Source organism: Streptomyces roseus (genome assembly GCF_001044425.1).
Lineage (GTDB): Bacteria > Actinomycetota > Actinomycetes > Streptomycetales > Streptomycetaceae > Streptomyces > Streptomyces roseus.
The window spans coordinates 1-55,728 of sequence record NZ_LFML01000012.1 but is presented as its reverse complement, the minus strand read 5'-3'; the positions used below and the strand labels follow the sequence as shown (position 1 = coordinate 55,728).

The 55,728-nt window shown below is 71.1% G+C and carries 50 protein-coding genes, 1 tRNA gene and 1 pseudogene (1 of these 52 only partly in view); 26 read left to right on the top strand and 26 right to left on the bottom strand.

All coding sequences use genetic code 11. The features are described from left to right. The 5 genes from ACS04_RS03070 to ACS04_RS03050 form a co-directional block, all read right to left on the bottom strand. Positions 1-677, bottom strand: the 5' portion of a protein-coding gene (locus tag ACS04_RS03070) for an aldose epimerase family protein (RefSeq protein WP_048474894.1). 109 nt of this gene lie to the left of the window's left edge; 677 of the gene's 786 nt are visible here — the first part of the coding sequence; it begins with the start codon at positions 675-677; its stop codon lies beyond the left edge, outside the window. 21 nt (positions 678-698) lie between these two features. Continuing rightward, positions 699-1,598: an SRPBCC family protein gene (locus ACS04_RS03065; protein ID WP_048474893.1), complete on the bottom strand. Its 900-nt coding sequence runs from the start codon at positions 1,596-1,598 to the stop codon at positions 699-701. A gap of 181 nt (positions 1,599-1,779) precedes the next feature. Beyond that, complete coding sequence (locus ACS04_RS03060) at positions 1,780-3,420, bottom strand: polyamine aminopropyltransferase (RefSeq protein ID WP_048474892.1); 1,641 nt, start codon at positions 3,418-3,420, stop codon at positions 1,780-1,782. A 140-nt stretch (positions 3,421-3,560) separates the two neighbouring features. Next, positions 3,561-4,103 (bottom strand): DUF2617 family protein, encoded by a 543-nt coding sequence (locus tag ACS04_RS03055; RefSeq protein ID WP_048474891.1) that lies wholly within the window; start codon positions 4,101-4,103, stop codon positions 3,561-3,563. Positions 4,104-4,360: 257 nt separating this feature from the next. After that, positions 4,361-4,630, bottom strand: a complete 270-nt coding sequence (locus ACS04_RS03050) for a hypothetical protein (RefSeq protein ID WP_078864385.1) — start codon at positions 4,628-4,630, stop codon at positions 4,361-4,363. Between the two features lie 127 nt (positions 4,631-4,757). Between ACS04_RS03050 and ACS04_RS03045 the strand changes: the two genes are divergently transcribed. Together ACS04_RS03045 and ACS04_RS03040 are read left to right on the top strand one after the other, a co-directional pair. After that, the gene (locus tag ACS04_RS03045) at positions 4,758-5,948 is read left to right on the top strand and encodes a pyridoxal phosphate-dependent aminotransferase (protein ID WP_107438514.1); all 1,191 of its coding nucleotides are present in this window, start codon (positions 4,758-4,760) and stop codon (positions 5,946-5,948) included. Positions 5,949-6,127: 179 nt separating this feature from the next. Next, positions 6,128-7,276 carry a hypothetical protein gene (locus tag ACS04_RS03040; protein WP_245236260.1) on the top strand — a complete coding sequence of 383 codons (1,149 nt, stop codon included), beginning with the start codon at positions 6,128-6,130 and terminating at the stop codon, positions 7,274-7,276. Positions 7,277-7,286: 10 nt separating this feature from the next. On the opposite strand, the gene ACS04_RS03035 is transcribed toward ACS04_RS03040, so the two are convergent. Together ACS04_RS03035 and clpB are read right to left on the bottom strand one after the other, a co-directional pair. Further along, positions 7,287-7,832 (bottom strand): YbjN domain-containing protein, encoded by a 546-nt coding sequence (locus tag ACS04_RS03035; RefSeq protein ID WP_048474888.1) that lies wholly within the window; start codon positions 7,830-7,832, stop codon positions 7,287-7,289. Positions 7,833-7,958: 126 nt separating this feature from the next. Continuing rightward, positions 7,959-10,559, bottom strand: coding sequence for an ATP-dependent chaperone ClpB (gene clpB / locus ACS04_RS03030; protein WP_048474887.1), 2,601 nt, complete (start codon positions 10,557-10,559; stop codon positions 7,959-7,961). 142 nt (positions 10,560-10,701) lie between these two features. On the opposite strand from clpB, the gene ACS04_RS03025 reads away from it, so the two are divergent. Further along, positions 10,702-11,115, top strand: coding sequence for a pyridoxamine 5'-phosphate oxidase family protein (locus ACS04_RS03025; protein ID WP_048474886.1), 414 nt, complete (start codon positions 10,702-10,704; stop codon positions 11,113-11,115). 215 nt (positions 11,116-11,330) lie between these two features. Here the strand turns inward: ACS04_RS03025 and ACS04_RS03020 are convergent, their stop codons facing one another. Then, on the bottom strand, positions 11,331-11,645 hold the full coding sequence (locus ACS04_RS03020) for a Rieske (2Fe-2S) protein (protein WP_048474885.1): 315 nt from the start codon (positions 11,643-11,645) through the stop codon (positions 11,331-11,333). 326 nt (positions 11,646-11,971) lie between these two features. Between ACS04_RS03020 and ACS04_RS03010 the strand changes: the two genes are divergently transcribed. Continuing rightward, a complete protein-coding gene (locus tag ACS04_RS03010) occupies positions 11,972-12,985 on the top strand; it encodes a helix-turn-helix transcriptional regulator (protein WP_078864384.1) in 1,014 nt (337 codons plus the stop codon). 105 nt (positions 12,986-13,090) lie between these two features. Here ACS04_RS03010 and ACS04_RS03005 read toward each other — a convergent pair whose 3' ends face one another. Genes ACS04_RS03005 through dnaK form a run of 4 tightly spaced genes read right to left on the bottom strand, consistent with a single transcriptional unit; the run spans position 13,091 to position 17,300 of the window. Further along, a complete protein-coding gene (locus ACS04_RS03005) occupies positions 13,091-13,546 on the bottom strand; it encodes a heat shock protein transcriptional repressor HspR (RefSeq protein WP_048474883.1) in 456 nt (151 codons plus the stop codon). A gap of 2 nt (positions 13,547-13,548) precedes the next feature. Then, positions 13,549-14,733 carry a molecular chaperone DnaJ gene (gene dnaJ, locus ACS04_RS03000; protein WP_048474882.1) on the bottom strand — a complete coding sequence of 395 codons (1,185 nt, stop codon included), beginning with the start codon at positions 14,731-14,733 and terminating at the stop codon, positions 13,549-13,551. A 39-nt stretch (positions 14,734-14,772) separates the two neighbouring features. Beyond that, complete coding sequence (gene grpE, locus ACS04_RS02995; RefSeq protein WP_048474881.1) at positions 14,773-15,444, bottom strand: nucleotide exchange factor GrpE; 672 nt, start codon at positions 15,442-15,444, stop codon at positions 14,773-14,775. Further along, the gene (gene dnaK, locus ACS04_RS02990; protein ID WP_048474880.1) at positions 15,444-17,300 is read right to left on the bottom strand and encodes a molecular chaperone DnaK; all 1,857 of its coding nucleotides are present in this window, start codon (positions 17,298-17,300) and stop codon (positions 15,444-15,446) included. Before dnaK ends, grpE begins: the two co-directional genes overlap by 1 nt. 205 nt (positions 17,301-17,505) lie before the next feature. Here dnaK and ACS04_RS02985 point away from each other — a divergent pair, with 205 nt between their 5' ends. The 3 genes and pseudogenes from ACS04_RS02985 to ACS04_RS02975 all read left to right on the top strand — a co-directional run bounded on the left by ACS04_RS02985 (position 17,506) and on the right by ACS04_RS02975 (position 22,244). Next, positions 17,506-18,120 (top strand): sugar transferase, encoded by a 615-nt coding sequence (locus ACS04_RS02985; RefSeq protein WP_078864387.1) that lies wholly within the window; start codon positions 17,506-17,508, stop codon positions 18,118-18,120. A 121-nt stretch (positions 18,121-18,241) separates the two neighbouring features. Continuing rightward, positions 18,242-20,491 (top strand): annotated as a pseudogene (locus ACS04_RS02980) ((Fe-S)-binding protein); the annotation flags it as partial. 817 nt (positions 20,492-21,308) lie between these two features. After that, the gene (locus ACS04_RS02975) at positions 21,309-22,244 is read left to right on the top strand and encodes a Yip1 family protein (RefSeq protein WP_048474879.1); all 936 of its coding nucleotides are present in this window, start codon (positions 21,309-21,311) and stop codon (positions 22,242-22,244) included. A gap of 79 nt (positions 22,245-22,323) precedes the next feature. Here ACS04_RS02975 and ACS04_RS02970 read toward each other — a convergent pair whose 3' ends face one another. Both ACS04_RS02970 and dcd read right to left on the bottom strand, forming a co-directional pair. Next, positions 22,324-22,824, bottom strand: coding sequence for a phosphoribosyltransferase (locus ACS04_RS02970; RefSeq protein ID WP_030304218.1), 501 nt, complete (start codon positions 22,822-22,824; stop codon positions 22,324-22,326). Further along, positions 22,821-23,408: a dCTP deaminase gene (gene dcd / locus ACS04_RS02965; RefSeq protein WP_030152916.1), complete on the bottom strand. Its 588-nt coding sequence runs from the start codon at positions 23,406-23,408 to the stop codon at positions 22,821-22,823. Before dcd ends, ACS04_RS02970 begins: the two co-directional genes overlap by 4 nt. A gap of 485 nt (positions 23,409-23,893) precedes the next feature. On the opposite strand from dcd, the gene ACS04_RS02960 reads away from it, so the two are divergent. Then, positions 23,894-23,964, top strand: a tRNA-Gly gene (locus ACS04_RS02960). 495 nt (positions 23,965-24,459) lie between these two features. Here ACS04_RS02960 and ACS04_RS02950 read toward each other — a convergent pair. Together ACS04_RS02950 and ACS04_RS39155 are read right to left on the bottom strand one after the other, a co-directional pair. Next, positions 24,460-25,266 carry a Shedu immune nuclease family protein gene (locus ACS04_RS02950; protein ID WP_245236259.1) on the bottom strand — a complete coding sequence of 269 codons (807 nt, stop codon included), beginning with the start codon at positions 25,264-25,266 and terminating at the stop codon, positions 24,460-24,462. After that, on the bottom strand, positions 25,209-25,664 hold the full coding sequence (locus tag ACS04_RS39155; RefSeq protein ID WP_245236258.1) for a hypothetical protein: 456 nt from the start codon (positions 25,662-25,664) through the stop codon (positions 25,209-25,211). Before ACS04_RS39155 ends, ACS04_RS02950 begins: the two co-directional genes overlap by 58 nt. Before the next feature lie 763 nt (positions 25,665-26,427). On the opposite strand from ACS04_RS39155, the gene ACS04_RS02945 reads away from it, so the two are divergent. Genes ACS04_RS02945 through ACS04_RS40245 form a run of 3 tightly spaced genes read left to right on the top strand, consistent with a single transcriptional unit; the run spans position 26,428 to position 27,644 of the window. Further along, entirely contained in the window at positions 26,428-26,727 is a 300-nt protein-coding gene (locus ACS04_RS02945) for a GntR family transcriptional regulator (protein ID WP_245236257.1), read from the top strand. Beyond that, positions 26,724-27,182, top strand: a complete 459-nt coding sequence (locus ACS04_RS40250; RefSeq protein ID WP_342449353.1) for a DUF1648 domain-containing protein — start codon at positions 26,724-26,726, stop codon at positions 27,180-27,182. The genes ACS04_RS02945 and ACS04_RS40250 overlap by 4 nt, the downstream gene beginning before the upstream one ends. A 27-nt stretch (positions 27,183-27,209) precedes the next feature. After that, positions 27,210-27,644, top strand: coding sequence for a hypothetical protein (locus ACS04_RS40245; RefSeq protein ID WP_342449352.1), 435 nt, complete (start codon positions 27,210-27,212; stop codon positions 27,642-27,644). Between the two features lie 112 nt (positions 27,645-27,756). Here ACS04_RS40245 and ACS04_RS02935 read toward each other — a convergent pair whose 3' ends face one another. Next, positions 27,757-27,984 (bottom strand): DUF6243 family protein, encoded by a 228-nt coding sequence (locus tag ACS04_RS02935; RefSeq protein WP_048474876.1) that lies wholly within the window; start codon positions 27,982-27,984, stop codon positions 27,757-27,759. Positions 27,985-28,277: 293 nt separating this feature from the next. Then, positions 28,278-29,183, bottom strand: coding sequence for a sigma-70 family RNA polymerase sigma factor (locus ACS04_RS02930; RefSeq protein ID WP_048474875.1), 906 nt, complete (start codon positions 29,181-29,183; stop codon positions 28,278-28,280). 136 nt (positions 29,184-29,319) lie between these two features. Between ACS04_RS02930 and ACS04_RS02925 the strand changes: the two genes are divergently transcribed. Next, positions 29,320-30,672, top strand: a complete 1,353-nt coding sequence (locus tag ACS04_RS02925) for an aspartate aminotransferase family protein (RefSeq protein WP_048474909.1) — start codon at positions 29,320-29,322, stop codon at positions 30,670-30,672. A 231-nt stretch (positions 30,673-30,903) separates the two neighbouring features. Next, positions 30,904-31,821, top strand: a complete 918-nt coding sequence (gene pucL, locus ACS04_RS02920; protein ID WP_030857495.1) for a factor-independent urate hydroxylase — start codon at positions 30,904-30,906, stop codon at positions 31,819-31,821. A gap of 23 nt (positions 31,822-31,844) precedes the next feature. Here pucL and ACS04_RS02915 read toward each other — a convergent pair whose 3' ends face one another. Beyond that, entirely contained in the window at positions 31,845-32,297 is a 453-nt protein-coding gene (locus tag ACS04_RS02915) for a histidine phosphatase family protein (protein WP_078864382.1), read from the bottom strand. A gap of 189 nt (positions 32,298-32,486) precedes the next feature. Here ACS04_RS02915 and ACS04_RS02910 point away from each other — a divergent pair, with 189 nt between their 5' ends. The 5 genes from ACS04_RS02910 (at position 32,487) to ACS04_RS38060 (ending at position 35,078) form a co-directional block, all read left to right on the top strand. After that, positions 32,487-32,699, top strand: coding sequence for a CbtB domain-containing protein (locus ACS04_RS02910; RefSeq protein WP_030857499.1), 213 nt, complete (start codon positions 32,487-32,489; stop codon positions 32,697-32,699). 30 nt (positions 32,700-32,729) lie between these two features. Beyond that, a complete protein-coding gene (locus tag ACS04_RS02905; protein WP_048474874.1) occupies positions 32,730-33,485 on the top strand; it encodes a CbtA family protein in 756 nt (251 codons plus the stop codon). A gap of 275 nt (positions 33,486-33,760) precedes the next feature. Then, complete coding sequence (locus tag ACS04_RS35205) at positions 33,761-34,342, top strand: class F sortase (RefSeq protein WP_053080681.1); 582 nt, start codon at positions 33,761-33,763, stop codon at positions 34,340-34,342. A gap of 135 nt (positions 34,343-34,477) precedes the next feature. Beyond that, positions 34,478-34,852: a hypothetical protein gene (locus ACS04_RS02895; protein ID WP_048474873.1), complete on the top strand. Its 375-nt coding sequence runs from the start codon at positions 34,478-34,480 to the stop codon at positions 34,850-34,852. Between the two features lie 58 nt (positions 34,853-34,910). Beyond that, the gene (locus tag ACS04_RS38060) at positions 34,911-35,078 is read left to right on the top strand and encodes a hypothetical protein (protein ID WP_158977161.1); all 168 of its coding nucleotides are present in this window, start codon (positions 34,911-34,913) and stop codon (positions 35,076-35,078) included. Positions 35,079-35,188: 110 nt separating this feature from the next. Here ACS04_RS38060 and ACS04_RS02890 read toward each other — a convergent pair whose 3' ends face one another. Further along, entirely contained in the window at positions 35,189-35,593 is a 405-nt protein-coding gene (locus ACS04_RS02890; protein ID WP_048474872.1) for a hypothetical protein, read from the bottom strand. A 139-nt stretch (positions 35,594-35,732) separates the two neighbouring features. Here ACS04_RS02890 and ACS04_RS02885 point away from each other — a divergent pair, with 139 nt between their 5' ends. Together ACS04_RS02885 and ACS04_RS02880 are read left to right on the top strand one after the other, a co-directional pair. Beyond that, on the top strand, positions 35,733-36,560 hold the full coding sequence (locus ACS04_RS02885; RefSeq protein ID WP_048474871.1) for a hypothetical protein: 828 nt from the start codon (positions 35,733-35,735) through the stop codon (positions 36,558-36,560). Between the two features lie 120 nt (positions 36,561-36,680). Continuing rightward, positions 36,681-38,681 carry an FUSC family protein gene (locus tag ACS04_RS02880; protein WP_078864381.1) on the top strand — a complete coding sequence of 667 codons (2,001 nt, stop codon included), beginning with the start codon at positions 36,681-36,683 and terminating at the stop codon, positions 38,679-38,681. Between the two features lie 128 nt (positions 38,682-38,809). Here ACS04_RS02880 and ACS04_RS02875 read toward each other — a convergent pair whose 3' ends face one another. Beyond that, entirely contained in the window at positions 38,810-40,903 is a 2,094-nt protein-coding gene (locus ACS04_RS02875) for a PhoX family protein (protein WP_048474870.1), read from the bottom strand. Between the two features lie 353 nt (positions 40,904-41,256). Here ACS04_RS02875 and ACS04_RS38565 point away from each other — a divergent pair, with 353 nt between their 5' ends. Next, positions 41,257-42,750, top strand: a complete 1,494-nt coding sequence (locus ACS04_RS38565; protein WP_245236256.1) for a VWA domain-containing protein — start codon at positions 41,257-41,259, stop codon at positions 42,748-42,750. 76 nt (positions 42,751-42,826) lie between these two features. Here ACS04_RS38565 and aspS read toward each other — a convergent pair whose 3' ends face one another. Then, positions 42,827-44,644, bottom strand: a complete 1,818-nt coding sequence (gene aspS, locus ACS04_RS02865; protein ID WP_048474868.1) for an aspartate--tRNA ligase — start codon at positions 44,642-44,644, stop codon at positions 42,827-42,829. A gap of 135 nt (positions 44,645-44,779) precedes the next feature. Between aspS and ACS04_RS02860 the strand changes: the two genes are divergently transcribed. Then, the gene (locus ACS04_RS02860; protein ID WP_048474867.1) at positions 44,780-46,927 is read left to right on the top strand and encodes an ATP-binding SpoIIE family protein phosphatase; all 2,148 of its coding nucleotides are present in this window, start codon (positions 44,780-44,782) and stop codon (positions 46,925-46,927) included. Positions 46,928-47,022: 95 nt separating this feature from the next. On the opposite strand, the gene ACS04_RS02855 is transcribed toward ACS04_RS02860, so the two are convergent. The 4 genes from ACS04_RS02855 to ACS04_RS02840 all read right to left on the bottom strand — a co-directional run bounded on the left by ACS04_RS02855 (position 47,023) and on the right by ACS04_RS02840 (position 50,106). Then, positions 47,023-48,009 (bottom strand): pirin family protein, encoded by a 987-nt coding sequence (locus ACS04_RS02855; RefSeq protein ID WP_048474866.1) that lies wholly within the window; start codon positions 48,007-48,009, stop codon positions 47,023-47,025. Positions 48,010-48,134: 125 nt separating this feature from the next. Further along, the gene (locus ACS04_RS02850; protein WP_048474865.1) at positions 48,135-48,509 is read right to left on the bottom strand and encodes a hypothetical protein; all 375 of its coding nucleotides are present in this window, start codon (positions 48,507-48,509) and stop codon (positions 48,135-48,137) included. Positions 48,510-48,629: 120 nt separating this feature from the next. Beyond that, the gene (locus tag ACS04_RS02845) at positions 48,630-49,589 is read right to left on the bottom strand and encodes an ArsR/SmtB family transcription factor (RefSeq protein ID WP_048474864.1); all 960 of its coding nucleotides are present in this window, start codon (positions 49,587-49,589) and stop codon (positions 48,630-48,632) included. Between the two features lie 55 nt (positions 49,590-49,644). Next, complete coding sequence (locus ACS04_RS02840) at positions 49,645-50,106, bottom strand: SseB family protein (protein WP_048474863.1); 462 nt, start codon at positions 50,104-50,106, stop codon at positions 49,645-49,647. A gap of 284 nt (positions 50,107-50,390) precedes the next feature. On the opposite strand from ACS04_RS02840, the gene ACS04_RS02835 reads away from it, so the two are divergent. From ACS04_RS02835 to ACS04_RS02820, 4 genes are all read left to right on the top strand, one after another. Further along, a complete protein-coding gene (locus ACS04_RS02835) occupies positions 50,391-52,220 on the top strand; it encodes an acyl-CoA dehydrogenase (protein ID WP_048474862.1) in 1,830 nt (609 codons plus the stop codon). A gap of 107 nt (positions 52,221-52,327) precedes the next feature. Further along, positions 52,328-53,074 (top strand): hypothetical protein, encoded by a 747-nt coding sequence (locus tag ACS04_RS02830; RefSeq protein WP_048474861.1) that lies wholly within the window; start codon positions 52,328-52,330, stop codon positions 53,072-53,074. Positions 53,075-53,175: 101 nt separating this feature from the next. Beyond that, positions 53,176-54,471, top strand: coding sequence for a M18 family aminopeptidase (locus ACS04_RS02825; RefSeq protein ID WP_048474860.1), 1,296 nt, complete (start codon positions 53,176-53,178; stop codon positions 54,469-54,471). Positions 54,472-54,632: 161 nt separating this feature from the next. Further along, on the top strand, positions 54,633-55,709 hold the full coding sequence (locus ACS04_RS02820; protein WP_063839225.1) for an SMP-30/gluconolactonase/LRE family protein: 1,077 nt from the start codon (positions 54,633-54,635) through the stop codon (positions 55,707-55,709). Positions 55,710-55,728 lie beyond the last annotated feature (19 nt).

Genomic DNA, 55,728 nt, shown 5'->3' with positions numbered 1-55,728 from the left:
ACACAGACGGCTTCGGGCTGCTCGTCGTAGATCACCACCCACTCCTCGCGGCTGCGGACCTTGAGCTCCAGGGCCCCGGGCCAGGTGAGGGTGACGTCCACGCCGTTCGGCATGCCGAAGCAGTCGTCCCAGGGGCCTGGCTTGGGGGCGACGCGGTGCCCGGTGGGGATGTGGTCGGCGTCCCGCTCCTCCTGCCACTCGGCCTCGAAATCGAGCCGCACGTCCTCGCCGCCGCCCAGGTTGCGGTTGAACCACGGGTGCCAGCCGGCCTGGGCCGGGAACGAGTCGCCGTAGGTCTCGACACCCATGGAGAGCGTCAGGCTCTCGGCCGTCAGCTCCACGGTCTGCGTGACCCGGCCGGCCCAGGGCCACGGGTCGGCGAGGTCGAAGACGAACGCCGCATCGGTGTCGCCGTGGCGGACCTTGCGCCACGGGTGGTCGCGGCCGAAGCCGTGCATGGCGTGCGGCGGGTGGTTGAGCGGCAGCTGGTGGAGGACGCCGCCGTCCCTGAACCGCCCTTCCGCGGTCCGCCCGCACCACGGGACCATGGGGAACGAGCCGAAGTGCGCCCCTTGGCGCAGCAGCTCCGTGCCGTCGATGCGCAGGCTGCTGATCCGGCAGCCGTTTTCCTGGTCGACGGTCACCTCTGCGCCGCCCACGGTCAGTTGGGTACTCATGCACCCGACTCTAACTACGGGTCAGCGACGGCGGCGCAGGGCTCGGCCGACGACGACCGCCGAGGCCAGCGCGAGGGCGGCGGCCGGGGCGATCCAGCGCAGGTTCGCGCCGGCGCCGGAGGAGGCGGGGGCCGGCACCGGGGCGTAGCGGCCGCGCGGGGGCGCGTGGTCGACCTCCTCGGCGCTGCGGCCGATCATGGTGCGGCGGGCGTGGGCGGCCTCGGCGGGGGGCTGCGCGGCGGCGGCGAACTCGTCGACGTCCCCGATGTCGTCGATCTCCCCGATCCGATCGAGCTCCGGGAGCCCCTCGAAGTCCCCGTCCATGAAGGGCTCCAGGGACGGGGGCGGCACCTCGGTGTCGAAGACGGAGGCCGTGACCTCATCGGTGACACCGTCGTCTTCCCCGTCCGGGCCGCCGCCCCCGGCCGCCCCGGCCTCCTCGGCCTCTTCCGCCTGGGCGATGACATCGGTCACCGGCTCCTCCGCCCCGGCGGCGGCCAGCGCCGCGAGCTGCTCTGCGGCCCGGTCCAGGAGCCGGCGGACGGCGGTGGCGGTGGCCTCCGGAGGGAAGCCGGCGGCCCGCCCATCGGCGGTGCCCTCGGCGGTGAACTCCAGCCGCGTCCCGTCCTCGGCCGGGGCCAGCAGCAGCCCGAGGAGCAGCTTGACGGCGCCGCTGCCGCGGATCTCCGAGCCCTCCCCGGCCACCGTGAAGCGGTCCGGGTCCCGCTCGGTGACGTTCAGGGCGCCGCGGTAGGTGACGGTGTGCCCGCCGACGCGGAGTTTGAGGCGGCCCGACACGGGCCCGGACGCCGCGTCCGCGTCCTGCTGGAGCCCGGGGACGCAGCGGGCCACCAGGGCGGGGTCGCGCAGCACGGCGCGTAGGTCGTCTGCCGGTACCGGAACGAACACCTGATGCTCCATGTGGTCGAGCCTACCGAGGGGAGGCCCCTGCGTACCCGGTCCCGCGCTCACGAATGGCCGGTGCTTGCGAATCTCCGGGGCTCCCCGCCCCCCGGGGCTCGTCGATTCCGTGGCGCGTCGATCCCCGTGGCTCGAGGGTCCCCGTGGCTCTCGGTCTCCGGGGCTCCTCGGTCTCCGGGGCTCACGAATACCTCGGATGCGGCAGCGTCGACGGCGGCAGACCCGCCACCCGGGTCCGCTCCGCGTCGCGCGCGGCGTCGTGCAGGGACTGCGTGGACAGCGAGCGCGGCCACGGCGCGTCCTGGTCCACACGCAGCTCGGGGGCCCGCTCCCGGCCGGCCAGGACGAAGCCCCAGTCCTGCGGCGGCGCGTCGGAGCTGCCGGGCGTGCGGTCGGGGCCGGCGGCGAAGCCGGAGAGGCGACCGCCCGCGCTGTAGGGCGCGGTGCGCAGACCGGCCGCGCGCAGGGTGGCTTCGACCGTCCAGTACGTGCGCGGGCGGGTGACGAGCGGTCCCGCGTGGACGGCGAGGCGCCCGCCGGGCCGCAGGGCCCGCGCGGCGAGCCCGTAGAACTCCTGCGAGTACAGCTTCGTGCTGGGGGTGATGCCCGGGTCGGGCAGGTCGGAGACGATGACGTCGTACCGCTCCCGGGCGGCCTGCCCCCGCAGCCAGTGGAACGCGTCCTGCGTGACGACCCCGAGCCGCGGATCCTCGTACGCCCGGCCGTTGAGCGCGGACAGCATCGGGTCGGTGCGGGCGAGCCGGACCACGCCCGGGTCGAGCTCGACGACGGTCACCGAGGTGACGTCCCGGTAGCGCAGCACCTCGCGGGCGGCGAGCCCGTCGCCCCCGCCGAGGACCAGGACCCGGGCGTGCGGGCCGGTCATCGCGGGGAGCACGAGGGCCTCGTGGTAGCGGTACTCGTCATAGCCGCTGACCCGCAGCCTGCCGTCCAGGAACAGGTCGAGGGAGCGCGGCGAGCCGGTGGCGGGGCCGGTCAGGACGAGCTCCTGCACGCCGGTCTGCCGGGCGACGCGGACCTCGCCGCCGTAGACGGCGCGGCGGGCCACCCGTTCGAAGTCGTCGGCGAGGACGGTCGCGCAGGCGAGGAGGGCGAGCACCGTGAGGTGCGCGGTGATCAGCAGCCAGCGGGAGCGGCGGCTCAGATCGCGCCGGAACAGCCACAGGACCAGGCCCGCGCCGACGATCGCGTTGACGGTGCCGGTGAGCAAGGCGCCGGTGAGCTGGCCCAGCAGCGGCAGCAGCAGGAAGGGAAAGGCCAGGCCACCGACGAGGGCGCCCACGTAGTCGGCGGCGAACAGGTCGGCGACCGCTCCGCCCGCGTCCTGTCTGCGGATGCGCTGGATGAGGACCATCAGCAGCGGGATCTCGGCGCCGATGAGGACCCCGATCGCGAAGGAGAAGGCCACGAGCGCGGGCCTCGACTCGCCGAGCCAGGCGAAGGTGGCGTACAGGGCCATCGCGGAGAGCCCGCCCAGCAGGGCGAGGGCCGCCTCGATGGCGGCGAACCCGAAGGCGGGCCGTCTGCGCAGCCGTTTGGCCAGCAGGGAGCCCACGCCCATCGCGAAGACCATGACGGACAGCACGACGGACGCCTGCGTGACGGAGTCGCCGATGAGGTAGGAGCCCAGGGCGAGCAGCTCCAGCTCGTACACGAGGCCGCAGGCGGCGCAGACGAACACGGTGGCCAGGACGAGGAGCCGGCCGGTCCGGGGCCGTACGGGCAGGGCGGCCGGGAAGGTCGCCGCACCCCGCGGCTCCGGAGCCCGGAGCACCCGGCGCGGGACGGAACGGTCGATCATGCAGCGAACCGTACGTCACCACCCACTTACACCCCGTCACCCACACGGGTGCAAGTGGCGCGCGGTTCCATCCGGTTGGCGTAACGGTGTGGGGATGCTCGCGGCGCCCGCGCCCCGCAACGCCGGGGGCCGGCCCCGCACTACCGTGCGGCGGACTCCAACGCGCCGGCCGGTGCGCCGATGCGCACGCCGACCCTCGTACGAGTGGCCACCAACTGGCCTTCCTGCGGGTACGCGTGCCAGGTCCGCCAGCGCACCTGGCCCTCGTGGCGCTGGGCGAGCATGGCGGTGAACGCGTACGGGCTGCCGGGAAAGGTTCCGGCCAATCCGTTCGGGTGATCCGCGACCAGCGCGAGCAGCTCCTGGGCCCGTCCCGCGAAGGAGCCCTGCGACAGGTTCTCCACCCGCGCGGCGAACTCGTACTCCCAGTCGCCCATGCGCTTGGCCACCCCGAGCGGCAGCGGCGTACGGCTGCCGGGCATGCAGGCGACCGTCTCCGAACAGAGCACCCCGCCCTCCTCCAGGAGCACCTGGTGCGAGGCGCCCAGGAGGCGCAACTCCAACTTCGCGCCCGCCAGTTCGAGGTTCAGCACAGCCAGCGCGGGCAGCCGGTCCCGACCCAGGGCCCAGGCGAGATCGGCGGCACGCGTATCGGTGTAGGTGGTCTGGAGGGTCGTGAGCATGAGTCGGCTCCGCAAACGCGCGAGGGAGAGGGGCCGGGGCCCGCCAGCGGTAGTCAACGGGTGGGGGGACGCCGGCACGGGTCCACAGGAAGTCCAGGGAGGTCCGAGGACTGGTCTACTCAACCGAGGGAATCATGAAAGGCACGGCACTCACAGCGTTTTTACCCAACTTGGTTGGGTTTACATCCCCCCGGGGGCTACACAGTTCACGTGTTCAACCTCAGGCGTCACACGCGCCTGACGACCGCCGCCCCGGGTCAGCTGGAACCGCAGCCTCCGCCGCCGCACGAGGACGAGGATCCGCCGCAGGACGAGGAGGAACCGCAGGAGGAACCGCTGCCCCCGCACCCCCCGGAGGAGTCGCCCCCGCCTGCCCACCACGAGGAGCCGGAACCCGAACCGGAACCCGAACCGGACCCCCAGCCGGATCCCGAATCGGCACCGGTCCACGCGCGGACCACCTTGCGGACCAGGACCACGAACAGCACCACGACCAGCGCGGCGAAACCCCAACCGATGACAGACATGAGCCGAACCCCCGTTCATCGCCCGGTTCCCCGGGTGTGACGCCCGGTTCCCCGGGTGTGAGGGGGAGATGCCCTCGGGCCACCCGCGCCAAAGCACACTTGAGCAAGTCCAGAGGTTCCCCCCAGGATGGCGCCCATGAGCGCACGCGTGGGCGGCAGCCGCCCCCTCCTGAACCGCCGCCTGGCCCCCTTCGGCACGACGATCTTCGCGGAGATGTCCGCCCTGGCCACCCGCACCGGGTCGATCAACCTCGGCCAGGGCTTCCCCGACACGGACGGCCCCGCCGAGATCGCCGAAGCCGCCTCCCGCGCCGTTCTCGCGGGCCTGGGCAACCAGTACCCCCCGGGCCCGGGCGTCCCGGAGCTGCGCACCGCCATCGCCGGGCACCAGCAGCGGTTCTACGGGCTCCCGTACGACCCGGACACGGAGGTCCTCGTCACCGCGGGCGCGACGGAGGCCATCGCCGCCACCCTCCTCGCCCTGCTCGAACCGGGCGACGAGGTCATCGCCCTGGAGCCGTACTACGACTCGTACGCGGCCTGCATCGCGATGGCCGGCGCCACCCGCGTCCCGGTCACCCTGCGCCCGCACGCCGGCGCGTTCACCCTCGACCTCGACGAGCTGCGCGCCGCGGTCACCCCGCGCACGCGCCTCCTCCTGCTGAACACCCCGCACAACCCGACGGGCACGGTCCTGACCCGGGCCGAGCTGGCGGCCGTCGCGGAACTGGCGGTCGAGCGCGACCTGCTCGTCGTCACCGACGAGGTCTACGAACACCTCGTCTTCGAGGGCGCGCACCTCCCGCTGGCCTCCCTGCCCGGCATGCGCGAGCGCACGGTGACCATCTCCAGCAGCGGGAAGACGTTCTCGTTCACGGGCTGGAAGGTCGGCTGGATCACCGCCCCGCCCGAGCTCGTCTCGGCGGTCCGCTCCGCGAAGCAGTTCCTGACGTACGTCTCCTCGGGCCCCTTCCAGTACGCCGTCGCACAGGCCCTGCGGCTGCCCGACGGCTACTACGAGGGCTTCCGCGCCGACCTCGCGGCCAAGCGCGACATCCTCGCCGACGGCCTCGCGGCGGCCGGCTTCGAGGTCTTCCGCCCGCAGGGCACGTACTTCATCACCACGGACATCACCCCGCTCGGCGAGAAGGACGGGCTCGCCTTCTGCCGCGCCCTCCCCGAGCGCTGCGGGGTCGTCGCCATCCCGAACCAGGTCTTCTACGACGACCGGGCCGCGGGCGCCACCCAGGTCCGCTGGGCCTTCTGCAAGAAGACCGAGGTCCTCGAAGAGGCCGTCGCGCGGCTGCGCCGGCTCTGAGACCGGCACGCCCACCCGCCCGCGGCCGGGCCCCCGCGCCCGCGCACGGCCGCGAGTTCACCGGAGGTTCCGGGCGGATTCACACCCTCCGGCGCCCTGGGCGCCTTAGGGTGCCCGAGGCCCTCCTCGTGCGGACGGGCGTCGGATGTCCACGCGGCAGCGAGGGAGTGACGGGGTTCATGGCGGCGACGGGCAGTGTGTCGGTTTCCGTGCGGCCGCAGGCGCTCCGGACCGGCAGGGTGCCCGCCGCCCTCGTCGCGTTCGGCGTCTTCGCCGCCGTCCGGGCCGGCGGGGCGGTGGTGCTCGCCGCCGGGGCGTGGTGGGCCGGGCGGAGCCCCCTGCGGGTGCTCGGCTACTCCTGGGACTCCGTCTGGTACCTCGGCCTCGCCGTGCACGGCTACGGCCGCACGCAGATGTGGGCGGCGACCGGGCTCGTCCAGAGCGACTACGCCTTCTTCCCGCTGTACCCGCTGCTCGTGCGGATGGCCGGTGGCACCCCGTGGGCCGGGCTGCTGGTGGCGTGGACCGCCGCCATGGTGGCCGCCGTCGGCGTGTACCGGGTAGGGGAGCTGGTGCTCGGGCGGCGCGCCGGGGTGCTGCTGGTGGCGCTGTGGGCCGCGACCCCGCACGCCGTGGTGCTGACCCTCGCCTACACCGAGCCGCTGCTGGCCGCGCTGGGGGCCTGGGCCCTGTACGCCGTACTGCGCCGGCGCTGGCTGTGGGCCGCGGGCCTGGCGATACTCGCCGGGCTGACCCGGCCGACCGGCATCGCCGTCGCCGCCGCCGTGTCAGCCGTCGCCCTGCACGCCCTGCTCGTGCGCAGGTCCCGCGCGCCCGAGGTGTGGGCGGCCGCGCTGCTGGCCCCGGCGGGCTGGGCCGCGTACGTCCTCGCCGTCGGGGTGCGCACCGGGGAGCCGGCCGGGTACTTCACCGTGCAGCGGCGCTGGGGCTCCCGCTTCGACTTCGGCACGTACACGACGGACAGCATCTGGCGGGTGCTGACCGGCGGCCACGTACCGGTCGCCACCGTCGTGACCGTGGCCGTCCTGGCCGCCGCCGGGCTCCTGGCGGTGCTCCTGCTGCTGGACCGGATGCCGGCGGCGCTGCTCGTGTACACCGCCGTCCTGCTGCTGATCACCTACGGCGGGGCCGGCTACTTCGAGTCGAAGCCGCGCTTCCTGGTGCCCGCGTTCCCGCTGCTGCTGCCGGTCGCGGCCGCGATGGCGCGAGCCCGGCCGCGCACCGCGGTCATGGTGACCGCGGGGCTGGCCGGGCTCTCGTACGGATACGGGCTGTACCTGTTGCTGGTCGCCCGCGTACCGCTGTGACCGGGGGCGACTAGTCGTCGTCGCCGTCCTTGTCGCCACCGTCGCCGTCGGTGGAGTCGATCTCCTTCTCCAGGCCGAGCTGCTCCACGAGCCACTTGTCGAACTCGATGGAGGCCCGGACCCAGCTGACCGTGGACGAGACGAAGTGCTCCAGGCTGACGCCGGTGCCGATCAGCATCTGCGCCTCGCCGATCAGGCGGACGGAGCCGTCGTCGTGCGTGTGGCTGTAGACCTTCGGCCACAGGGTGCGGCGGTTCCAGTCGTCGATCGACTCGAGGAGCGCGGGCTTGTCCTCGATCGCGTGCGGGCGGTCGTAGAAGGTCCGCACCGAGAAGACCTGCTGCTCCTCCTCGCCGCGGAACATGAAGTACGTCCGGAACTCTTCCCACGGCGCCGCGAGGTCACCCTCGTCGTCGACGACGTACTTGAGCTCCATCTGCTCCAGCAGCTGCTTGACCAGATCCTGGTCGGGGACGACGGGGCCCGCCGGTCCTGTGGCCTGCGGATCGGGCTGCTGCCCTCCGAAGTTCGGAATCGAGGCCGGGTCGATGCTCACCGTGATTTCCCTTCGTGCGGATGTTGTCATCCTCCCCCATGGCTCCCACCTCCTGTCCACCCCCGCACGTGCGATCCGCGCAGGGCGGACAGGAGTAAGCCGCCGATAAGGGTGCCCGGACCCCGGCTACAGGGCCTTGCCGACGATCAGGTCCTCGCCCGCCACGTCCACCCGGACGGTGTCGCCGTCGCGCACCTCGCCCGCGAGGATCTCCTTGGCCAGGCGGTCGCCGATCGCCGTCTGGATCAGGCGGCGCAGTGGCCGGGCGCCGTACGCCGGGTCGTTGCCCTTGTCCGCCAGCCAGGCCAGGGCCGCGGGGGTGACGTCCAGGGTCAGGCGGCGCTGCGCCAGACGCCTGGCGAGGCCGCCGATCTGGAGCTCGGCGATCCGCGCCAGCTCCGGCGCGCTCAGCGCGGAGAAGACCACCAGGTCGTCCAGGCGGTTGAGGAACTCCGGCTTGAAACTCGCCCGGACCACCTCCAGGACCCGGTCCTTCTTCTCCTGCGCCGACGCCGCCGGGTCCATCAGGAACTGGCTGCCCAGGTTCGAGGTGAGGATCAGGATCGTGTTGCGGAAGTCCACGGTGCGGCCCTGGCCGTCCGTGAGGCGTCCGTCGTCCAGGACCTGGAGCAGGATGTCGAAGACCTCGGGATGGGCCTTCTCGACCTCGTCCAGGAGCACCACGGAGTACGGGCGGCGGCGGACGGCCTCGGTCAGCTGGCCGCCCTCCTCGTAGCCCACGTAGCCGGGAGGGGCGCCGACCAGGCGGGCCACGGAGTGCTTCTCGCCGTACTCCGACATGTCGATGCGGACCATGGCCCGCTCGTCGTCGAAGAGGAAGTCCGCGAGAGCCTTGGCGAGCTCCGTCTTGCCCACGCCCGTCGGGCCCAGGAAGAGGAACGAGCCGGTGGGGCGGTCCGGGTCCGCGATCCCGGCCCGGGTGCGCCGTACGGCGTCCGAGACGGCCCGTACGGCCTCGCTCTGGCCGATCAGGCGGCGGCCCAGCTCGTCCTCCATGCGGAGCAGCTTCTGCGTCTCGCCTTCGAGGAGCCGGCCGGCCGGGATGCCGGTCCAGGCGCCCACCACGTCCGCGATGTCGTCGGGGCCGACCTCGTCCTTGACCATGGTGTTCTTGGCGGCGCCCGTCTTGGAGGCCTCTTCCTCCTCCTCGGTGGCCTCCGCCAGCTCGCGCTCCAGGGTCGGGATCTCCCCGTAGAGCAGCTTGGAGGCGGTGTCGAAGTCCCCGTCGCGCTGGGCGCGCTCCGCCTGCCCGCGCAGGTCGTCCAGACGCTCCTTGAGCTCACCGACGCGGTTGAGGGACTGCTTCTCCTTCTCCCAGCGGGCGGTCAGGCCGCGCAGGTCCTCCTCCTTGTCGGCGAGGTCCTTGCGGATCTTCTCCAGGCGCTCGATCGAGGCCGGGTCGGACTCGTTCCTCAGGGCCAGCTCCTCCATGCGCAGACGGTCGACCGAGCGCTGCAGCTCGTCGATCTCCAGCGGCGAGGAGTCGATCTCCATGCGCAGTCGGGACGCGGCCTCGTCGACGAGGTCGATGGCCTTGTCGGGCAGGAAGCGGGAGGTGATGTAGCGGTCGGAGAGGGTGGCCGCGGCCACCAGCGCGCTGTCGTTGATGACCACCTTGTGGTGGGCCTCGTAGCGGCCCTTGAGGCCGCGCAGGATCGCGATGGTGTCCTCGACGGACGGCTCGGCGACCAGCACCTGCTGGAAGCGCCGCTCCAGCGCCGGGTCCTTCTCGATGCGCTCGCGGTACTCGTCGAGCGTGGTCGCGCCGACCATGCGCAGCTCGCCGCGGGCCAGCATGGGCTTGAGCATGTTGCCCGCGTCCATCGCGGAGTCCCCGCCCGCGCCCGCGCCGACGACGGTGTGCAGCTCGTCGATGAAGGTGATGATCTGGCCGTCGCTGGACTTGATCTCCGCGAGGACCGTCTTCAGGCGCTCCTCGAACTCGCCGCGGTACTTGGCTCCCGCGACCATCGCGCCCAGGTCCAGGGAGACCAGCCGCTTGTTCTTCAGGGACTCGGGGACGTCGCCCTTGACGATGCGCTGCGCGAGTCCCTCGACGACGGCCGTCTTGCCGACGCCGGGCTCGCCGATCAGCACCGGGTTGTTCTTCGTACGGCGCGACAGGACCTGGACGACGCGCCGGATCTCCTGGTCGCGGCCGATGACCGGGTCGAGCTTGCCCTCGCGGGCCGCCGCCGTGAAGTCCGTGCCGAACTTTTCGAGGGCCTTGTACTGGCCCTCGGGGTCGGGGGTGGTCACCCGCCGTCCTCCTCGTGCGTTCTCGAAGGCCTCCAGCAGCTTCTTCGCCGTCGCGCCCTGGGTGGAAAGGACCTCACCGGCGGCGCCGCCCTTGGCGGCGATCGCGATGAGGAGGTGTTCGGTGGAGAGGTACTCGTCGCCGAGCTTGCCGGCCTCCCGGTCGGCCTCGGCGAGTACGGCGAGCAGCTCGCGGGTGGGCTGCGGGGGCGCGACCGTGGAGCCCGTGACGCTGGGCAGGGCGGCCAGCAGCCGCTCGGCGCCGTCGCGGACCGCCGCCTGGTCGGCCTCGGTGGCCGCGAGGAGGTCGGTGATGTTCTCGTTCTCCTCGCCGGCCAGCAGCGCCAGCAGCAGGTGCGCCGGGGTGAGGTCCGCGTGGCCGTCCTTCACGGCGCGGCTGGTGGCCGCGTTCAGGGCGTCCCGGCTCTTGTTGGTCAGCTCGGCATCCACGTGCGACTTCTCCTCTCAGACAGGTCGGACACAGGGGTGGTCCCGCTCTATGAGTATGGCAGCGTCCGCAAAGTTGAGTCTATTCCACTCAAGGGCAAAGCCGGCGCCCTCCTCCCTCCGTGCCCTCCCGTACCCTCAGGCCATGGCTCTTGACGTACTCAACCCGACGCCCGAGTACCTCGCCTTCTGGCGGGAGCGGCACGTCTGCACGCTGACCACCCCGCGCCCCGACGGGACCCCGCACGTGGTGCCGGTGGGCGTCACGTACGATCCGGAGGCCGGCCTGGCCCGGGTGATCAGCAACAAGAACAGCAAGAAGATCCGCAACGTGCTCGCGGCGCAGGGGTCGCCGACGGGGCCGGCCCGGGTCGCGGTGTGCCAGATGGCGGGGCGCCGCTGGGCCACCCTGGAGGGGCAGGCGGTGATCCGTACGGACGAGGCCTCGGTCGCCGAGGCGGTGGCGCGCTACGCGGAGCGGTACGGGCGGACGCCCTCGCCCAACCCGGACCGGGTCGTCCTGGAGATCACCGTGGACCGGGCGATGGGCCGGGCCTGAACGGGACGGCCCTCAAGGCGCGGGCTCGAACCGGGTAGGCCCGGGCTCGCACCGGCGAGGCCGGGCGCGAACCGGCGGAACGGTTCAGCTTTCACCTTTGTCCGGTTCAAGCACTGGACGCGGACATCACAACGGCGCCATCGTGGTCAGGTCCACGATGGCGCCGTTGTGTGGGGGAAGCACCTGGAGCGATCTGCAACGACGGGGGAATCGCTTCAGGCACTGCGGGGGGTGGCGGTGGTGATGTCGGGTTCGAAAAGCTGGTGGTCGCGCTGATCAAGGTTGACGAAGACCATTCCGTAGCGCACCTCGCAGCGGACGGGCTGCGTCGCGCCGCGGGGGCGGCGCAGGCATCGGTACGCCCGGACGTCCTCGTCCTCCTCGCGCGTGATGACGATGGGCTGTCCGAACAGGGTGACCATCAGCGAGTCGCCTATGTGGGGGATGGCGGTGGCGAGGTCGATGAACTGCCAGCCGGAGCGGTAGGCAGAGGCCATTTCGCGACGGAAACCGCGGTCGTCGGGGGTCATGCCGCGCTCTCCACGCCAAGGGCGCCGGCAACGGCGTCCGCGGGGGTCGAGCGCCACCCGCTGTCCAACGGTGCCGCGCGCCATCCGCTGTCCTCCAGCGGCGCCGCCTGGAGGCCTGCGGCACCCCCTTCAGCGCCCCCCAGGGTGAACCCGGCAAGTCCCAGACCGGCCACAGCCGAGAAGATGACGGTGGCAAGCGCCGAGCGAAGCATTCTCTTGTTCATGGTCGGCTTCGTCCTCACTTGATGAAATCCTCTCCCCCGCCTGTCAGACGATGGCTCATTCAGGCACGTCGCTGCCACAGGGACGATGCATCATGTTCTTGCATGTTCAGGACCCTGGGGGGTGGAGATTTGACCACAGACAGCACAAAAGAGACACATCCCCACTCGGTCACCGAGCTGTGCGGCGAGGGGGCACGGCTCTACACGAGCGCCCTGCGCACGGGACGTATCGCACGTGGGGACATCAAAACGGCGCCTTGCCTGCTCGATCTGGCGTTGTTGCAGCCAGATCCTGATGACGCAAATTCCCTCCGTCCGGTTCCACCGGCAGTGGCACTCGCACAGCGGCTGCATCCGATCGAACGCGAGATCCGCGACAGACGACGCGATTCGCTCGAACTGTCCGAAGCGTTCGAACCGTTTCTGGCCATCAGCGCGCAGAATCCGGCGAGCACCCACGCCATCACGGTCCTCGAAGGCTTCGACCCCATCAACGCCGCCCTCAACCTCGCCACGGCCGAGTGCCACACCGAGATGCTCACCATCCAGCCCGGCGGAGCCCGGCCCAGCCTGGAGCTCACCGAGGCCCTGGAGCGCGACCAGCCGCTGACCGACCGCGGTGTCCGGATCCGGACCCTCTACCAGCACACCGTCCGGCACAGCCGCGGCACGCTCGCGTACGTCGACCTCCTCAAGGCCGGCAAGGTGGAGGTCCGCACGCTGGAGGAGCTCTTCGAGCGCCTCATCATCTTCGACCGGACCGTCGCCTTCATCCCGGCCAGCGACGACCGCCAGGTCGCCCTGGAGCTGCGCCACCCGGGGCTGGTGGACTACCTCATCAAGGTGTTCGAGCAGCTCTGGCACCGCGCCGTGCCGCTCCAGGAGGAAGTGACGTACCAGCACACCCGCGGCGGGATCTCGGGCGTGCAGCGCACGATCGCGCAGCTCCTCATCGAGGGGCACGTGGACGAGGCCATCGCGCGCCGGCTGGGCATGAACGTACGGACCTGCCGCGCGCACATCGCGAAGCTGGCCAGCACCCTCGGCAGTGGCAGCAGGGCCCAGCTCGGCTTCCTCATCGCCCGCTCGGGGATCCTGGAGGACGAGGGGGCCTGACGGCGGGGCCTGACGGGACGCCTGAGGAGCACGGGCGGGCCCGGGGAACGGGCCGGCCCCGCCCGGAATCCCGGACGGGGCCTGTACGCGCGTGCGAGGGCGGCGTCAGTCGCCCTGGCGCCTCTGTGGGGCGGGACGCCACACGACCAGGGCGTTGCCCGCCACCGGCGGCTGGTACTTGACCAGATCCCGCCGGTACGAGGCGTGCACCTGGGCCTCGCGCTGCTGGAGCGTGGCCGCCGCGCCGTCCACCGCCGCCGAGAGCTCGGCCACGCGCTGCTGGAGCGCCGCGACCTGGTTCTCCAGCTCGATGATCCGCTTGATCCCGGCCAGGTTGATGCCCTCGTCCTGGGACAGCGTCTGCACCGTGCGGAGCAGTTCGATGTCGCGGGCCGAGTAGCGCCGGCCGCGGCCGGCCGTCCGGTCCGGGGAGACCAGGCCGAGCCGGTCGTACTGGCGCAGGGTCTGCGGGTGCAGGCCGGAGAGCTGGGCGGCCACCGAGATGACGTAGACAGGAGTGTCGTCGTTGAGCTGGTAGTGGCTCCTACGGCGGCCGTCCATGATCATGCTCCCTTCGCGGACTCGAACAGCACGGCGCGCGGGTCCTCCGACTCCGTCGCGTCGCGGTACATCTCCAGCGCCTCGCGGGCCTTGTCCGACAGCTCGGCCGGCACCGCGACCTCCACCGTCACCAGCAGGTCCCCGCGGGTGCCGTCCTTGCGGACCGCGCCCTTGCCGCGGGCCCGCATGGTGCGGCCGCTGGGGGTACCCGGCGGCAGCTTCAGCGTCACCGAGGGGCCGTTCAGGGTCGGGACCTTGATGTCGGCGCCCAGGGCGGCCTCGGCGATGGTCACCGGGACGGTGACCGTCAGGTTGTCGTCCTTGCGGCCGAACACCGGGTGGCTGCCCACGTGGACGACCACGTACAGGTCGCCGGCGGGGCCGCCGCGCTCGCCCGGAGCGCCCTTGCCGCGCAGCCGGATCCGCTGGTTGTCGGAGACGCCCGGCGGGATGCGGACCTGCATGGTGCGGGAGGACTTGGCCCGCCCGCTGCCCTTGCAGACGTCACAGGGGGTCTCCGCGATCAGGCCGCGGCCCTTGCAGTCGGCGCAGGGGTCGGTCAGCGAGAAGCCGCCGCCGCTGCCCCGGGAGACCTGGCCGGTGCCGACGCAGGTCGGGCACACGCGGGGCGTGCCGTTCTTGTCGCCGGTGCCCGAACAGGCCTTGCAGGGCGCCTGGGAGGACATCCGGAGCGGGACCGTGGCCCCGTCCACCGCCTCCGTGAAGGAGAGGGTGACCTCCGATTCGATGTCCTGGCCGCGGCGCGGCTGGACACGGGTGCCGGGGCCGGCGCCGCCGCGGTTGAACAGGCCGCCGAACACATCGCCCAGGCCGCCGCCGCCGAAGCCGCCGGCACCCGCGCCGCCGCCCTGCTGGCCGCCGAACAGGTCGCCGAGGTCGAAGTTGAACGAGCCGCCGCTCCCCCCGGGACCGGGGCGGAAGCCGCCGTTCCCGAACAGGGCGCGGGCCTCGTCGTACTCCTTGCGCTTCTTGGCGTCGCCGAGGATGTCGTTCGCCTCGGAGATCTCCTTGAAGCGCTCCTCGGCCGAGGCGTCGCCCTTGTTGGCGTCCGGGTGGAACTCGCGCGCGAGCTTCCGGTACGCCTTCTTGATCTCGGCCTCGGTGGCGTCCTTCGGGACACCGAGGACCTTGTAGTAGTCCTTCTCGACGAAGTCCTTCGTGCTCATCCCCGGTGTCCCTCCTCTCGTACCGCTACTGGTGCAACGTCAGCCCTCGTCGGGGGCATCCGTGTCCTTGTCCGAAGGCGCGTCGGCCTCGGCCGACTCGGACTTGGGGGCCGCGCCCGGCTGGGGCTCGGCCACCGCGACCCGCGCGGGGCGGATCGTACGCTCGCCGATCCGGTACCCGGGCTGCAGGATCGCCACGCAGGTCGTCTCGGTGACGTCCGGCGCGTACGAGTGCATCAGGGCCTCGTGGATCGTCGGGTCGAAGGGCTCGCCCTCCTTGCCGAACTGCTGCAGGCCCATCTTGGCCGCGGCGGTCTCCAGCGATTCGGCCACCGACTTGAAGCCGCCGACCAGCTCGCCGTGGTCCCGCGCGCGGCCGATGTCGTCCAGCGTCGGGAGCAGCTCCGTCAGGAGGGACGCGACCGCGATCTCCTTGACGGCGATGCGGTCCCGCTCGACCCGGCGGCGGTAGTTCTGGTACTCCGCCTGGAGCCGCTGGAGGTCCGCGGTGCGCTCGCCGAGCGCGGTACGGGCCTGGTCCAGCTGCGCCAGCAGAGCCGTGTCCTGAGCGGACTTTGCTCCGGAGTCCCCGGCCGGGGCCGCGGCCTCCTCCTCGGAGGAGGCCGCGGCCTTCGGCTCGGCGGCGTCGTCAGCCGTGGCGCCGGTGGGGACTTCGGGCTTCTCCTCGAAACCCGGGGTCTCCTCCGACATCAGGCAGCGCCGCCCTTCGGCTTGTCCTCGTCCACGATCTCGGCGTCGACGACATCGTCGGCGGCGTCCGCGGCCCCGGCCTGGCCGGCGTCACCCGCGGCACCGGCCGCACCCTGGGCGGCCTGCGCGTCGGCGTAGATGGCCTGGCCGAGCTTCTGGCTGACCGCGGCGAGCTTCTCGGTCGCGGTGCGGATCTCGGCGGTGTCCTCGCCCTTGAGCTTTTCCTTCAGCTCGGTGACGGCGGCCTCGACCTCGGTCTTGACCTCGGCCGGGACCTTGTCCTCGTTGTCCTTGACGAACTTCTCCGTCTGGTAGACGAGCTGCTCGCCCTGGTTGCGGGACTCGGCCGCCTCCTTGCGGCGCAGGTCCTCGTCCGCGTACTGCTCCGCCTCCTGGCGCATGCGGTCGACCTCGTCCTTGCCGAGCGAAGAGCCGCCGGTGACGGTCATCTTCTGCTCCTTGCCCGTGCCGAGGTCCTTGGCCGTGACGTGCATGATGCCGTTCGCGTCGATGTCGAAGGAGACCTCGATCTGCGGGACGCCACGCGGGGCCGGCGGCAGGCCGGTCAGCTCGAACATGCCGAGCTTCTTGTTGTACGCCGCGATCTCGCGCTCGCCCTGGTAGACCTGGATCTGCACGGACGGCTGGTTGTCCTCGGCCGTCGTGAAGATCTCGGACCGCTTGGTCGGGATCGTGGTGTTGCGCTCGATGAGCTTGGTCATGATGCCGCCCTTGGTCTCGATGCCGAGGGACAGCGGGGTCACGTCGAGGAGCAGGACGTCCTTGACCTCACCCTTGAGGACACCGGCCTGGAGGGTGGCGCCGATGGCGACGACCTCGTCCGGGTTGACGCCCTTGTTCGCGTCCTGACCGCCGGTCAGCTCCTTGACGAGCTCGGCGACGGCCGGCATGCGGGTGGAGCCGCCGACCAGGACCACGTGGTCGATCTCGGACAGCTGGATGCCGGCGTCCTTGATGACGTTGTGGAACGGGGTCTTGCAGCGGTCCAGCAGGTCCGCGGTCAGCTGCTGGAACTGGGCGCGCGTGAGCTTCTCGTCCAGGTGCAGCGGGCCCTCGGCGGAAGCCGTGATGTAGGGCAGGTTGATCGTGGTCTCCGTGGAGGAGGACAGTTCGATCTTCGCCTTCTCGGCGGCCTCGCGCAGGCGCTGGAGCGCCATCTTGTCCTTGGAGAGGTCCACGCCGTGGCCGTTGGCGAACTGCTTCACCAGGTAGTCGACGACGCGCTGGTCCCAGTCGTCACCACCGAGGTGGTTGTCACCGTTGGTGGCCTTGACCTCGACGACGCCGTCGCCGATCTCCAGGAGCGACACGTCGAAGGTGCCGCCACCGAGGTCGAAGACGAGAATGGTCTGGTCGTCCTTGTCGAGGCCGTAGGCCAGGGCGGCGGCGGTCGGCTCGTTGACGATGCGCAGGACGTTCAGGCCCGCGATCTCACCGGCCTCCTTCGTCGCCTGGCGCTCGGAGTCGTTGAAGTAGGCCGGGACGGTGATGACCGCGTCCGTGACCTTCTCACCCAGGTACGCCTCGGCGTCGCGCTTCAGCTTCTGCAGGATGAAGGCGCTCATCTGCTGCGGGTTGAAGTCCTTGCCATCCAGGTTGATCTTCCAGTCAGTGCCCATGTGGCGCTTGACGGAGCGGATGGTGCGGTCCACGTTCGTGACCGCCTGGCGCTTGGCGACCTCGCCGACGAGGACCTCGCCGTTCTTGGCGAAGGCGACGACGGACGGCGTGGTCCTGGCGCCCTCGGCGTTGGTGATGACGGTGGGCTCGCCGCCTTCGAGAACGCTGACGACGGAGTTAGTGGTGCCCAGGTCGATGCCGACCGCACGTGCCATTTTGATTTCCTCCAGCTGACTTGAGTGGAACAGACTCAACCATGCCCCATCGCCGCGAGGACGTCAACAGAGCTGAGCGGGGGCGACTCAACTTTTATCCCGGACTTACGCTCATCGCCAGTCCCGGAGGGCCGAGCGGGCGATGCTGGACACGGGCGCTGCGCGGCATCCGGCGGCCGCCCGGGGCGCAGGGCAGGGTGCCCCCATGCCGCTGCCGCCGCTCACGCTCCCCCCGATCCGGAACCTCGTACGACGGCCGCCCGCGAGCCCGCGCCCCGCGGCGCGCCGGCCGGGGCTGCCCCGGCTGCCGGGCCTGTCGTCCGGCCTCGCGGACCTGCCGGCCAAACGGGCGGCCGACCTCCTCGGGGCCACCGCGCTGGCCGTACTGCTGGCGCTGCCGCTGCTGGTCGTCGCGGCCCTGCTGTACGCGGCCCAGGGCGGGCGGGTCCTCGTACGGGAGCCTGCGGCCGGGCTCGCCGGGCGGCCGTTCCTGACCTGGCGGCTGCGCACGGACGGGGCGGGACGGCTGGGGGCGGCCCTGCGACGGTGCGCCCTGGACGGGGTGCCGCAGCTGCTGAACGTGCTGCGCGGCGAGATGTCACTGGTCGGGCCGCGCCCGGAGCCGCACACGGACCGGGCCGACAGGCTGCTCGTACGCCCCGGAATGACCGGTTTGTGGCAGGTCAGCGCGCGATCCGACCTCCCCTGGGAGGAGATGGCGCTGCTGGACCGGCACTATGTGGAGAGCCATTGGCTGGGGATGGATCTCGCGATCCTGGCTCAGACCCCTCGGGCGGCCTGTCGGCACAGGCGCTCCTGAGGCATGCCTGAGCGACACAGATCACCGCTCGCCCACCTACATTGCGGCGCGGGGAATGGGTAACCTCAACCCTTGACTTCATAAGTTACCGCTTAGTAAGTGCCGCCCGAGGAGCCCTTCCATGCAACTCGCCGCGATCATCGTGTCGCTGGTCATCACGGTGGTGGCCGTCGCGCTGTTCGGCCGTGCCACCGTGCAGATCTACCGCTTCGTGCGGCTCGGCCAGCCAGTGCCCGCGGGCACCCGCACGGGCGATCCGACGCAGCGCACCATCACCCTGGTCAAGGAGTTCCTCGGCCACACCCGCATGAACCGCTGGGGCATCGTCGGCTTCGCGCACTGGTTCGTGGCGGTGGGCTTCTTCTCGCTGCTGCTGACGATCGTCAACGCCTTCGGCCAGCTCTTCCAGGCCGACTGGCTGATCCCGATCATCGGCGACTGGCTGCCGTACGAGATCTTCACCGAGTTCCTCGGCCTGATGACCGTCCTCGGCATCGTGACCCTGATCGTGATCCGGCAGCTGAGCCGGCCGAGCGCGGCGGGCCGCAAGTCCCGCTTCGCGGGTTCCAAGACGGGCCAGGCGTACTTCGTCGAGGCCGTCATCCTGATCGTCGGCGTCTGCATCATGACGCTGCGCGCGCTGGAGGGCGTCCAGCACGGCGTCGACGGCTGGGAGCCGGGCTTCTTCGCCTCGTACCCGCTGATCGCCGTGTTCGACGGGCTGGACCTGAGCACGATCCAGTACCTGACGTACTTCTTCGCAGCGCTCAAGATCGTCACCTCCTTCACCTGGATGATCACGGTCTCGCTCAACACGAACATGGGTGTCGCCTGGCACCGCTTCCTCGGCTTCCCGAACATCTGGTTCAAGCGGAACGCGGACGGCTCGACGGCCCTGGGCGCCCTGCAGCCGATGACGAGCGGCGGCAAGGAGATCGACTTCGAGGAGCCGGGCGAGGACGACGTCTTCGGCGTCTCCCAGGTCGAGCAGTTCTCCTGGAAGGGCATCCTCGACTTCTCCACGTGCACGGAGTGCGGCCGCTGCCAGTCGCAGTGCCCGGCGTGGAACACGGGCAAGCCGCTGTCCCCGAAGCTCCTGATCATGTCGCTGCGCGACCACGCCCACGCCAAGGCGCCGTACCTGCTCGCGGGTGGCGGCAAGACCATGGAGGGCGAGGAGAAGGCGACGCCGGAGCAGCTGGCGGACGTCCCCGCGGCGGCGCTGGCGGAGGCCGAGCGCCCGCTGATCGGCACGGCGGAGGAGAACGGGGTCATCGACCCCGACGTCCTGTGGTCCTGCACCACGTGCGGCGCGTGCGTCGAGCAGTGCCCGGTCGACATCGAGCACATCGACCACATCGTCGACATGCGCCGCTACCAGGTGATGATCGAGAGCGCGTTCCCGTCGGAGGCGGGCACGATGCTCAAGAACCTGGAGAAGAAGGGCAACCCCTGGGGTCTGGCCAAGAAGCAGCGCGTGGAGTGGACCAAGGAGGTCGACTTCGAGGTCCCGATCGTCGGCAAGGACGCCGAGGACCTCTCGGAGTACGACTACCTGTACTGGGTCGGCTGCGCGGGCGCTCTGGAGGACCGCGCGAAGAAGACCACGAAGGCCTTCGCCGAGCTGCTGAACATCGCGGGCGTCAAGTTCGCGATCATGGGCGGCGACGAGAAGTGCACCGGCGACTCCCCGCGCCGCCTGGGCAACGAGCCGCTGTTCCAGCAGCTCGCCCAGGAGAACGTCGCGATGCTGAACATGGCGTTCGGCGAGGACGACGACGACCCGGAGACGAAGAAGCCGAAGTCCGCCAAGCGCATCGTCTCGACGTGCCCGCACTGCTTCAACACGATCGCGAACGAGTACCCGCAGCTGGGCGGTGAGTACGAGGTCATCCACCACACGCAGCTGCTCCAGCACCTGATCGACGAGGGCCGGCTGCTGCCGGTGACCCCGGTGGACGGGCTGATCACGTACCACGACCCCTGCTACCTGGGCCGGCACAACAAGGTCTACACGCCGCCGCGCGAGATCATGTCGGCCGTGCCGGGGCTGCGCCAGCAGGAGATGCACCGCCACAAGGAGCGGGGCTTCTGCTGTGGCGCCGGTGGCGCGCGGATGTGGATGGAAGAGCGCATCGGCAAGCGCATCAACAACGAGCGCGTGGACGAGGCGCTGTCCCTGAACCCGGACATCGTCTCGACGGCCTGCCCGTTCTGCCTGGTCATGCTGACGGACTCGGTGAACGGCAAGAAGAACGACGGCCAGGCGAAGGAATCCGTCCAGGTCGTGGACGTGGCGCAGCTCCTGCTGGAGTCGGTGAAGGCCCCGGCCCCGACGGAGGCCGAACTGGCGGCGGAGGCTGCGGCGGCGGAGCAGGCTGCGGCCGAGGCGGAAGCGGAGGCTGCGGCGGCCAAGGCGGCGGCCGAGGCGGAAGCGAAGGCCCAGGCGGAGGCCAAGGCGAAGGCGGAAGCCGAGGCCGAAGCCAAGGCGAAGGCCGAAGCGGAGGTCGCGGCTGCGGCTGCGGCTGCGGCCGCGGCCGCGGCCGCGGAGAAGACCGCGGCGGAGGCAGAGGCTCCGGCAAAGGCCGAGGCGGAAGCAGAGGCTGAGGCTGCGACTGCGGCAGCGGAGGACGGCGCCGAGGCCTCGACCCTGGCCAAGGCCGCCGCCGAGGCGGAAGCCGACGCGGAGGCGGCCACCGCGGCTGTCACCGACGCCGAGCCGACGGCCGAAACCGAAACTGCGACCGAGCCGGCGGGATCCGCCACCACGGCCGAGACCGAGGCTCCGGCCGCGGGGGAAACCGCGCAGGCGCCGAAGGCAGCCGAGGCGAAGCCCGAGCCGGAGGCCAAGGCCTAGGCGAAGCCGAAGGCCTCGACGGAACGCCGGTACGGCCGGTCCCCTGCTCAGGGGGCCGGCCGTACCGGCATTTCGGGGTCCGGAGGCGAAGCCCCCGGTTCCGGAGAGGGGCGGGGCGGGGGAAGGCCCGCGCGCCACGAACCCGGTATCCACGTGATACGTCGACGAGCTGACGACCCCCCGCAAGCTCCCCATCAACCCAACAAATCACCCAAATCATCCAAACCAACCCATCAGGGATCCCCTAGGGGATGTCACAGCTCAGCCGCAAAGGGCCCCTATTCCGGCAGCTCGCCCACCACGGCCCCCGGGACCAGGTACGTTCGATCACGTGGCTGGATTCAGGATCGGACGCGGCCGGGACAACAACCGCGCTCCCCAACAACCCCCGCGGCAGCAGCCGTACGGACAGCAGCAGCAACCGCCGCAGGCGCCGTACGGTCAACAGCCCTACCCTCCCCAGCAGCAGTGGCCTCAGCAGCCCGCCGCAGGGGACCATGGCGAGCCCGAGTACTTCGACCCGCACGAGCAGCAGCAGTACGGACAGCAGCACGGCCAGTCGTACGACCGGCAACCCCCTTACGGCCAGGGCGGCCAGGGCGGGCGCGGCGGCGGCTCGTACGCGAACGACAACCCGGGGCACACCCAGGTCTTCGCGTACGGCGAGGACCCGTACAGCCAGGGCGCGACGTACCACGCGGGCGCCGCTGCGGCCGCGCCGTCGGGCCCGCGGCTGCCCTGGAAGGAACTCCTGCGCGGCATCGTGATGCGGCCGGGGCCGACGTTCCTGCAGATGCGCGACTACGCCGTCTGGGGCCCGGCGCTGATCGTGACCTTCCTGTACGGCCTGCTCGCCGTCTTCGGCCTCGACGACGCCCGCGAGGACGTCATGAAGGCCACCCTCCCCAACGCCGTCCCGATCGTCCTCAGCGCCGGCGTGGCCTTCGTCATCTGCGGCCTGATCCTGGGCGCGGTCACGCACACCCTGGCCCGCCAGCTGGGCGGCGACGGCGCGTGGCAGCCGACCGTGGGCCTGTCGATGCTGGTCATGTCCATCACGGACGCCCCGCGCCTGCTCTTCGCGGTGTTCCTGGGCGGGGACAACATGTTCGTGCAGGTGCTGGGCTGGGCCACGTGGGTGGCGGCCGGAGCCCTGTTCACCTCGCTCGTCAGCAAGTCGCACGACCTGCCGTGGCCGAAGGCGCTCGGCGCGTCCGCGATCCAGCTCGTCGCCCTGCTGTCGATCATCAAGCTGGGCACGCTGTAGGGCTCGCCGCCCACGACGGACGTAGAGGGCCCCGGCGCACCAGCGCCGGGGCCCTCACTCGTCGGGTGCCTCCGCCCGGTCAGGCGTCGAGGACCTGGCCCTCGCGCTTCACGACGGGCGGCTCGACCGACCAGGGGAAGTTGATCCACTCGTCGGTCTTCTTCCACACGTACTCGCACTTCACGAGCGAGTGCGACTTCTCGTAGATCACGGCGGACCGAACCTCGGCGACGTGGCCCAGGCAGAAGTCGTGGACGAGCTTCAGCGTCTTGCCGGTGTCGGCCACGTCATCGGCGATGAGGACCTTCTTGTCGGTGAAGTCGATCGCCTCGGGCACGGGGGCCAGCATGACCGGCATTTCCAGCGTGGTGCCGACGCCCGTATAGAACTCGACGTTCACCAGGTGGATGTTCTTGCAGTCGAGCGCGTACGCCAGACCGCCGGCGACGAAGACGCCGCCCCGGGCGATGCTGAGGATGATGTCGGGCTCGTAGCCGTCGTCGGCGATGGTCTGCGCGAGCTCGCGCACCGCCCGCCCGAATCCCTCGTAGTTCAGGTTCTCTCGTACCGCGTCGCTCATGCCTCGTGCCTCACCTGGGTGCGGTGGAAGTTCTGGAAGGAGCGCGAGGCCGTGGGGCCGCGCTGGCCCTGGTACCGCGATCCGTACCGCTCGCTCCCGTACGGGAACTCGGCGGGCGAGCTGAGCCGGAACATGCACAGCTGCCCGATCTTCATCCCGGGCCACAGCTTGATGGGGAGGGTGGCGAGGTTCGACAGTTCGAGCGTCACGTGTCCCGAGAAACCGGGGTCGATGAAGCCGGCGGTCGAATGCGTCACCAGCCCCAGGCGGCCCAGGCTGGACTTCCCCTCCAGTCTGGAGGCGATGTCGTCGGGCAGCGAGACGACCTCGTAGGTCGAGGCGAGCACGAACTCACCGGGGTGGAGGATGAAGGCCTCGTCACCCTCCGGCTCGACCATGCGGGTCAGATCGGGCTGCTCGACGGCGGGGTCGATGTGGGCGTAGCGGTGGTTCTCGAACACCCGGAAGAAGCGGTCGAGACGTACATCGATGCTGGAGGGCTGCACCATCGATTCCTCGAACGGGTCGATGCGAACCCGTCCGCTGTCGATCTCGGCCCGGATGTCTTTGTCTGAGAGAAGCACGTCCCGAGGATACGCAGTGCGCACGGGCCGCCCCCAATCGAGAGCGGCGCCGCGCGCCCCGCGGACCGCTATCGCTTGACGGCCGACGCTCCGACGGGCACGGCGTGCCTCAGCCGCGCACACCGCGGGCACCGCAGCAGCCGCCCGGGCCCGATCCGGCCGGCACCGAGGTGCTGCAGCGGAAACGAAGCGGTACTGAAAACGTGCCCTTCGGCACAACGGACGACGGTGTTCTCCATCGAGTCCCTTTCCCCACCCTGCCGTACTGCGACGAATCGCCACATTAGGGGATGATCGCGACCCGCTCCAGCCGCCACTCCAGGACGGCCCGCGCACCGCGACGCACGGGTACGTTACGCCCCAACTCCCGCTCCCACGACTGTCGGTGCACCCCACACACGACGACGACCCCGCGGCCGATTCACCGGGGGTCGATCATGGGGTAGAGTGTCCAAAGATACCGCTCCAGGCAACTGGAACGTTATGCGGATGTAGTTTAATGGTAGAACATGAGCTTCCCAAGCTTATAGCGCGGGTTCGATTCCCGTCATCCGCTCAGATGCGAAGGCCCAGGTCAGCGACCTGGGCCTTCGTTGTTGCCTAGACCCCCTTCAGGAGTCCCGCACCACTTGCGCACCACTTGACTCCAGCATGATCACCCCTTTACCCGTCCGGGGATTTGGGGTCGCCGATCACGCGGCTGCCGGTGCTCAATTGGGGAGCCACCCGTCGGACACGGACGGATCCGGTGTCGAGGACGATGTCAGCGCGACGCAGCTCGGCCAACCCCTCGGGTCTCATGAAGACGTAGGCGCCCAGCAACATCATCAGTCGCCAGCGGATACCTATGGCCGAGGCGAGCCGCGACGACCTGGTCGACGCCGACGACTGGCCGCTCGTCGGGAATCGCCCGTCCTCGGCATCGTCGCCCGACCCCAACGGCCTTTCGGGCAAGCCGAGGGGCGGCTGGGCCGACCACGTATCGGGGCGGGCCCGTCGAACGCCGAGCAGTCGGGGCCCTCTGTCCTCCACCATCTGCTCCGGACAGCCCCTATGTCCCGGAGGGCTCCCCGAGGGAGCGTCCGGCATTGTCGATGAGTTCCTTGTACGTGATGACCTCAACACGGTTCACGTGCGTGTTGAACGTCCGAAGCGTTTCGTTGATCTCCCGCTCGGGCACGCTCGGCTGAACGGCTGGATGGCCGATCAGGACGATGGCGCTTGCTCGGCGTGCCTCGATGCCGAATTCTTCGAAGATCTGCTGGCGGTTCTCATCCAACCCGACGAGGTAGTTGACCGCTTGCCCGACGGCATCGTGCACCTCGGCCGTGGGCACCCAGGCTCCGCGATGTCGCTTCACGAGAGGACCCTGCATGCTCATGGCCCGCTTCAACTCGACGATGTGAAGGCTTCCATCACCGCGAATAAGAGGAATGTCAACCTCGTCGCCGGACACCAACCTGCGCTGGGCAGCTTCCCCGACGAATCGCCCACCGAAGATCCAGTACTGCCCTTCCAATGCTCGTTGTAGGTCCAACTCGGTGGCTGTTCTGTCCTCCGTCACTTTGCGCAGGCCTGCCAGCCGGGCCGCGCGCTGCTGCAGCTGGGTCGCTCGGAGGATCGTCTGGCCATCTGGGTCAGCAGCTAGGAGAGCCCATGCCTCTGGCGACGCGGCAACCCGTTGTGCGGCTTCCCCCGGATCTTCGATATCGACCCGTTCCTGAAGCACGCGTTCCAGCCACACCATTTTCTCCGCCCGGCCGCGCAGAATCGAATAGCGCCCTGGTCGGCCTTCCGGCGCTACGAGGTACCGCGCGTCATGGCTGAGTGAGTCGATATGGGCCAGCAGATCACCCACACCTGCACCTGCTCCATGAACTCGCGCCCCACCTCGGCCACGTACTTGAAGTTGATCTCAAGCGTGCCCGCCACAAACCGTCGCAGTCGCTGGTTGCGAATACCATCTTGAAAGAGACGATATCTCTCGTCGAAATCCGGCTGCAGGATCCGTTCCTCGGCGTAGTCGAGAGAGTCCTGCAGCAGCCGCACGACCTTCCACTCACCAATCGATGCCGCGTGCCCGCGCGTCTCTTCCAAGAGTTGCACAAGCGCCTTCCCACCTCTGCGGTGGCCACCTCGTCCAGTTCTCATGTGCTGGAGCGCTGAGGTGATCGCTCGCTTCACCTCGTCGACCACCGCCTGCTCGTGAACGTACTCAAGCTGCAGGTCCAGCGAGAAGTCTGATCTGACACCCATGGGCTGAAGTGTGGCCGACAGGTGTGACAATCCCTCGCGGGTGCTACCGGAGACCGTGCCATAACGTGCCAGTAGAGGCGGTGAGCAGCGGTCAACATGGGGCACCAGGGACGGCGGACACCGCGCGAATGCGAGACATTCCCGCAGGTCAGGCTGCGCATACGTAGCCCCGTGCCGGGTGATTCCCAAGCTAATAGCGCGGGTTCGATTCCGGTCATCCGCTTCACGACAAAGCCCGAGGTCAGCGACCTGGGGCTTGTTTGTTGTCCACGTCTGTTTCTGCCTGCGTGCCATTCGCGTGCCACAACTCCCGCGACGGGGCGTCAGGTTACCGTCGACTTCTGTGGGGATCACCTCACCCGGACGCCAGGCCTCCTGACGCCGGCGCGGCAGGCGGGGGAACGAGCGCAGGAATTCCGCGCTCGGGACTCGGGGGTCTTCCGGCCGTGCGGAGGCGCCCGGCGGGATCGTCAACCGTCAGCGGATCCCGACGGCTCCGGCGACCCCGGAGGCCTGCTCCACGGCGGCTCGATCCGCTTGGTCGTCTCAGACAACGCGTTCCGTTGGCACATCGCCCGAAGCCGGGACCCTCGTCCGACCCTGACCCGTAAATCCCGGGTGGGTCGAAGTCCAAGACGTTGATCCTGAGGAAACCTGCCTGTGCTCATCGCACCTCGGCCAGCATGGCGCCAATAGTGCTTCCTTCACCAGCATCACGTTGCTGAGACTGGACACCACGGACAGTCGTCCTCTCCACGAACAGGTGGCGGGAGCGATCCGGCGCGCCATCGCCGAGGGTGAGTGCGCGCCGGGGGATCGACTGCGTCCGGCCCGGGATCTTTCCCAGGCGCTCGGGGTGACCGCCAACACGGTCCTGCGCGGGCTCCGCGCTTTGCGCGACGAGGGGATGCTGGAGTTCCGGCGGGGTCGCGGGGTCACCGTCGCCGAAGGCGCGGATCAGCGATCCGAACTGCCCAGCATGATGCGGCAGTTGATGGCCGATGCCGCGCACCTCGGATACAGCAGGAACGATCTCATCGAAATGATCAGGGGGCTCTCGTGACTGACCGTACGAAGCGGACGAGCGGCACGCTGTGGGGAGCGGCGGCCTGGGCGGTGGGCGTGCTGGCTGTGCTGGCGGGACTTCCCCCGGCCGCGAGCAGCCGACTGCCGGAGCGCCTTGCCACGCATTGGGGCGAGGGGGCTCCTGACGGATCGATGCCCTTGTGGGTCGCGGCCGTGTTTCCTGCGCTGGTCTGGGCCGTTCTGGTGCTTTCCATCGCCATAGCCGGCCGGCGCGCAGGCGCGCCTGCACGAGCGTGGATCGGAGTGTCCCTGCTGTCAGGCGGTGTGTTCCTGGCCGGCGCCCAAGCCTCGATCGTCCGCGCCAATCTGGACCGGGCCGAGTGGCGGGACGCCGGTTCAGTCGGCGTGGGGATGGCCATCACGGCGGCGGTCGCGGTCGTGGCCGGCGTGCTCGGGTGGTTCGCCGGCCGGCGCGTGGAGCGCCCGGTTTAAGCCCAGGTGGACGGGAGCGGCGAGGTCATGGAGATCCCCGAGGGCGAGCGCCGCGTCTGGCTCTCCCGAACCACGAACCCCTGGCTCCACCTGACCGCCGTCCTCATGGGCCTCCTGGCGGCAGCCGCCGTAGTCGCGGCCGCTGGCGGTCTGATTGGTCTGCAGTGGGCGCTCATCGCCCCGTTCGCGATCGCTTCGGTGCGCGTACTGTTCTGCGCATCGGTGCAGGCTCGGGTGTCCGAGTCCGGGCTGGAGGTGGCCTTCGGTCCGCTCGGCCGGCCGGTGCGCCGCTGGCCGACCCGGAACATCGTTTCGGCACGTCCGGAGGTGCGGACCGCGGCGCAGGTTGGCGGGTGGGGCTATCGGCTCAGCGGCCTGGGTACCACGGTGATGCTCAGGGCCCGGCAAGTGCCTGGTCATCCAGCCGACCACAGGCACGGAGTTTGCCGTGAGCGTCGATGACGCCGAACGCGGCGCCGCACTGCTCAACGCACTTTCGACCCGACACGCCAGCTGATCAATCAAGCCGAGCGGGTCGTGCCCCCCGATTCGACCCGGATGTGTCCTCTTCGCGTCAGCTGTGGTCGGTTTCGGTGGCCGGCTGTTCGGCGGCGGCCTTCGCCGCATCGGCCGCCTCCGCCTTCTCGCGCATCTTGCGGACCAGCTCCGCCTTTCGGTCGGCGGCGCCCCGGCGGTCGAGGTTGCGGTGCGGACCGTTGTTCTGCCGTTCGGCGCGGGACAGCTTCTTGCGGTGGCCGCCGCCTTGGCCCACGGGGTTGTTGATGTTCTTGCTGTCGGTCATGGGTTCTCCCGGGTGGTGAAGTGAAGTGATCTAGGGATTCCTCGGTGGGGGACGGGCGCGGCGACGTCGGGGGACGTCAGCGGGGGCCCATCACGCGCGCACTCGCGAATCGGCGTCTAGAAGAACATGACAACGACGTTACCCGCTCCCGTCGGCCCCGCACACCAAGTCCGCCGGCGGCTCAGTGCGGCTCAGTGCGGGTGCCTGGTGCGACGCACGGCGGCACCGCATAGGTGGCCCGGCGGCAGTTTGCGGCCGCGCCAACCGGTTCAGCGGGCTGCTGCGCGGTCGGGTCACCCCAGGTCAGCGTCCAGAGCGGGGCCCAGATCGAGCATGGCGAGGCGTTGGGGGTCCGCGAGGATGTCCAGGGCGACGATCCTGCCGCCGCGGACCGTGAAGGCCATGAGCGACACGGGCTTGCCCTCGGCCAGCGCGAGTGCGCCGGGGACGCCGTTGACGAGGACCGGGACGGCGGCCGCGGCGAAGCGGGCGAAGATGATCGCGTTCGAGGCGACGTCGGTCGCCCCGCGCCGGATCGAACTGGGGCGCAGCGCCCCGCCGTCGGAGCGGGCCACGACATCGGGGTCGAGGAGGTCGACGAGGGCGTCGAGGTCCCCGCCGCGGGCGGCGGTGAGGAAGGCGTCCACGACCTCGCGGGTGCGGGCCAGGTCGGGGTCGGGGGCGGGGGCGGCGCCCTCGACCCGGCGGCGCGCGCGGCTGGCGAGCTGTCGCGTGGAGGCGGCGGTCCGGCCGAGCACCGGGGCGATCTCGTCGAAGGGGACGGCGAAGAGGTCGTGCAGGACGAAGGCCAGCCGCTCGGCGGGGGAAAGCGTCTCCAGGACGACCAGCAGGGCGATGCCCACCGAGTCGGCGACGAGCACCTCGCTCTCGGGGTCGATGCCGGCGAGACCCGTGACGACCGGATCGGGCAGGCGGAAGGAGCCGTCCTGGTCGTACAGCGGGTCCTCGCGCCGTGCGGTGCGCGAGCGCAGCATGTCCAGGCACACCCGGCCGACGACGGTGGTCAGCCAGCCGCCCAGGTTCGCCACGGCGGAGACGTCCGAGCGGCTCAGCCTCAGCCAGGCCTCCTGTACGGCGTCCTCGGCCTCGCTGAGGGAGCCCAGCATCCGGTAGGACACGGCCCGCAGGTGGGGGCGGTGCTCCTCGAAACGCCGGGCCAGGGTGTCCTGCTCGCTCACCTGTCACGTCCTCGCGTCGTGATCTCACTGCTCATGAGGACGCTAACCGGGATGCCGCGTCGCCGGAGCGGTGTTTCACGTGAAACCTCGCCCCACCCTCCCCGGGGTCCACATCATGGACAACTACGCTCGGGACATGAACGCAGAAGCCGCCGACGCGCTCGCCGCCGTGAAAGACGCCGACAGGAAGCACGTCTTCCATTCCTGGTCGGCGCAGGAGCTCATCGACCCGCTCGCCGTGGCCGGGACCGAGGGCTCGTACTTCTGGGACTACCAGGGCAACCGCTTCCTCGACTTCTCCAGCGCCCTCGTCTACACGAACATCGGCTACCAGCACCCCAAGGTGACCGCGGCCATCCAGGAGCAGGCGGCCAAGCTCTGTACCGTCGCTCCCGGCTTCGCCGTCGACGTCCGCTCGGAGGCGGCCCGGCTGATCGCCGAGCGCACGCCCGGCGACCTCGACAAGATCTTCTTCACCAACGCGGGCGCCGAGGCCGTAGAGAACGCCGTACGCATGGCACGCCTGCACACCGGCCGGCCGAAGGTGCTGTCCGCGTACCGCTCGTACCACGGGGCCACCTCCACCGCGATCAACCTGACCGGTGACGCGCGCCGCTTCGGCAACGACACCGCGACCGCCGGCGTCGTGCACTTCTGGGGGCCGTTCACGTACCGCTCGCCGTTCTACGCGGCCACCGACGCCGAGGAGTGCGAGCGGGCCCTGCGCCACCTCGAGGACACGATCGTCTTCGAGGGCCCGCAATCCATCGCCGCGATCATCCTGGAGACCGTCGGCGGCGCTCCCGGCGTGCTGGTGCATCCGGACGGCTACCTCGCCGGGGTCCGCGAGCTCTGCGACCGCTTCGGCATCGTCTTCGTCCTGGACGAGATCATGGTCGGCTTCGGCCGCACCGGAAAGTGGTTCGCCTCCGAGCACTGGGACGTCACCCCCGACCTGATCTGCTTCGCCAAGGGCGTGACCAGCGGATACGTGCCGCTCGGCGGGGTCGCCATCTCGGCCGCCATCGCCGAGACCTTCGCCCGCCGGCCCTACCCGGGCGGGCTGACGTACTCCGGGCACGTCCTGGCCTGCGGGGCCGCCGTGGCGACGATCAACGTCATGGAGGAGGAGGGCATCGTCGAGCAGTCCGCCCGCACCGGCGCGGAGCTGCTGGGACCGGGCCTGCGCGCCCTCGCCGACAAGCACCCCTCGGTCGGGGAGGTCCGGGGCCTGGGCACGTTCTGGGCCCTGGAGCTCGTGCGGGACCCGCGGACGCGCGAGCCGCTCGTCCCGTACAACGCCTCCGGGGCGGACAACGCGCCGATGGCCGCGTTCGGTGCCGCCTGCAAGAAGGGCGGCCTGTGGCCGCTGACCGCGGGCAACCGCATCCACGTCGCGCCGCCCTGCAACATCACCCCGCAGGACGTGGCCAAGGGGCTGGCGATCCTGGACGAGGCCCTGTCGGTCGCGGACGCACACATGGCCTGAACTGCGCGGATGGAGGGTCGCCCAATCCGTGGGTGCCTGTCTTGGACGTTCCGCGGCATTCCTAACACCACGTGAACGTGCTGAAATCCGAACAGAGCACCTACGGACCGGGATGCACGTCAGTCCCGGGGCGGTCCTCCGAGACCGAACGGCGGGGAGCGGGCCCACCGCTGGACGCCGGGCGTACGGGATCCAGTCAGCCGGACTCCGTGTACCCGAAGGAAGACAGCCATGAGCAAGCACGTCCTCGCGCAGAACCAGTACGGCAAGGCCGAGAACCGCATCGTCAAGGTCACCCGCAAGGGCTCCGACGGTTCGTGGCACGAGATCCGCGACCTCAACGTGTCGGTGGCGCTGCGGGGCGAGTTCCGCGACGTCCACCTGACCGGCGACAACGCCAACTGCCTGCCGACCGACACCACCAAGAACACGGTGTACGCCTTCGGCAAGGAGCACGGCATCGCCTCCCCCGAGGCCTTCGGCATCCTGCTCGCCAAGCACTTCGTCTCCTCCCAGTCGCCGATCCGCGAGGCGCAGATCCGGATCGAGGAGTACGCCTGGGAGCGGATCCCGGTCCCGACGCGCAAGGAGCAGCACTCCTTCGTCCGCAAGGGCCAGGAGGTGCGCACCGCGCAGATCACGTACAGCGAGACGACCGGCCTCCAGGTCATCTCGGGTCTGAAGGACCTGACCGTGATGAACTCGACGAACTCCGAGTTCCACGGCTACATCAAGGACAAGTACACGACGCTCAAGGAGGCGTACGACCGGATCCTGGCGACCAAGGTCACCGCGCGCTGGGCGCACTCGGCGCTGGCCGCCGACGACGCCGCGTTCGACTGGGACCAGTCGTACAAGAAGGTCCGCAAGAACATGCTGGAGGCCTTCGCCGAGACCTACTCGTACTCGCTCCAGCAGACCCTGAACCAGATGGCCGAGCGGGTGCTCGACAACTGCCCGCGGGTCAACGAGGTGCGCCTCAACCTCCCCAACAAGCACCACTTCCTGGTGGACCTGGAGCCCTTCGGCCTCAAGAACGACAACGAGGTCTACTTCGCGGCGGACCGGATGTACGGACTGATCGAGGGCACCATCCACCGCGACGGGGTGCAGCCGGTGATCGCGACGAGCGACTGGATCGTCGCCTAGCCGCCACGGGTCGAGCGGCCGGATTACGGGTCGAGCGGCCGGCCGAGCTGGAGGTTCCAGCGGCCGAGCCGCCCGGTGAGCGTGGTCGTCGTGTCGGGCCGTACGTCGAGGCGCCAGAACGCGGCGGCCGGCAGCTCCAGCGCGTGCACCACGCCCGCCCGTACGACGGCCTGTTCGACCACGGGGCGGTGCGTGCCCGGGGGCAGGCCGTCGAGTGCGGCGCCCACCCGGGCGATCAGCGCGCTGACCGACTCCCCGCCGGGGGGCGCGAACTCGGGATCGCTCAGCCATCGCTGTACGGAGGCCGGATCCTCGGCGGAGACCTCGTCCAGGGTCCGGCCCGCCCATTCCCCCGTGTCCGGGCCGCTCAGGCCCTCGTGGCCGGGGCAGGGGGCTCCGTGGCCGAAACGGATCTGCCGCGAGGCCGCGCCGAACGGACGTGTGACGAACTGAACTCGTACCACGGCACTCTTCATAAGGGGAGCGTAAACGCGGTACGGTCGCGGACGACAACCTAAAAAGACGACGGTATGACGGAAGCACCGGTGAGAATCCGGCACGGTCGCGCCACTGTGAATCCTCCCGGAGGGGGAGGGAAAGTCAGACCCGCCATGTCGTCGCGAGCACCACTGACCGGGACGCGTGTTCCCTCTGGAGGTACTGCCATGGCCCACTCCGCCGTGCCCACGACGGCCCCTGCCGTCGCCCCGATCTCGCTTTCCGCGCTGGCCCCCTGGGCCGTGTTCGTCGGCGTCCTCATGCTGGTCCTGCTCTACCTCGTCGGTGCCGAGCAGGGCGCCACGGCGCTCTTCGAGGGCGACACCGTCCACGAGTGGATGCACGACGGCCGCCACCTCCTCGGATTCCCCTGCCACTGATCTCCATCCGAGCAAGGGAAGTACCGAACCATGAACCCCATTTCACCCCGCGTCCTCCTGGTCCGGGGCATGCTGGCGGGTCTGCTCGCGGGCCTGGCCGCCTTCCTCGTCGCCTACGTCCTCGGTGAGTCCAAGGTCGACGCGGCCATCGCCATCGAGGAGGCGGGCCACGCCGCCCACGACCACGGCGAGGAGGCGGCTCCGGTCAGCCGGGCCCTCCAGGCCACGGCCGGCCTCGGCACCGGCACGCTGCTCTACGGCATCGCGCTCGGCGGCATCGCCGCGCTCGTCTTCTGCTACGCGCTCGGCCGCATCGGCCGCTTCGGCCCCCGGGTCACGGCGCTGCTGGTCTCGGGCGGCCTGTTCGTCGCCCTCAACCTGGTGCCGTTCCTCAAGTACCCTTCCAACCCTCCGGCCGTCGGGGACCCCGACACCGTCGTCCGCAGGACCACCCTCTACGTCCTGATGATCGCGCTGAGCGCGCTGCTGTCGGCGGCCGCGCTCATCCTGGGCCGGCGCCTGGCGCCCAAGCTGGGGAACTGGAACGCGTCGATCATCGCCTCGGTCGCCTTCGTCGCGGCGGTGGCGATCGCCTACGCGTCGCTGCCCGGCATCAACGAGGTCCCGGCGGACTTCCCGGCCGCCCTGATCTGGCAGTTCCGCCTCGCCACCCTGGCCATCCAGGCGACGATCTGGACGACCTTCGGCCTGGCCTTCGGCGTGCTCGCCGAACGCGTGCTCACCCCGGCCGCCGCGCCGCGGGCGACGGCGCAGCCCGCGAGCTGATCCCGCCGACGGCACCCGAAGGCCCCGACCGCCCCCGGCGGTCGGGGTCTTCGTCGCTCCAAGGGCCACCCTTTCGGTCGTATTCCGCGCAATCCCCGCAACGGCGGTGGCTCACCCGTCGCCAACTGGGAAGACGTCCCGTGGGGGGTGGCGACACGCCTGTGACGCGACGTCAGTCTCCGGTGTGGTCAGCGGTACTGACGGGCACGGAAGGGGTCCACTGCTCTCAGGAGACCCGGACGCCGGAGCCGGGGGATCGGACCAGGAGGGATTCCATGCCCCGCGCCAAGCTGGTGGCCGGCGTGCTGACAGTGGCTCTGCTGGGCGCCGGGATAGGGATGTTGATGAGTACCGAGGGCGCCCGTCCCACGGCGGCCACCGCCGCCGACGCCCTGCCGTCCCGGGCGCTGGGCCTGTCCGGCCACCGCCGGCTCGTCGAACAGCTGGAGCACTCCGGGCAGCACGCCCCGGGCAAGGGGTCCCGGCCCGTGCGGGCCGCCGCCGTCACACCGCTGCGGTTCTCCCGGCCGCTGCGCCTGCACATCCCGAGCCTGGGCGTCGACCTGCCGCTGGGCAGGGACGCGGAGGAGGCGGCCTGGGACCACGACAGCCCGGCCCCGGGATCGGCCGGTACGGCCGTGGTCACCGCCGCCGATCTGCGCCTCGCCGAGATGCGGCGCGGGCTGACCATCGAGATCGCGCGGGCGGACCGCCGTACCGCCGTCTTCACCGTCGACCGGGTCTCGCCCGGTGGTATCACCGGTCGCTGGCAGCGGCCGGGGCGCGCCCAGATCCGGCTGGTCAGCGGCGAGACCACCGTGCTGGCCCGGCTGACCGGCCAGCGCCGCACCGGGTGAGCGGGCGGCCGCTCCGGCCGAGTGGAGCGGCCGCCCCCCGCGTGCTGTCAGCCGACGGGGTGTATTCGTCCCCCGGTCGGGGGCTTCTGGGGCCCGGTCAGGGAGTTGTCCGGCGTGTCGGGGCAGACCCCTCGCATGAGCGGGAGGCGCTGCGCGCGCACGGCACTGGCCAGGGCCCTTTCGGCGGCCGGTGTCGTGCTGCTGTGCCTGTTCGCGTCCGGTCCCGCCGTCACGACGGCCGCGACGGCCGCCAACGCGGCCGAACGCACCGCCTCCGGCCTGCCGGGCGAACCCGGCGCCCCCGCCGAGGGGGAGTCCGATCCGGCCGCGGATCCCGAGGCACGGGCCGCGGTACGGCTCGTCGTGCGCGGGCTGCCGGGGGTACGGCAGCTGCCGCGGCCGGTGTTTCACGTGAAACCTGCCGGTCAGGACGGGCTGGTCCGCGCGCACGGGGCGGACGGGCCGATGCTGTCCGCGGGGACGGAGCGGAGTGTGGTCCTGCGCTGCTGAGCGGGCCGAGCAGCAGCGCGCATCCCCACACACCCCCCGAACACCGTGAGGTTCCGGCATGCCCATCGACCCGTACGCCGCCCTGAACGCCATGCTCCGCGCCGAGGTCACCCGTAGCACCCCGGCGGCCCCCCAGCCCCCGAGTCGCGGGAGCGACGGCGAGTGCTCCCCCACCGCGTCCGCGGCCACTCCCGGCACCGACTCCGAGTCCTCGGCCGAGGCCTGATGCCTGAGGCCTGATGCCTGAGGCCGGGGCCTGAGACCGAGGCCTGAGCAAGCCCCGGATGCGGGCGGGCGCCGGTCCTCGTACGGACCGGCGCCTCCCACGGCTCCCCGTCAGGGCTCACGCATGTGGTAGCGGTAGAACGCCCCCAGTCCGATGGCGATGCCGACCATCAAGCCGACCCAGCACGAGCGGAGGATCGAGTGGTCGGCCAGGCTGTACAGGTAGCCGACGGCGATACCGCCGAACGCGCCGTACGCCGCGGCGTGCAACTCCTGCCTCAGGCGGGGACCCACCTGCGAGAGGGCATACATGATCGCGGCGAAGACGGCTCCGCACAGGATCCCGTAGAAGACGTTGCCCGCGTCGACGGGGCCCGTCTGGCGCTTCATGAAGGCCGCCCAGACGCCGTAGACCAGTCCGAGGAGCAGCGCCCGCGTCAGCGGGCCCTTGCTCACGTGCTCCGTGCCGGTCGCCTGAAGGTGCCGCCCCGGGGCGGTGGGTGCCGCATGTGCCATGACAGGGCTCCTCTCTTCCACCATCCAGGGCACACCCGCCACACCGCTGCGGCAAGTGGAGCAGCGTCCGGCACCCCCGCGCCACCCGCCCGCAGCAGCACCGCTCGCGCCGCCCGCCACCGCGGCTTTCCCTGGTGACGTGCGCACCTTCCTCTCGGCGGTACTCATCGTGCTGGTGGCCCTCCTGGTGCCCGCCGGCGCCGTCGCGTACTGGGCCGACCACGAGCTGGGCGACGCCGACCGGTACACCGCGGCGATGTCCCCACTGGCCGGGAACCCGGCCGTGCAGAACGTCGTCGTCACCCAGGCGGGCCGCGCCCTCTCCGGGCAGATCGACGCCGGGCCCTTCCAGGGCGACATCGACGCCCTGCTCGGGGAGGCCCTGCGCTCCTTCTCCGGGACCCCCGCCTACCGCACCGCCTGGGACGCGGCCAACCGGGCCGCGCACGCCGCCTTCCTCAAGGCGCTCACCACCGGCGAGGGCAACGCCGTCAGCATCGACCTCGCACCCGTGATCGAGCAGGTCAAAGGGGACCTCGTCGCGGACGGCGTGCCGTTCGCCGACCGGATCCCGGTAACGCACGTATCGGTCAAGGTCATGGAGTACGACAACCTCGGCGCGCTCCGGAAGGGCTTTCGCATGCTGCAGATCGCCGGCATCTGGCTTCCCGTGCTGACCGTGGTGCTCGCCGCGACGGCGATCGCCGTCGCCGTCCACCGGCGCCGCGCCGTGATCGCCACCGGGCTGGGGGTGGCCGTCGGCGCCGTACTGCTGTGGATCGCGGTGGTCGTCTGCCGCAGGCTCACCCTCGACGATCTGCCGGCCGACATCGACCGGGCGGCCGCCGCGGCCGTGTACGACGCGCTCACCGCGTTCCTGCGCACCACCGCCTGGGTGGTCCTGGCGATCGGGCTCGCCGCGGCACTCGCCGCCTGGCTGGCGGGCCGACGGCGCCGCACCCCATAAGCTCGGAAGGTACCGGAGCGCGCAGAACGCCCCAGAAGAACCCGAGAAGAACCCAAGAAGAACGCAAGACCCCGGCACAGCGCAGAAGAACCGATTCACGAGCGGCCGCACGGAAGCTGAATGAGCACCGAACGCACCGAACACATACCCTCCGGGCGACCCCGCCACCGTCCGCTGGCCCCACCCGCCTGGCTACTCAAGGGACTGCGGCCGAGCGCCGCCCCGATCCCCTGGGCCGCCGCCGCACGCGCCGGCATCGCGATGGCCACGCCCGTCGCCGTCGGATTCGCGCTGAACGAGCCCGAGTACGGGGCCCTCGTCTCGATGGGCGCCCTGTCCGGGGTCATCGGCGACACCGCCGACGCCTACCGGATGCGGATCCTGAACATCGCCGTGCCCCAGCTGTTCGGCGCGGTGGGCGTCGCCCTGGGCACCCTGGTCTACGGGCACGGCTGGCTCGCCGTCGGCGCCCTCACCCTGATCGCCCTCGTCTCCGGGATGATCTCCTCGATCGGCACGGTCGCGTCCGTCTCCGGACTGCTGCTGCTCCTCAACGCCGTCGTCGGCGCCGGCCTGCCGCTGCCCCAGCCCTGGTGGACGGCCCCGCTGCTGCTCAGCGCGGGCGGGCTGTTCGTCCTCCTGCTGACCCTGCTGGGCTGGCCGCTGCGCGGCCGGCAGCCGGAACGCGTGGCCGTGGCGGCCACCTACCGGGCACTCGCCGACGCCCTGGAGGCGGCGGGAGGACCGGACTACGACGACTGCCGCCGACAGGTCACACACGCCCTGAACCAGGCCTACGACCTGATCCTCGGCCGCCGGGCCCGGGTACACGGGCGCAGTCCCTCGCTCGTACGGATGCTGGCCCAGCTGAACGTGGTGATCCCGCTGGTGGAGGCCGCGCCCGCCATGCACCTGCGGGGCGCGGGGCTGCCGCCCGAGATCCCCGCAGCCGTACGGGACCTGGCGCGGGCCGTGGAGGAGGGCCGCACCGGCGAGCCCGTACCGGACCTGCCCGTCCCGCACACCCCCGCCGAACGGGCACTCGACGCGGCCCTGCGGCATGCCGCGGCCCTCGTGCACGCGCCCGATCCCGACCCGCACAACATCGACGACCGGCTCGGCCGGCCCGCCGCGCTGACGGTCCGCGCCCGGCGGGCCGTGCGCGACATGATGCTGTCCAGCGCCTCCTGGCGGTACGGGCTGCGCCTGGCCCTGTGCATCGGGCTCGCCCAGATCCTCGTCTCCGTGGTGCCGGTCGAACGGTCCTACTGGATCGCGCTGACCGTCACCTTCGTCCTCAAACCCGACTTCGGCTCGGTGTTCTCCCGGGCCGTGCTGCGCGCCGTGGGCACGGCGGCCGGGCTGGTCGTCGCCGCCGCCGTGCTCGCCGAGGTGCCGCGCGGCTGGTGGGACGTACCGGTGATGGTGGTGCTCGGCGCGCTCATCCCAGCCTTCTCCGCCAAGGGGTACGCCTTCCAGACCGCCGCGATCACCCCGGTGATCCTGCTGCTCTCGGACCTCCTCAACCACCAGGGCTTCGACCTGGTCCGGCCCCGGCTGCTGGACAGCCTGATCGGCTGCGCCATCACCCTCGTCGCCGGTTATCTGCTGTGGCCCGAGAGCTGGCACACCCGCATCGGCGACCGGCTCGCCGACACCGTGGACGACGTGGCCCGGTACGTGGAACGCGCCTTCGGCACCCACCCCGACACGGAAGCCGGCCGGCAGGCCGCGCGGACCGCCCGGCTCCAGGCCCGGCGGCGCATCTACCGCGAGATGTCGGGCGTACGCAACGAGTTCCAGCGCGCGCTGACCGAGCCGCCGCCGACGGGGGCGCGGGCCGCCGCGTGGTGGCCGCTGGTCGTCGCCGTCGAACGGATCGTCGACGCGACCACCGCGGCGCGGGTCCGGGTCAACCACGGCGCCGAAGCCCCCGGCGGCGAGGAGGTGGCGATCGTCATCGCCGATCTGCGGGCCCTCGCCGAGGGGGTGCGCAGGGCCAGCACGCCGACCCAGCTGCGCCCGGCGGCGCTGCCGCCCGGGGACGAGGCGTCCGTCTTGGCCCCGGTGCGCCACGAGCTCGCCGCGGCCCGCGCGATCGCCGCCGACGACGACCACTGACGAGGGCCGCCGCCCCCGGCGCCGGGACGCGCACCCGGTGAAACGGCTGCGGGCGGTGGGTGTTTCACGTGAAACACCCACCGCCCGCGTGGGTCCAACCGGTCAACTGACCGTCCCCATCGGCCCGATCAGATGCCGATGTTCTTGCCGTCCTTGCGCCAGACCGACACGACGGCAGGACGGACGATCTTGCCGGGGCCGTCGGGCCACACCGACTGCGGCTTCTCGACGGACGCGCCGTCGATCTCGCCCGGGTGCTGGACGGCGACCAGGACGCGCTTGTCCTGGACCAGCGGGCCGCAGGTCTCGGCGCCGCGCGGGACGGTCAGGAACTGCTTCAGCTCACCGCGGCGCTCACCCGCGGTGGCGACGCCGAACAGGCCGTCGTGGGAGCCGAGCTGGTTGCCGTCCGTGGAGATCCACAGGTTGCCGTGCGGGTCGAAGGTCACGTTGTCCGGGCAGGAGATCGGGCTGACCTTCTCCTTCGGGAAGCCGGCGAAGAACGTGGCGGGGTCCTTCGGGTCACCGGCGACCAGGAACAGGCGCCAGGCGAAGCCGTCGCCGGCCGGGTCGTCGAAGTTCTCGGCGAGCTCCAGGATCTGGCCGTGCTTGTTCACGTTGCGCGGGTTCGCCTCGTCCACACCGGCCTTGCCGGCCTTGCCGCGGTCGCTGTTGTTGGTGAGGACGACGTACACGCGGCCGGTGCGCGGCGAGGGCTCGATGTCCTCGGGGCGGTCCATCTTGGTGGCGCCCACCTTGTCGGCGGCCACACGCGTGAAGACGGCCACCTCTTCGGCGGTCATGCCCTCGACGTGCGAGACGTTGCCCGAGGGGGAGGAGGTGAGGAGCTTGATCCACGCACCGGAGCCGTCGAACTGGCCGTCGGACGGCAGCTTGCCGGTGCCGTCGAACTCGGCGGCCGGGGAGTCACCGGTCAGCTTGGCCACGTAGAGGGTGCCCTCGTCGAGCAGCGTGAGGTTGTGCTCCTTCGCGGCGCGCGAGTCGCCCTTCTTCATCTGCTTCGAGGAGACGAACTTGTAGAAGTAGTCGAACTTCTCGTCGTCGCCCATGTAGACGACCGGACGGCCGTCCTCGGTCAGACGGGGCTGGGCGCCCTCGTGCTTGAAGCGGCCCAGCGCGGTGCGCTTGCGCGGGGTGGAGTGCGGGTCGTACGGGTCGAGCTCGACGACCCAGCCGAAGCGGTGCGACTCGTTGGGCTCCTGGAGCACGTCGAAGCGCTTGTCGAAGCGCTCCCACTTGCGCTCGGTGGCGCCGGCGGTCACGCCGTAGCGCTTCAGGCGGGCGGCCTCGGTGGCGTCGGTGACCTGGCCGGCGTTGGCGAAGTACTGGTTGAAGTTCTCCTCGCCGTGCAGGGTGGTGCCCCACGGGGTGGTGCCGCCGGAGCAGTTGTTGAGCGTGCCGAGGACCTTGGTACCGGTCGGGTCGGCGGAGGTCTTCACCAGGGGGCTGCCCGCGGCCGGGCCGGTGAGCTGGAACTCGCTGGTCGCGGTGAGGCGGCGGTTGAGCTGGTGGCGGTTGACCGCGGTCAGTTTGCCGCTGCGGTGGTCCTCCTGCACGACGACGACGCCGAGGCCGTGCGCGGCCCAGGCGATCTCGACCTGCTCGCGGGTGGGGTTCGCCGGGTCGTAGCCCTTGAACATGAGGTTCTCGTCGGTGTACTCGTGGTTGGCCACGAGCAGCTGCCGGCGCTCGTAGTCATCGCCGAGCGGGAGCAGCGAGAGGAAGTCGTTGTTGTAGCCGAACTGACCGGCCTGGGCGGCGGCGGTCTGCTTGTCGGAGTTGAAGCCCGGAGCGCCCTTGACGATGGGATCGCCCCAGCGGATGACCACGTTCTGCTCGTAGCCCTCGGGGACGGTGACCCGGTCGTCGGTGTTCGGCGCGATCGCCTTGAAGCGCAGACCGCGGGCGCCCGCGGCGTCGGCGGCGCCGCCCTGGGCGTCGGCGGCGGGGGCGGCGGTGGCCGAGGAGCCGTTGCCGCCGAGGGTGATGGCGGTACCGGCGGCGGACGCGACCGTGACGACGGCGGCAGAGCGCAGCATCGAGCGGCGCGAGTAGGCGCGGGCGATGACATCGCCGACGTACTCGTTGTCGCTCTTGTTCGGCACCTCGTGGAAGCAGGCGTCGCCGCAGCGGTAGCGGCAGGTGAGGGCGGAACGGCCGCCCCCATGCGAGTTGCCTATGAGCGGCAGGAGCTTGCGCACGAGTGTCCTCCGTAGATGCACGGGTGCCGACAGCATGTCGGTCGAATCCAGCCGTGACGGTAGGCGCGGGTTGCGCCGAAGCGGCGGCGGCGGAATGAACGCCCGGTGAACCGGGCACGTCGGTGCGGGAGTTCGGCAAGATGGGGTGTGTGCTGGGCGGGCCGGGCGCCACGAAGGGCGCCCCTGCCGAAGTTCCAGCCAAGCGGCCGATAACCTTACGTGTCCACTCTGGGCAGGGATCAACCGCGCAGCACGGACAAATGACGCACGCACTCATGCGAAAGGCCTGGCCCATGGGTATTCGGAGCTTGTTGCGCAAGGTGTTCGGACGGTCTGCCGAGCCGGTTCCGGAGATGACGGACGCCACTTCGGCCTCCGTCCCGAGCCAGGCGGAACGGACCCCCCTGGACGTGGCGGCCGAACTGGTCGCCGCCTCCTTCGACAATCCGACGGTTCCCCCGCAGTCCGCTCCGCGGGACCGTGAACCGGGGACCCTCCTGACCGCCCCGGCCCCGGACCCCACGGTCCCGGAGGCGCGGCGCCCCCAGCCGTCGACCGCACCGGAGCCGGCCGCCGAGCCGACGGCGGAGGTCGTGGCGGAGCCTGCCGCCGAGGCCGGGACTCCCGAGGGGGAGCCTGCCGCCGAGGCCGGGACTCCCGAGGCGGAGCCGGTGGCCGAGGCCGCCGCGTCCGAGCCGGAGCCGGAGCCGGAGCCGGAGGTCGAGACCGTCGCGACCGAGGCCGAGCCTGAGGTCGAGACCGTCACGGCCGCGGCGGAGGCGCCGACGGCCGAGCCCGCCCCCGAGGTCGAGCCCGAGGCGGTCCCCGAGCCCGAGGCTTCCGTCGTGGCCGCGGACCCGGTCGCGGTCGAGGACCCCGTCGTGGCCGAGGCTCCCGTCACGGCCGAGGACGAGGTGGAGGCCGGACCCGAGGCCGCCGTCGAGCCTGCGACCGAAGTCGGGACCCCGGAGCCCGCGGCCGAGGTCGAGACCCCCGAGCCCGCGGCCGAGATCGAGACCCCCGAGCCCGTGGCCGCGGCCATCGAGCCCGACGTCGAGCCCGCGGCGGAGACGCCGACGGCCGAGCCCGTCGCCGAAGTCGAGGCCGTCGCCGCCGCAGTGGAGCCCGAGCCCGTCGTCGAGGTCGTCGAGCCCGTGGTCGAGGTCGGCGTCGCCGCCGAGGCCGGCGGGCCGGCCCACGCGCTGGCCGCCGTGAAGCGGTCGGCGCCCGGGGTGGCCGGGGCCTACAAGGCCGCCGGGACGGTGCTCCGGGGCAAGGGCAGGGCCGGCGCCCGGGCCAAGGTGTACCTGGTCCTGGACCGGTCCGGTTCGATGCGCCCGTTCTACAAGGACGGCAGCGCCCAGCACCTCGCGGACCACGCCCTCGCCCTCGCCGCGCACCTCGACGACGAGGCCACCGTGCACACCGTGTTCTTCTCCACGGACGTGGACGGCACCGCCGACCTGACCCTCGACGCCTACGACGACGCCTGGGTCGAAGCCCGCCACGCCGAACTCGGCCGCATGGGCCGCACCAGTTACCACGTGGCCGTGGAGGCCGTCGTCGAGCGCTACCAGAAGGACGGCGGCGAAGGTCCCGCCCTCGTGGTGTTCCAGACCGACGGCGCCCCCGACAGCGTCCGGCCCGCCAAGCAGGCCCTCGTGGACGCCGCCGCCTCCGCCCCCGGCGTGTACTGGCAGTTCGTCGCCTTCGGCGACCACGACGCCAAGGCCTTCGACTTCCTGCGCAAGCTGGACGCCGAGAACGCCGGCTTCTTCCACGCCGGCCCCGCCCCGGCCGGGCTGCCCTCGGCAGCCCTGGCCAAGGGCCTGCTCCAGGGCTTCTGAGCCCCGAGGCACGTACGCGCACGGGGAAGGGCCCGGGATCCGATGGATCCCGGGCCCTTCCCCGTACCTACGGCGATTACCGCGCGGCGTCCGGGTGGACGGCCTCCGCGATCGGCTTGGCGTCGGCGGCCTTCGTCTCCACCGGCTTGCGCAGCGCGATGTTCAGCTCGCGCAGGCGGGACTCCTCCAGGACGGTGGGCGCGCCCATCATCAGGTCCTGCGCGTTGCCGTTCAGCGGGAAGGCGATGGTCTCGCGGATGTTCGGCTCGTCGGCGAGCAGCATCACGATGCGGTCCACGCCCGGGGCGATGCCACCGTGCGGCGGCGCGCCGAGGCGGAAGGCGCGCAGCATGCCGGCGAACTCGCGCTCGACGGTCTCGGCCTCGTAACCCGCGATCTCGAAGGCCTTCAGCATGACCTCGGGCTCGTGGTTGCGGATGGCGCCGGAGGAGAGCTCGATGCCGTTGCAGACGATGTCGTACTGCCAGGCGAGGATGTCGAGCGGGTCCTTCTCCTCCAGGTCCTTCATGCCGCCCTGCGGCATGGAGAAGGGGTTGTGCGAGAAGTCGATCTTGCCGGTCTCCTCGTCCTTCTCGTACATCGGGAAGTCGACGATCCAGCAGAACCGGAAGACGTTCTCCTCGAACTGGCCGGCCCGCTTGGCGGCCTCGACGCGCACGCCCGACATGATCTTGGAGACCTCGTCGAACTCGCCGGCGCCGAAGAAGACGGCGTGGCCGGGGGCCAGACCCAGGCGCTCGGTGAGGACCTTGACGTTCTCCTCGGTGAGGAACTTGGCGATCGGGCCGGTCAGCGAACCGTCCTCGCCGACACGGACCCAGGCCAGGCCCTTGGCGCCGAGCGAGATCGCGTACTCGCCGAGGCCGTCGAAGAACTTGCGCGGCTGCGCGGCGGTGTCCGGGACGGCCAGCGCGCGCACGTGCTTGCCGGCGAAGGCCTTGAACTCCGAACCCTCGAAGACGTCGGTGATGTCGACGAGCTCCAGCTTGGCGCGCAGGTCGGGCTTGTCGTTGCCGTACTTCAGCATCGACTCGCGGAACGGGATCCGCGGGAACGGCGAGGTGACCTCGCGGCCGCCGCCGAACTCGGTGAAGAGCTCGGTCATCAGGCGCTCGATCGGCTGGAAGACGTCCTCCTGCTCGACGAAGGACATCTCGACGTCGAGCTGGTAGAACTCGCCCGGCGAGCGGTCGGCGCGGGCGTCCTCGTCGCGGAAGCACGGCGCGATCTGGAAGTACCGGTCGAAGCCCGAGATCATCAGCAGCTGCTTGAACTGCTGCGGGGCCTGCGGCAGGGCGTAGAACTTGCCCGGGTTCAGGCGGGACGGGACGACGAAGTCGCGCGCGCCCTCGGGGGAGGTCGCGGTGAGGATCGGGGTCGCCATCTCGTTGAAGCCGAGGGCCACCATCTTCGAGCGGATCGACGCGATGACGGCCGAGCGCAGCATGATGTTGCGGTGCATGCGCTCGCGGCGCAGGTCGAGGAAGCGGTACTCCAGACGCCGCTCCTCGTTCACACCGTCGTCGGTGTTGATCGTGAAGGGCAGCGGGGCGGCCGCGCCGAGCACCTCGACCTCGGCGGCCTCGATCTCGATCTCGCCGGTGGGCAGCTCGCTGTTGACGTTCTCGGCGCCGCGCGAGACGACCTTGCCGTCGACGCGGACGACCGTCTCCTTGGACAGCTTGTCCAGGACGGCGGCCGCGGCGGTGCCGGGGCGGGCGACGAGCTGCGTGATGCCGTAGTGGTCGCGCAGATCGATGAAGAGGATGCCGCCCAGGTCTCGACGGTTGTGCAGCCAGCCGCTCAGCCGGACGTCGGCGTTGACGTCAGAGGCGCGGAGCTCGCCGCAGGTGTGGGACCTGTACCGATGCATCAGTCATCCAGTTCTTCGCGATACCAGGGTGGATTCAACCCTCACAAGGTTACCGTCCGGGCCGGGGACCGTGCGGGCATGCCCGCCGGCCCCGAGAAGAGGCACGCCGGGGGGATGACCTGTAAAGATGACCGGGTGCGCACCGAGGACGTCCTGGCCGCCATCGCGACGGGCCTGTGGCGGTGGGACAACGCCTCCGGGACGGTCACCCTCGACGGCGAGGCCGCCCGGCTGCTCGGGCTGCCCGCCGAGCCCGTCGTACTGCCGGAGGTCGTCGTACGGTCGCGGTTCCACCCGGTGGACTGGAACGAGATCAACGGGATCGTCGCCCTCGCGGTGGCCGAGGACACCCTCGCCGAGGCCCGGCTGCGGATCATGGACGAGGACGGGCGGGTGCTGCGGACCGTGCGCAGCCGCTCCAAGCCCGTGGAGAACGTGTGCGCCGACGGCCGCGTCGACTACGAGCTGATCGGCACCATCCAGGAGATCGCCGAGCCGCAGCCCGGCACCACCGCCGTCCACACCCCGATCACCGGCGACTGGCGGCGCTCGCGCGAGGCCTTCCTGCTGGACGCGGGGCGGGCGCTGGCCGAGGCCCGGTCCACGGCGGAGGTGCTGCGCGTGGCCGCCTCGCTGTCGATGCCCGGCTTCAGCCCGGACGGGCTGGCGGTCTTCGGGGTGGCCGGGGACCGGCTGTCGACCATCGGGCACCACGGGCACGGTCCGGGGGACGAGACGCCCTTCTCGGACATGCGGCTGGACACGGACTACCCGGCCGCAGAGGTGGTCCGTACGGGGCGGGCGATCTACATCCCCTCCCCCGAGGACTACAAACGGCGGTTCCCGGCCACCTGGCCGCTCGCCCAGCGCTTCGGCCGGGCCTCATGGGCCTTCCTCCCCCTCATCGTCGCCGGGCGCACCATGGGCGCCTGGATGGCCGCCTTCAAGCACCCGGTGTCCTTCTCCCCGGACGAGCGCTCCGTCCTGACCACGGTGGCCCGGATGCTCGCCCAGGCCCTCCAGCGGGCGGGCGTGGCCGAATCCGAGCGGGAACTCACCTCCGACCTGCAACGGTCGATGATGCCCATGCTGGGCCCCGACATCCCCGGCATGCGGCTCGCCGCCCGGTACGTGCCGACCGGCGGCGGACTGGAGGTCGGCGGCGACTGGTACGACATGATCCCGCTGCCGGCGGGACGGTTCGCGCTGGTCATCGGGGACGTCCAGGGGCACGACGTACGGGCCGCCGGGCTGATGGGGCAGCTGCGGATCGCGGTGCGCGCGTACGCCTCGGAGGGCCACCGGCCCGACGCGGTGCTCTCCCGCGCCTCCCGCTTCCTGGCGGGCATCACCGATTCGTACGAGGACGACGACTTCCGCAGCCCGCGCTTCGCGACCTGCCTGTACGTGGAGTGCGACCCGGCGTCCGGGCTGCTGGAGGTGGCCCGCGCCGGCCACCCGGACCCGGTGATCCGGATGCCGGACGGCACGGTGCTGATGCGCCCGACCGCCGGGGGGCTGCCGCTCGGCATCGTCGCGGACACGGACTACCCGACGACGCGGTTCACGCTGGAGCCCGGCGAGACGATGGTGCTCTGCACCGACGGGCTGATAGAGACCGGCGGGCACGACCTGGACACGGGCTGGGCGCGGCTGCGGGCGATCCTGGAGTCCGAGACGCACGAGCCGGACGGGACGCACGCCTCCGACGGCCTGGAGAAGCTCGCCGACCTGCTGGTGCAGGCCGTGCACGGGCCCTCCTCGCACCACACCACCGGCCCGCTGGCCGACCGGCGCGAGGACGACATAGCCGTCGTCCTGCTGTGCCGGGAGGGCGCCTACTGCGACTGCGGGGCCCCCGCGGAGCACGTGGTGCGACCGGCGCGCCGCACGATGCTGACCGTGGCCCAGGCGGAGCCGGAGCGGATCGCGGGCGCGCGCCGGCAGATCCGGGAGCTGCTGCACGACTGGGCGGACGCGGACCAGGTGGACTCGGCGGTGCTCATGGTCTCGGAGATGGTCACCAACGTCCTCATGCACACGGACGGCGACGCGCTGCTCGTCGCGGAGGCGGTCGGCGAGCCGGGGACGCGGCGGCTGCGCATCGAGGTTGCGGACGCCAGCGACGAGCTGCCGCACAAGCGGCAGCCGGGCGAGATGGCGTCCAGCGGCCGGGGCGTCCTGCTGATGGAGATGCTGGCGGACAGCTGGGGCGTGGACCCGCGCGGCGAGGGCAAGTCGATCTGGTTCGAGATGGACGAGCAGAGCGGCGACGGTTCCTAGGTACCGCTGACTGACCGCCGCCGCCTTCGGTTGGTGTCGGATATTCGGGCGCGCTACGCGGGGGGCGAGCCCCTGGAATAGCGCGCCGCGCCGGGTCAGGAGTGCTGGTCCGCCGACTTGTTGCGCTCCCGGGCGGTGGTGGGGATGGTCCCCAGCCGGCCGGCCTGGAAGTCGTCGAAGGCCTGCTGGAGCTCCTGGCGGCTGTTCATGACGAACGGCCCGTAGTGCGCCATCGGCTCGCGGATGGGGCGCCCGCCGAGGATCACGACCTCCAGGTCCGGGGTGTTGGAGTCCTGGGACTCGTCCGCGCGCACCGTGATCGAGCCGCCCTCGCCGAAGACCGCCGTCTGCCCGGTGTGGACGGGCCGCCGGTCGGTGCCGACGCTGCCGCGCCCGGCCATGACGTACGCCAGGGCGTTGAAGTCCTCGCGCCACGGGAGGGTGATCTGCGCGCCGGGGGTGATGGTCGCGTGGATCATCGTGATCGGGGTGTGGGTGATGCCGGGGCCGGAGTGCCCGTCCAGTTCACCGGCGATCACGCGGAGCAGGGCGCCGCCGTCGGGGGTGGACAGCAGCTGGACCTGGCCGCCGCCGATGTCCTGGTAGCGCGGGGGCATCATCTTGTCGGAGGCGGGGAGGTTCACCCACAGCTGGAGGCCGTGGAAGAGCCCGCCGGACACGACGAGGGACTCCGGCGGGGCCTCGATGTGCAGGAGGCCGGAGCCCGCGGTCATCCACTGGGTGTCGCCGCCGTTGATGACTCCGCCGCCGCCGTTGCTGTCCTGGTGGACGAAGGTTCCGTCGATCAGGTACGTCACGGTCTCGAAGCCGCGGTGGGGGTGCCAGGGCGTTCCCTTCGGCTCGCCCGGCGCGTACTCCACCTCGCCCATCTGGTCCATCATGATGAACGGGTCGAGGTGCTGGTAGTTGATCCCGGCGAACGCGCGGCGCACCGGGAACCCCTCGCCCTCGAACCCACCCGGGGCGGTCGTGACGGCCAGCACCTTGCGGGCGGCGGTCTCCTGAGCGGGCTCGGCGACGCGGGGGAGCGTCAACGGGTTCTCCACAGTCACTGCAGGCATGGTCGGAACCTCCTTCTGCGTCGAGTTTAGTTGAAACTCGAACTTTCTGCCACACCCCACAGAACAGAAGGGGCCCCGGGGACATTCCCCCCGGGGCCCTGCGCCTGTCACCTGTGCGTATGCGGTTACGGAGAAACGATGACCGAGTTGACGGGGGTGATGTCCCGCCACTGCCACGCGTCGATCGGCATGTACTCACAGCTGCCGGTTCCGTTGTAGCCCGTGCACAGCCGGAACTTCCAGCCCCCGGTCTGATTGTTGAGGACCCAGCGCCAGTGGTTCATGTTGCTGAGGTTGTACGTGCCCGCGCGGTCCCGGGCCCAGGCCACCGTGTGCGAGTCGATGCCCTCGGTGTAGATGCAGGCGAACCCGGAAGGGCACCCGTCGACCGTGTGGTCGGAAGCCTGCGCCGGGGCTGCCGCGAGGACCCCCGTGCCCAGCGCCAGCACCCCGGTGGCCGCCAGTGCGGCGAGCTTCGTGCGGAACGACATGCGTGACATCGCGTCTCCCTGGTCCGTCGGTGGAGCGGGGCCCCCGTGCTCTCCCCCGCAGCACCGATGGTGGGCACCCCCGGCGCCGGGCGCGATCCTTTCGGGCGTGCCCGAAAGGACCGGCGGCCGTCAGCCGCCGCTGCGCAGCAGGTCCACGCCGAGCCCCGTGGCCGAGTGGAGGACCGCCTTGCCGTCCCGCTCCGTGGTGATCAGCCCGGCCGCGCGCAGCGTCCGCGTGTGCTCCGAGACCGTCGGCAGGCTGACGCCCAGGTCCCGGGCCAGCTCGCTCGTGGTCCGCTGCTCGACCAGCAGGTGCAGTACGGCGGCGCGGGTCCGGCCCAGCAGCGCGTCCAGCGCGCCCAGCGCCCGTTCCGGCCCGGCCAGGGGCAGCGGGGTCAGCGCCGGGTAGTGCAGGACGTGCGACCCGTCCGGCAGGCCGGCCAACAGCGGGCGGCCCGTCCAGAACGCCGAGGGCATCAGTACCAGGCCGGCGCCGCCGAGCCGGACCTCGTAGTCCGGATCCCCGGCCACCTCGAAAGCGGTCCGCGACCAGGCCGCCGCCGGATGGACGCCCGCCAGGCAGGCCTTGATGCCGTGGGCGGCCAGCAGCCGGGTGCGCCAGGCGACGTCCGCCCGGAAGGACTGCCGTATCCGCGGCCACTGCGGGGCCACCACCGCCTCGTACGCGCAGCGGAGCGCGCCGTCCAGCAGGTCCCACGCCTCGCGGTCCTGCCCCCACAGCGCACGCAGCCACGAGGCCGGGCCCGGGGCGCGGGCGGCGGCGCGGTGCAGCTGCCCGGCGGTCAGCAGGGGGCCCGCCTCCCGTACGGCGGCCAGCCCCTCCTCCAGGCTCGGCGCCAGGGGTTCGAGGAACTGCGGGTTGTCGCCGTCGGGCCGCAGCAGGTCGAGCAGGGGGCGCGCCCGGTCCGGCAGCTCCCGGCCGACCCGGCTGCGCCAGCGGCCGAAAACCGCCTGCTCGTCCACGCGCTGCCAGGCGATCAGCGCCATCGACAGCTCCACCAGGGGGGAGGGTTCGGCCGCGAACGTGACGTTCAGCAGGTCCTCGGCCGTGAAGTGCACCCGCAACATCGCCCCGCCCGCCCCCTCGGCGCACCGGCCGGAAACGGCCGCTCAGCCGTGCGTGTCAGCCGTACATGCGGCGCATCGCGTAGTCGACCATCTGCTCCACGGCCTTCGCGTCGAAGACCATGCGGTGGTCGCCCTCCATGTCGAGGACGAAGCCGTAGCCGGTCGGCAGCAGGTCGATCACCTCGGCGCCCGTGATCACGAAGTACTTGGACTCCTTGCCGGCGTACCGGCGCAGCTCCTTGAGCGTGGTGAACATGGGGATCACCGGCTGCTGCGTGTTGTGCAGCGCCAGGAAGCCCGGCGTCTCACCGCGCGGGCAGTAGACCTTCGACGTGGCGAAGATCTGCTGGAAGTCCTCGACGGACAGCGACCCGGTCGTGAACGCCCGCACCGCGTCGGCGAGCGACGGAGGCGAGGGCTCGGGGTACAGCGGCTGCTCGCCGTACCCGCCGGCCATCTGCTGCGGGGCGGCGTACTGCTGCTGCCCCGCGCTCACGTTCTGGTCGTAGCCGTACATAGGGCGAAGCCTACCGAGCGCCCTCTGCCCCGTGGACGCGCATTCCCGCCAGGGTTGCGGACCCGCGGCCGGCCTTCCGCCCCCAGGCGTGCCGGCTGGAGCGCTACCGGTGGCCGGCCGGAGCGCTGCCGGTGCACAGGCAGTGCGCGGCCGGTGCGCGGCTTGACCCTGGTCACAGTCGCCGCATCAGGGGTTGCGTCTTATTACCCGTGGGTAGCATCATGACATTACCGATTGGTATGTACGAGGAATCTGTCTTCCCGAGCCTTAACGGAGCCGTCGCCATGGGGCACTACAAGTCGAATCTCCGCGACATCGAGTTCAACCTCTTCGAGGTGCTCGGCCGCGACAAGCTGTACGGCACCGGACCGTTCGGTGAGATGGACACCGAGACCGCCAAGAGCGTCCTGTCCGAGATCACCCGCCTCGCCGAGAACGAGCTGGCCGACTCCTTCGCGGACGCCGACCGCAACCCGCCGGTCTTCGACCCGGCCACCAACACCGCGCCGGTCCCGGCGTCCTTCAAGAAGAGCTACGAAGCCTTCATGGACTCCGAGTACTGGCGCCTGGGCCTGCCCGAGGAGATCGGCGGCACCACCTCGCCCCGCTCCCTCATCTGGGCCTACGCTGAGCTGCTGCTCGGCTCGAACCCGGCCATCTGGATGTACTCCTCCGGCCCGGCGTTCGCCGGCATCCTCTTCGAAGAGGGCAACGAGGCGCAGAAGAAGGTCGCGCAGATAGCGGTCGAGAAGCGCTGGGGCTCCACCATGGTCCTCACCGAGCCGGACGCCGGCTCGGACGTCGGCGCCGGCCGCACCAAGGCCGTTCAGCAGGACGACGGCTCCTGGCACATCGAGGGCGTGAAGCGCTTCATCACCTCCGGCGAGCACGACATGGAGGAGAACATCCTCCACTACGTCCTCGCGCGCCCCGAGGGCCACGGCCCCGGCACCAAGGGCCTGTCCCTCTTCCTCGTCCCGAAGTTCCACTTCGACTGGGAGACCGGCGAGCTGGGCGAGCGCAACGGCGTCTACGCGACGAACGTCGAGCACAAGATGGGCCTCAAGGCCTCCAACACGTGCGAGATGACCTTCGGCGACCAGCACCCCGCCAAGGGCTGGCTGATCGGCGACAAGCACGACGGCATCCGCCAGATGTTCATGATCATCGAGTTCGCCCGCATGATGGTCGGCACGAAGGCCATCGCGACGCTCTCCACCGGCTACCTGAACGCCCTGGAGTACGCCAAGGAGCGCGTGCAGGGTCCGGACCTGGCCAACTTCATGGACAAGACGGCCCCCAAGGTCACCATCACGCACCACCCCGACGTGCGCCGCTCGCTGATGACGCAGAAGGCGTACGCCGAGGGCATGCGCGCCCTGGTGCTGTACACCGCCTCCGTCCAGGACGCGATCCAGCTCAAGCAGGCCGCGGGCGAGGACGCCTCCGCCGAGATCGGCCTGAACGACCTGCTCCTGCCGATCGTGAAGGGCTACGGCTCGGAGCGCTCGTACGAGCAGCTCGCCCAGTCGCTGCAGACCTTCGGCGGCTCCGGCTACCTGCAGGAATACCCGATCGAGCAGTACATCCGCGACGCCAAGATCGACACCCTCTACGAGGGCACCACCGCGATCCAGGGCCAGGACTTCTTCTTCCGGAAGATCGTCCGCGACCAGGGCGCCTCCCTGAACGTCCTCTCCGAGACGATCAAGAAGTTCCTGGCCGAGGCCGTCGGCGGCGAGGAGCTGGCCGGCGCCCGCGACGCGCTCGCCAAGGCCGCGGTCGACCTGGAGGCCATCGTCGGCCAGATGATCGTCGACCTCACCGCCACCGGCGAGGACGTCAAGAACATCTACAAGGTCGGCCAGAACACCACCCGCCTGCTCATGGCCTCGGGTGACGTGGTCGTCGGCTACCTGCTGCTCAAGGGCGCGGCCGTCGCCGCCGAGAAGCTCGCCGCCGGCGCCCCCGCGAAGGACGTCGCCTTCTACACCGGCAAGATCGCGGCGGCGAAGTTCTTCGCCTCCCAGGTCCTGCCGAACGTCTCGGTCGCCCGCGCGCTGGCCGAGTCCGTCGACAACTCCCTGATGGAGCTCGACGAGGCCGCGTTCTAGTACGGCAACGGCCCTCCACGGTCATCCGCCCGACGGCCGGGCCCCCGCTGAGGGGCCCGGCCGTCGGCATTCACAGGTTGTCGGTGGTTCGTGGCACGCTCGTAGACATGAGTCCGGCAGATCAGCACGGCAGCAGCAGGGGGTACTCCGTCCCGACCGGGCGGCCGTACGCCCTCAAAGAGCTGCAGGCCGCCCTGGGCAGCCTCGGCGACCACATGAAGGAGCTGTACGACGGCGCCCACCCCGCCGAGTACGAGGCGGTCGCCGACGCCCTGTACACCGCGTTCCAGACCGCCGCCGGCCTGGCGCCCGCCAAGAGCTACACGGGCTGCTCCGAGCACCCCAACGGGGCCCTGGACCCCGAGGCGCCCGACGGCTGGGGCCGCTGCCTGATCTGCAACGACCGGCGCCGCCTCGGGCTGCGCTCCCAGGGGGTCCGCGGCGCCCGCGCGGCGGCCGCCCCGCCCGCGGGGGAGCAGCGCCGGCTGGGCTATCCCGTACCGGACCCGCCGTACACCCTGGCGGCCCTGCGCGATCACCTCCGCACGGTCGAGGACCGCCGCTTCCACCTGGGCTTTTCCTCCCCCGCCGAGGACTTCGTCCGGATAGCGGACGATCTCCACCGGGCGTTCATCGTGGCGCGCGAACTGTCCAGGCCCCGCAACGCCTCCGGCTGCTCGGAACACCCCGGCGCACCCATCGACCCGGACGCGCCCCCCGGTGAGGCCTGTATGTTCTGCGCCGGACGCAAGAGACGCGCGCAGCGCTCCGCGACGACCCCGGAGATGCTCCCGCGCATCCGCCGGGGCGAGCGCAGACAGCTACAGCGCCGATTCGAGCGCCCGCCGGGCTGAACAGCAGCCGGGAAGTGGACCACACAGCCCGCACGCCCGGCGTTTCGGCCATCCGCCGCAGTCCGACCATGGCGAACACGACCGTCGTTAAGGTGAACCACATGAGCTCTCCCGCCGCCCGCTTCGACCGCGGCCACACCGACGATCTGATGACCTTTCTGACGGCCAGTCCGTCGCCGTACCACGCCGTGGCCAACGCGGCCGAGCGGCTGGAAAAGGCAGGCTTCAGGCAGTTGTCGGAGACGGACGCCTGGGACGCGGGCAGCGGGGGCCGGTTCGTCCTGCGCGGCGGAGCGCTCATCGCCTGGTTCGTCCCGGAGGGCGCGACCGCGCACATGCCGTTCCGTATCGTCGGCGCGCACACCGACTCCCCCAACCTGCGCGTCAAGCCGCTGCCTGACACGGGCTCACAGGGCTGGCGGCAGATCGCGGTCGAGATCTACGGCGGCACCCTGCTCAACACCTGGCTGGACCGGGACCTGGGCCTGGCGGGCCGACTGACCCTGCGCGACGGCAGCGAGCGGCTGGTCAACGTGGACCGCGCGCTGCTGCGCGTCCCGCAGCTGGCCGTGCACCTGGACCGGTCGGTCAACAGCGACGGGCTCAAGCTCGACAAGCAGCGCCACATGCAGCCGATCTGGGGCCTGGGCGAGGTGCAGGAGGGCGACCTCATCGCCTTCCTGGAGGAGGAAGAGGGCCTGCCGCAGGGCTCGGTGGCCGGCTGGGACCTGATGGTCCACTCGATCGAGCCGCCCTCGTACCTGGGGCGCGACCGCGAGCTGGTGGCCGGCCCGCGCATGGACAACCTGGTCTCGGTGCACGCGGGCGTCGCGGCCCTGACCGCCGCCTCGACCGCCGAGCAGCTGGACCACATCCCGGTGCTGGCCGCGTTCGACCACGAGGAGAACGGCTCGCAGTCGGACACCGGCGCGGACGGGCCACTGCTGGGCAACGTGCTGGAACGTTCCGTCTTCGCACGTGGGGGCACGTTCGAGGACCGCGCCCGGGCCTTCGCGGGCACCATCTGCCTCTCCTCGGACACCGGCCACGCCGTGCACCCCAACTACGCGGAGCGGCACGACCCCTCGCACCACCCGCGCGCCAACGGCGGCCCGATCCTCAAGGTCAACGTCAACCAGCGGTACGCGACGGACGGCAGTGGGCGCGCGGTGTTCGCCGCGGCGTGCGAGCGGGCCGGCGTGCCGTGGCAGTCGTTCGTCTCCAACAACGCGATGCCGTGCGGGACGACGATCGGCCCGATCACGGCCGCGCGGCACGGGATCCAGACCGTGGACATCGGCATCGCGATCCTCTCGATGCACAGCGCCCGCGAGCTGTGCGGTGCGGACGACCCGTACCTGCTCGCGAACGCCCTGGTGGCGTTCCTGGAGGGCTGAGCCCGTACGGCCGCGCCGCCTCCCGGGTCCGGGGGAGCGGCGCGCTCTTCGGCCGGGTGGGTCGATCTCGGCTGCGTCGCGGTGCGATGAACCTATGGTGACCCTCCGTCATGTTGTGCTGGGATCCCCTTCTTCTCCCCCCGGCCGACAAGGAGAGTCCCGTGCTCCGCCTGTTCCCCCCGTTCCGCCTGTTCCGCTCGCTTCGCCTCCGCCCCGCGCCGCGTATCGCGGGCACCCTCGGCATCGCCCTGGCCCTGCTCGTGGCCGCCCCCGCCGCGGCCACGCCTAAGCCGCCCCGGTCCGCGGACGCGGACTTGTCCCTCGCGGATGCGCGGATCATCGCGGACTTCGACTTCGAGGCCGGCGAAACGCCGGAGAACATCGCCCTGGAGCCCGACGGTTCCGCCGACCTGACCCTGGCGCTCGCCCGCCAGGTGGTGCGGGTCGGCCAGCACGGCGCAAAGCGGGTACTCGCGACCCTGCCCGACGTCGAGGACCCGCAGACGCCCCTGGTCGGCGTCGCCGTCGTGACCGGGATCGTCCGCACCCAGGACGGGACGCTCTACGTCGGCTACAACACCGGCACCGCCGAGAGCGGCATCTACCGGATCACCCCCGACCACGAGGTCTCCAAGCTCGTCGACATGTCACCGAAGGGCTTCGTGAACGGCCTCGCCCTCGACGAGCACCTCGGCCTCATCTACGCCGCCGACTCCGTCCTCGGCACGGTGTGGCGCATCTCCCTGGACGGGGAGCCCGAGGTGACGGCCTGGGCCACCGGCGCGGCGCTGGAGCCGACCGCCTTCATCGGCGCGAACGGCATCAAGGTGCGCGACCACGCGGTCTGGGTGTCGAACTCCGACCGCGCCACGCTGCTGCGGATCCCGGTCGACCGGGACGGGTCCGCGGGGAAGATCATGACGCACGCCACCGGGCTGACGGGCATCGACGACTTCGCCTTCGCCGGACACGGAGAGGCGGTCCTCGCCGCGCTGAACACGACCGCGAGCGAGCTGGCCCTGGTCCTGCCCGACGGCACCCACACCATCGTGCTGACCAAGCGGGACGGGCTGTCCGGACCCACCTCCGTGGCGGTCCGCCACCACAAGGTCTTCGTCACCAGCGGCGCCTTCCTCGACGGCATCGACCCGAACCTGCTGGTCGCCGACGCGGTGGAGGGCGAGACGAAGCCCGGGGACCCCGGCACGGACGAGGACCACGGCAAGCACGAAGGCTGATCCCCGAGAGCCGACCGCC

What these genes read in the sequence shown, in the direction of transcription:
- ACS04_RS03065 (WP_048474893.1), bottom strand. Translation starts at nt 1,598, where the DNA reads ATGGAGCATCAGGTGTTCGTTCCGGTACCGGCAGACGACCTACGCGCC.
- ACS04_RS03060 (WP_048474892.1), bottom strand. Translation starts at nt 3,420, where the DNA reads ATGATCGACCGTTCCGTCCCGCGCCGGGTGCTCCGGGCTCCGGAGCCG.
- ACS04_RS03055 (WP_048474891.1), bottom strand. Translation starts at nt 4,103, where the DNA reads ATGCTCACGACCCTCCAGACCACCTACACCGATACGCGTGCCGCCGAT.
- ACS04_RS03050 (WP_078864385.1), bottom strand. Translation starts at nt 4,630, where the DNA reads ATGTCTGTCATCGGTTGGGGTTTCGCCGCGCTGGTCGTGGTGCTGTTC.
- ACS04_RS03045 (WP_107438514.1), top strand. Translation starts at nt 4,758, where the DNA reads ATGGCGCCCATGAGCGCACGCGTGGGCGGCAGCCGCCCCCTCCTGAAC.
- ACS04_RS03040 (WP_245236260.1), top strand. Translation starts at nt 6,128, where the DNA reads ATGGCGGCGACGGGCAGTGTGTCGGTTTCCGTGCGGCCGCAGGCGCTC.
- ACS04_RS03025 (WP_048474886.1), top strand. Translation starts at nt 10,702, where the DNA reads ATGGCTCTTGACGTACTCAACCCGACGCCCGAGTACCTCGCCTTCTGG.
- ACS04_RS03020 (WP_048474885.1), bottom strand. Translation starts at nt 11,645, where the DNA reads ATGACCCCCGACGACCGCGGTTTCCGTCGCGAAATGGCCTCTGCCTAC.
- ACS04_RS03010 (WP_078864384.1), top strand. Translation starts at nt 11,972, where the DNA reads ATGTTCAGGACCCTGGGGGGTGGAGATTTGACCACAGACAGCACAAAA.
- ACS04_RS03005 (WP_048474883.1), bottom strand. Translation starts at nt 13,546, where the DNA reads ATGGACGGCCGCCGTAGGAGCCACTACCAGCTCAACGACGACACTCCT.
- dnaJ (WP_048474882.1), bottom strand. Translation starts at nt 14,733, where the DNA reads ATGAGCACGAAGGACTTCGTCGAGAAGGACTACTACAAGGTCCTCGGT.
- grpE (WP_048474881.1), bottom strand. Translation starts at nt 15,444, where the DNA reads ATGTCGGAGGAGACCCCGGGTTTCGAGGAGAAGCCCGAAGTCCCCACC.
- dnaK (WP_048474880.1), bottom strand. Translation starts at nt 17,300, where the DNA reads ATGGCACGTGCGGTCGGCATCGACCTGGGCACCACTAACTCCGTCGTC.
- ACS04_RS02985 (WP_078864387.1), top strand. Translation starts at nt 17,506, where the DNA reads ATGCCGCTGCCGCCGCTCACGCTCCCCCCGATCCGGAACCTCGTACGA.
- ACS04_RS02970 (WP_030304218.1), bottom strand. Translation starts at nt 22,824, where the DNA reads ATGAGCGACGCGGTACGAGAGAACCTGAACTACGAGGGATTCGGGCGG.
- ACS04_RS39155 (WP_245236258.1), bottom strand. Translation starts at nt 25,664, where the DNA reads ATGGGTGTCAGATCAGACTTCTCGCTGGACCTGCAGCTTGAGTACGTT.
- ACS04_RS40245 (WP_342449352.1), top strand. Translation starts at nt 27,210, where the DNA reads ATGGAGATCCCCGAGGGCGAGCGCCGCGTCTGGCTCTCCCGAACCACG.
- ACS04_RS02935 (WP_048474876.1), bottom strand. Translation starts at nt 27,984, where the DNA reads ATGACCGACAGCAAGAACATCAACAACCCCGTGGGCCAAGGCGGCGGC.
- ACS04_RS02925 (WP_048474909.1), top strand. Translation starts at nt 29,320, where the DNA reads ATGAACGCAGAAGCCGCCGACGCGCTCGCCGCCGTGAAAGACGCCGAC.
- pucL (WP_030857495.1), top strand. Translation starts at nt 30,904, where the DNA reads ATGAGCAAGCACGTCCTCGCGCAGAACCAGTACGGCAAGGCCGAGAAC.
- ACS04_RS02915 (WP_078864382.1), bottom strand. Translation starts at nt 32,297, where the DNA reads ATGAAGAGTGCCGTGGTACGAGTTCAGTTCGTCACACGTCCGTTCGGC.
- ACS04_RS02910 (WP_030857499.1), top strand. Translation starts at nt 32,487, where the DNA reads ATGGCCCACTCCGCCGTGCCCACGACGGCCCCTGCCGTCGCCCCGATC.
- ACS04_RS02905 (WP_048474874.1), top strand. Translation starts at nt 32,730, where the DNA reads ATGAACCCCATTTCACCCCGCGTCCTCCTGGTCCGGGGCATGCTGGCG.
- ACS04_RS35205 (WP_053080681.1), top strand. Translation starts at nt 33,761, where the DNA reads ATGCCCCGCGCCAAGCTGGTGGCCGGCGTGCTGACAGTGGCTCTGCTG.
- ACS04_RS02895 (WP_048474873.1), top strand. Translation starts at nt 34,478, where the DNA reads ATGAGCGGGAGGCGCTGCGCGCGCACGGCACTGGCCAGGGCCCTTTCG.
- ACS04_RS38060 (WP_158977161.1), top strand. Translation starts at nt 34,911, where the DNA reads ATGCCCATCGACCCGTACGCCGCCCTGAACGCCATGCTCCGCGCCGAG.
- ACS04_RS02890 (WP_048474872.1), bottom strand. Translation starts at nt 35,593, where the DNA reads ATGGCACATGCGGCACCCACCGCCCCGGGGCGGCACCTTCAGGCGACC.
- ACS04_RS02880 (WP_078864381.1), top strand. Translation starts at nt 36,681, where the DNA reads ATGAGCACCGAACGCACCGAACACATACCCTCCGGGCGACCCCGCCAC.
- ACS04_RS38565 (WP_245236256.1), top strand. Translation starts at nt 41,257, where the DNA reads ATGACGGACGCCACTTCGGCCTCCGTCCCGAGCCAGGCGGAACGGACC.
- aspS (WP_048474868.1), bottom strand. Translation starts at nt 44,644, where the DNA reads ATGCATCGGTACAGGTCCCACACCTGCGGCGAGCTCCGCGCCTCTGAC.
- ACS04_RS02855 (WP_048474866.1), bottom strand. Translation starts at nt 48,009, where the DNA reads ATGCCTGCAGTGACTGTGGAGAACCCGTTGACGCTCCCCCGCGTCGCC.
- ACS04_RS02850 (WP_048474865.1), bottom strand. Translation starts at nt 48,509, where the DNA reads ATGTCACGCATGTCGTTCCGCACGAAGCTCGCCGCACTGGCGGCCACC.
- ACS04_RS02845 (WP_048474864.1), bottom strand. Translation starts at nt 49,589, where the DNA reads ATGTTGCGGGTGCACTTCACGGCCGAGGACCTGCTGAACGTCACGTTC.
- ACS04_RS02840 (WP_048474863.1), bottom strand. Translation starts at nt 50,106, where the DNA reads ATGTACGGCTACGACCAGAACGTGAGCGCGGGGCAGCAGCAGTACGCC.
- ACS04_RS02835 (WP_048474862.1), top strand. Translation starts at nt 50,391, where the DNA reads ATGGGGCACTACAAGTCGAATCTCCGCGACATCGAGTTCAACCTCTTC.
- ACS04_RS02830 (WP_048474861.1), top strand. Translation starts at nt 52,328, where the DNA reads ATGAGTCCGGCAGATCAGCACGGCAGCAGCAGGGGGTACTCCGTCCCG.
- ACS04_RS02825 (WP_048474860.1), top strand. Translation starts at nt 53,176, where the DNA reads ATGAGCTCTCCCGCCGCCCGCTTCGACCGCGGCCACACCGACGATCTG.